This window comes from Phocaeicola plebeius, from assembly GCF_003437535.1.
Lineage (GTDB): Bacteria > Bacteroidota > Bacteroidia > Bacteroidales > Bacteroidaceae > Phocaeicola > Phocaeicola plebeius_A.
On the sequence record NZ_QSQT01000008.1, the window covers coordinates 1 to 57,671 of the forward strand.

Below are 57,671 nucleotides of genomic sequence, written 5' to 3' on the forward strand. Positions count from 1 at the left end.
ACTTTGTCAGGAATTAATCTTCAAACTGACAACTATTTTCAGTACACTTCACAATTTTTTACACCTCTTGAAAAACGCCTTTGCGTTCGGATTCAAACGCAAGTGCGTTTTACTTAAAACACAAGTACGTTTTGAATCAAACACAAGTACGTTTTGAATCAAACGCAAGTACGTTTTAGTTGAAACGCAAGGGCGTTTTCGGAGGCTTCCGGAGAGGGGTGAGGGAAGAAATCTTGACGGGTTGTCGGGGTTGGCAGGCATTTTTATAAAGTATATATACGCGGGGTGTGGAACAAGTCTTAAGAGTTATTCCACACCTGTATATAGAAAGTTTGAAAAACCGGTGCCAACCCCGACAACCCGTCAAGCGGCGGCCCGGAAGTGTCACGGTTTCGGAACCCGTTCCTGTGGGGGAGGATACAGCCATGTAGATTTGCGTTTTTCTGTCTGGCATCATTTCTATGGTGTCATTTCTTGTGTTTCCCGATGTGATTCATGAGAATTTTTGTAAATTTGCAATAAAACTATGTCTATGAAATATGATGTGAAGGAAAAATTGGAATGGACGGTTATTTTTCTATTTGAGTTTGGACATAAATATGGGCTGACGATGAAACAGGCCTTTAATTATTTGAGTAGATTTTAAGGTATTGATTTTATTGATAGGCATTATGATTATGTGCATACGCAGTCGTTTACATCGATGGTGGATGATATTGCGGAATATTGCCGTCGACAAGGAGGAGAGTTGGTATGAAATTATATCATGGTATGAATAAGGAGTTTGATAGAATTGATTTGTTGAAATCGAAACCCAATAAAGATTTTGGACGGGGTTTTTATCTTTCAGCTGATTATTATCAAGCGCTTAATATGGCAAATGTAAAGGTTGAGCAATTAGGCTGTGGCTCACCTGTGGTATTAACTTATGAAGTTGAGGAGGTTTGGGAAGGATTGAATGTGCTTAGGTTTGAAGAATATTCAGAAGAATGGGCGAAGTTTATTCTTCTGAATAGAAATAACCCTACAAGTCATCCTGTGCATGGATATGATATTGTGATAGGCCCAATAGCGGATGACCGTGTGGGGGTTCAGCTATGGCGGTATGAAAATCATTCTATTGATTTGCCGACTTTGGTCAGGAATTTGAAATATATGAAAGGTATTACTATACAATACTTTTTTGGTACGGAGCGTGCGATAAGATTATTACAGAGGGTATGAATGAGAAAACAGAAATGATGGCAGACATGATAAAGAAACTTGCGTGTCTTCTGATAGAACAAAATGATAAACTGACATTGGAACAGGCTCTTGCAACTGTTTTTAATTCTGAAATTTATGGCAAGGTAATGAATGAGCGGACTTCTTTTTATACTCAAAGTCCGAGGTATGTTTTTTCTTTTTTGGATGAGGAATTAAAAAAGGGGAAACTTGGCTAGTAAAACACATAAAGCTACATGGAAGATTTTTTATCGACGGCGGTCAATGTAACTGCCAACCGAGGCAATAGTTTGATTAACAGAAAGATGATTCTTCGCATCTTGGGTATCCTGCTCTTTATGGAGGCAATGATGTTTCTGGCATGTGCAGGTGTTTCCTTGTGCTATGGGGAGGAAGACTATATTTATTTTATTTACACGACATTGATTAATATGGCCGTGGGAAGCGGACTGATTCTGTTGGGAAGAGGAGCTGAAAACCGGGTGACACGACGCGACGGGTATTGCATCGTGGCGTTCACGTGGCTGCTTTTCACAGGTTTCGGTATGCTGCCTTTTTATATAAGCGGGAGTATTCCGTCAGTGACCGACGCGTTTTTTGAAACCATGTCGGGTTTTACCACTACGGGAGCCACCATTCTGGATGATATTGAAGCACTTTCGCACGGCATGCTGTTCTGGCGAAGCTTCTCGCAGTGGATTGGAGGATTGGGAATCGTGTTCTTTACGATTGCCGTACTGCCTATCTTCGGAGTGGGCAATCAGGTGCTTTTCTCGGCAGAGGCTACGGGGGTGACGCATGACAAGATTCATCCGAAAATCAGCGTCATGGCACAATGTCTGTGGACGGTATATCTCGTGCTGACTGTGGCAGAAATTGTACTGCTGCTGATTGGTGGCATGGATTTGTTTGATGCCGCATGTCATGCTTTTTCTACGACGGCTACCGGAGGGTATTCTACCAAGCAGGCCAGTGTGGCTTACTGGAATTCTCCTTTTATAGAATATGTGATTGCCATCTTTATGATTCTGTCGGGTATCAACTTCTCGCTGTATTTCATGTGCATGAAGGGGCGTTGCGGACAGTTGTTTAAGGATGGAGAGCTCCGGCTGTATCTCATTTCCATCGGGGCGGTGACACTGATAATTACCGGGGCCTTGTACTGGTATAATAATTATGGACTGGAGGAGGCTTTCCGGAAATCGCTTTTTCAGGTGGCGTCCATTCATACGTCGTGTGGCTTTGCTACAGACGATTATAATATGTGGCCTCCTTTCACGTGGCTGCTGCTTATTTATACGATGGTGGCAGGAGGCTGTGCCGGTTCTACGGCAGGTGGTGTCAAGAATGTGCGTCTGCTGCTTTTGTTGCGTAACGTGAAAAATGAGTTCCACCGGCTGATGCATCCCAGAGCGGTATTGCCGGTAAAGATGAACCGGATGGCGGTGTCACAGCGTACGCTTGCCACGGTGATGACGTTTGTGTTCTTTTATTTTGTCTGTATCTTTTTATGCTGGCTGGCGCTGATGTGCATGGGCATCGGACTGGAAGAATCTTTCGGACTATCTGTATCAAGTATCGGTAACGTGGGTCCGGGACTGGGTGTCTTCGGACCAGCATTTTCATGGAGTGCGCTTCCTGACCTGGCGAAGTGGCTGTTGTCGTTTATGATGCTGATAGGGCGTCTGGAACTCTTCGGTGTACTACTGCTGCTGACTCCGAGTTTTTGGGATAGACGATGAGAAAGAGATAGATTATGATAACATGTATATGTCTCTAAAAAAGTTTTCTATATCTTTTATAGAGAAGGTGTTTTTGTCTAATTCTGTTTTTCTAAGCATTAGGTATGCGCTATTGCGTTCGTCGGTGTGGTGTTCAAATGTTTTTGTACCAAAATAGGTATTGACAATTGTTCGATAGAAACGGAAACGCTTGGTGCATGCTTTGTCTTCTCCCATATTATTTGCTCCAATAAATGCAAAAGAAGAATGTACGTCAGTTTCATAATAATGTTTCATGATGTATATACAACTTAACACTATTCTTCTGGGCTCAAAGTCATTGGTTTGAAAGCTATATTTTTCTTGTAAATGTGCTTGCGACTTCAGGTAGAATTTTATTCCATAAATATGTTTTTCGTATGCTTCTACGTCTACAAGGTAGGTTTTTCCGCTTTTCATAGATTTGAATCTCCATAAATCTATGTGTCGCATTCCTTTACAAGTTGGCGCTTTCCGCATAATAAATACGGAACCATAATAAGGAGGTAGGATTTTCATTAGGGAACGAGGTAAGAATAGACCTGTATTCTGTATTTGGCGTGTTCTTTTTTAGTAACCTTTTTAAAGTTTACCTTTACAGAATCAGGCTTTGTAATTTGTTTCTTTGCTTTTGTATCTGTAGACTTTCCCATATTATTTATCTTTTTTTGCAAAGATAACGTTATTGCATATTCAATGCAAGGATAAAACATTTTTTATAATACAGAAAAAAGGACCACTACCCACAGGTAATGATCCTTTTCTTTATTAACTCAGCCTGTTAGTCAATAAACCGGCGGGTGAGCTGCTCAAATTCATCGATGCGGCGGTCGCGCAGGAAGGGCCACCAGCGGCGGACATTTTCACTGCGGTTCATGTCGATTTCTACCACCATGTTTTCTTCTTTCAGGTTGCTGGCCTGGGCGATGATTTCGCCTTGCGGACCGGCTACGAAGCTGTTGCCCCAGAACTGGATGCCGTTGGTCTGGCCGGAAGGGTCGGGTTCAAGACCTACACGGTTTACGGCGATAACGGGCAGGCCGTTGGCTACGGCGTGACCGCGCTGTACGGTTACCCATGCCCCTAGCTGGCGCATTTTTTCTTCCTGAGTGTCGGTGCTTTCCCAGCCGATGGCGGTGGGGTAAATCAACAGTTCAGCACCTTTCAGGGCCATGATGCGGGCTCCTTCCGGATACCACTGGTCCCAGCAAACCTGCACGCCGAGCTTACCGATGGAGGTCTGAATGGGTTCGAATCCTAAGTCGCCGGGAGTGAAATAGAACTTCTCGTAGTAAGCAGGGTCATCTGGAATGTGCATCTTACGGTACTTTCCGGCGATGCTTCCGTCAGTGTCGAATACCACGGCAGTGTTGTGATACAGCCCGGCGGCACGGCGTTCGAACAGCGAAGTGACCAGCACGATGTGGTAGGCGGCGGCTATCTCACTGTAGAAGCCGGTAGAAGGACCGGGAATGGGCTCAGCCAGGTCGAACAGATTGGTATCCTCTGTCTGGCAGAAATAAGGGGTGTTATGGAGTTCCTGAAGAACTACTAACTGCGCACCGGCCTGTGCCACGGAGGCGATGTTGCGGTGCAGCTTTTCAAGATTCAGTTTGAGGTCGTTCGTACAAGCCTGTTGTACGATGCCGACACGGATAGTTCGTTTCATTGTGCTATTTGGTTTTTTACAGATTCAGGATATTGCATGGTGACGCAGTGGAGAGAACCATGCTGCTTGATAAGCGCACGGCAATCTATGCCTACGATTTCACGTCCGGGGAAGACCTCAGCCAGTACCTGTGCGGCACGGGCATCGTTTTCCGGTTGGGCGTAGGTAGGATAGAGCACAGCCTCATTCATAATCAGGAAGTTGGCGTAGGTGGCCGGAAGGCGTTCGCCGTCTTCGTCATAGATGGCTTCGGGCATGGGCAGCGGAAGCAGGCGGTAGGGGTCGCCATCGAGGGTACGGAAGGTCTTGAGCTGGTCTTCCATGGAGCGGAGGGCACCGTAGTGCTCGTCATCCTTGTCCACGCACTGCACGTAGGTAATGGTGTGGTCGGGACAGAGACGGGCCAGGGTGTCTACGTGGCTATCTGTGTCGTCACCGGCCAGGTAGCCGTAGTCCAGCCAGAGCACCTGACGCAGGTTGAAGCGTTCCATCAGGTAGGCTTCGATGTCTTTGCGCGAGAGGGTGTCATTGCGATTAGGAGCCAATAGGCAGGGGGAGGTGGTGAGTAAAGTACCTTCTCCGTCGCTTTCAATGGAACCTCCTTCGAGCACGAAGTTGCGGCAGTTGATGTAGTCGCCGTTGAGTGCGCCGGTCTTGAACAGATGACTGTTGATGAGGTTGTCCTTATGGGCGGCAAACTTCATGCCCCAGCCGTTGAAGCAGAAGTCGAGCAACTGCGGGTCGGAGTGTTTTTCCAGCAGGGTGATGAAAGCATGGTCGCGGGCCCAGGTGTCGTTTGTAGGACATTTCACAAAAGTAATCTGGTCACGATAGGGGAAGTCGGCCAAGGCTGCCGGAAATTCGGGAGCCACGAGCAACAGGGGCTGGCGGCTGGCTATTTCGGTAGCAAGGCGGACAAAGCAGGTTTCTACTTCATCGAGCATATAGGCCCAGTCGGTATCGGCATGAGGCCAGGTAAGCTGTATGTAGCTTTGTTTGTACCATTCGGCGGGCAGATAATAGGTCTTTTCCATATTCTTGTATAATTATTTTTCGTTTGATTCTCTTTTTTCTCTTGCGGCAGGAAGGGCTTCCTGCGGAAGGTATTTCTGGTCTTCTTTTTCTTTCTGCTGGCTGCTGCGGTTTTTCCGGCGGCGGAGGAACCAGTCGACGAGTTCTTTCCAGTTCATGAAGTCTTTCTTGTACATGATACCAATGCCCTGAGTGGTAAGGGTGGACTTCGTGAAGTAGCGGTCGTTGGTCTGGTTGTATCCGCGCAGACGGAATTCTCCGTTCTTGGTGAGCAGCCAGATGGCTTCAAAGTCGCCCACAAAGTTCGTATTACGCATGGTATTTTCACGGTAACCGAAGTTCCCGTTGATTATCAGTCGGTTGTTCAGCAAGCGTCCGGACAGGATGGCTTCGGCTTCTACGTCACTCCAGCCTTTTTCTCCGGTGGTGAGGTTCGTACCTACGTTCCAGTTCTGGTTGTCGATGACTTGCGAAAGCATGTTGTTCAACTGGCCCGATAGGGTGCTGAAGGCCAATGAACTGGTGGCATCGGTCTGCCCGGTGTTGTTGGCATAGTCATAGGTATAGAACTTGCCGACTCCCAGCAGATAGATAATCTGCGTGTTCATCTGTTCTTCAGTGCTGGTGAGGCTGCGTACCAGTTCGCGGTCTTCCTCGCTCACGGTGGGCAGTTCAAGGCCGAATGTCAGGCTGGGAGACGTGAGGTTACCGCTCAGGTTCAACAGACAGTTCACCCGCACGTTTCCACGTGAAGAAGAAGCGTCGGCTATCAGGTCGTTCAGTGAAGCGGAGTTCACCGTATAGACGGCCTGCACGTTCAGGTTGGCGGCTTTGGGGTCCCCGTTGAAGGATACCACACCTCCGGGCTGCAGGGTGAAGTCTTTTCGGATGACGTTCTGCATACTCATCTTGTAGATTCCTTCAGTAATGTTGTAGTTACCGAACATCTGGAAGTTGCCCTGATTAAAGAAGTTGATGCGCAGGTTGCCGGTTCCGTAGGCAGAAATATAGTCTCCGGCCGAGGGGTCCATGATAATTTTCATGTTGGCGCGTTCGGCAGGTTCTATCTGCAGATTGATGTGGATGGCGGTAGGTGTATCATCGTCATCCTGCTTGTCGGGCTGGTTGAGCGGGTGGTACACTTCGGCTTTGACGGCAGCTTGTTTGCGGCGTGGAGTACGGTCTACGAAGGTGATGAAGCCGGAGTTGGTAGCCTCGGCTGCTGTTCCTAATACGTAGACAAACTCGGTCTGATTGTCGGCGCGAACTTCTCCGTCAACGTTCAGCTGTCCGTCGCCTCCCCGGAGAAATACGTTTCCGGTGGCATAGATATGACCGTAGAAGGGGAATTCCGGAGTTTCCTTTTCAGAGTGGAATACCAGCATGCGGCCGGTATTGAAGCGGAACTGGTAGCTCAGGTTCTTTAATTTGGTATGCCGTAGCTCTCCGTTGGCCAGTCCGGTATGCCCTTCAGTGTCCTGCAAGCGCACGTTCTGGAAACGGAACAAGCCGGAAGCGATGTGTACGGAATCGGCCGAAGCCAGGAAAGTAGCATTCAGAATGTTGACCTTCATCTGCATCTGTGCCTTGACTTTCCCTTCCAAATCAAGCTGGGAGAAGGGGCCGAACAGACGCACGTCGCCATGTACGCTTCCGTTGACATTGCTGAATATATTTTCTACAAAGGGTTGCAGGAAGGAGAGAGGGGTACCTCCGGCCTGGATATGGAGGTCGAGTCCCTTCATCTTGGGCGATACATAGCCGATGACCCGTGTGGTGCAGGCACTGTCGCGGCGGATGTCAGCATTGAGGCGAACGCCTCCCAACTCTTTGTCCCATGAGCCGAGGATGTCGGCGCGTCCTAGCAGGGCATGATTGAGGGAGAAATCTTTCACATCGAGACGGGCTTCCATCACCGGGTCCTCAAGCACGTGGCGCAGGTGGACTTTTCCGCTGATGCCTCCGTCGAAGCGTACGGCATGAAACTGAATCATGTCCATGATGTAGAGCAGGTTGATGTTCTTCAAGTCTACCAGACAGGAGTCAGCTTCTGTTTTTCCCAGTCGTCCGTTGATTTTCAAGTGCTGGTCGCGGTGCTCAAACAGGAAGTCGTGTATTTCGACGCTGTCTTTTGCAATGTCTACAGTAGCCGGATGGATGTTCCAGGTGGTGTCATTCAGAATGACCTGGCTGGGCTGGATGTCCACACGGGTGTGGAGTACCCTTTTCAGACTGTCCTGACGGAAAGAAGCGATGGCGTCAATCTTTCCGCTATAGGTGAGCTGTGTGTTGTTGCCCCAGTAAATGGTACTGTGCAGCTTGTCGTCTTTGGCCCTCGTGATGAGGGAGAAATTGAACATGGCTCCTTTTTTCATTAAGGTGCCGGCACGTAACTGGCACTGCAGTTCGTCGGAACGGCTTTCACACAACAGGGTGCCCGATTCGTAGTATTTCCCTTTATACGTGAATTGAGGAATCGAACCGTTGATGCGCATCTGTGAGAGGCTGTCGTTAAGTTGTCCTGAGAACGTGGCCGGCATCTGCAACTCGAACGGACTGTTCAAAACCTTTGAAAGAAATTCACTGTTTTCCATGCGAAACTGGAACCGGAACTGGTTGTTCAGCTCTGCGGGTTTCTTTCTTCCTTTTTTCGGCTTCTCCTCAGGGAACAGGGATGGAAGATGCTTCCGGATCACTTTCTCCATGCTCTTCAGCAGGGTGTGGTAGGCATATTGTCCTTGTATGGTTCCGGTCAGGAACGGGGAGTCAATGCGTATTTCCTTCTGCTTGGCCTCTGAGGCAAGCTGTGTCGCATCAATCTGCAGGCGGGGAAGGAAGTAGTTTCCTTCTTCGTCGGGCGTGCGAACTGAAAGACTGTCGAGGCTGATTTTTCCCTGGACATCGTCGATGGAATGTCCTGAAAAGTCTGCCGTCAGGTTCAATGATACGTCGGTATCTTCGTATTTTTTCGTCAACTGAAGTTTATGGGGACGAAAATCACGTACTTTTACCCGCAGGTTGAAGTCGGGTACGGCCTGTTGGGTCACGAAATTCCCGTCTACGCTGATTTTACCATTTTCATCGTCGAGTGACAGATGGCCGTTGAAACCGCCCGGCTTGAAATTTCCGTTCAGTGCGATGTGCTGGTATTGGTAGTCATTGTACTCTAAAGAAGAGATTTCTCCTTTGATATGCGATTCTGGCTGATGGTTTCGGTATTGCAGCCCGTTCAGTTCCAGGTCAAAAGAGGTTTTACCCAGTTCTTTTTTCGCCAGCAGTTTGCCAAGCTCAAAATTATGGGTGGAAACTTTTCCGGAATAACTTTTTTGCTGGGTCAGGGTGTCGGTGTGCATGGTCAGATTGGCATTAATCTGTCCCGGTTGGCTTTGCAGGGTACCGTGTGCAGTGATACGGGAAGGGTATCCCGATACATCACCCTGAAATTTAAGAAAGCCCAGACGCTGCAGGATGTCGGGTACAGGTGCAGCGGTACCTTTCAAATTATGTATGAGCCAGGAAATGGCGGTTTCGTCGGCATCAGCCTGTGTGATTTGACCAAAAAAATAAGGCGGTTGTGAAGGATTACTGTGGTCGAGCATTCCTTCTGCATGTATTTCCAGTGCTTTGTGCGGGCTGGAGAGATAGAAATTGGTACATCGAGCCTGTTTTCCTCTTCCATGAAAGGCCAGGTCGATATGCACGGAGTCCTGAAAATGCTGGAGTGCAGGGACAAAGCAGGCGATGTCGGCCGGAGTGACCGAGGCATTCAGGCGACCCATGTAGGTGGTTTGCGTATCTGAAATAAAGTCGGGTGCGGTAAGTTCTCCTGCTACAGTAAATGTGTCGATGTTTACTGTCGTGGCCGGAAGGCTCAGGTTCAGGTCATGCAAATGGATACCTTTGGGGGTAGCTGTGGCCTTCAGCGCAAATTTCTTCAGTTGAAATCCGCTTTGCTCATTGAAACTCATACGGCGGATTTGTGCGTTGAGCGAATCGGTCTGCAAGGCCTTCAAGGAGATGGTTGCCGAAAGTTCGCTGATGCCGATGTGATGAGGATTGAACCGGCGGGGTGTATTGGATTCCGACAGCACATCGTAGTGGATTTGTCCGCGACGGATAAGTACGGAATTGATACGCAGGTCGATGGATTTTTCGTTCTTTGTCGTATCTTTTGAAGCAAAAGTGTCAATCAGGAACTGGCAATTCAGGGGAGCCTTGGGGTGGGCACGGTTCAGGCGGGCATCCAGTCCGAATAGCTGTACACTGCTGATACGGATTTTTCCACGGAAGAGAGAGGGAATGTCAATCTTGACGGAAAAGCGCGAAATGCCGAGCATGTCTTTCTTCTGCCGGTCTTTTATCTGCACGTTCTGGATGACGACGCGGTTCAGAAGCCCTAAGTCTACATTGCCAATGCTGACTTCGGCCTGGGTGAGACGGGTAAGTTCACGGGCAGCATACGTACTGATGCGGTGTTGGACAGCCGGAAGGTTCAGCAGAGCAATCAGACCGAAATAGAATACCAGTGTCGAAATGACCGTGATACGTATGGCTTGTTTTATGCGCGTGGCTTTACTCATTCTTTATTTATGCAAATTATAGACAAATGTACAAATAACCCTCGAAGAAAAGGGTCTTTGAGGGTGTTATTAGTAGTTTTTAAGTTTTGGGTGATGCCCTTTTACGGTTGGTATAAATGAATTGGAAATCTATTTTTATTCATTTCCGTAGCATAAAATGTAAATATATATGGATTTTGTATGGAAAATTGGAAAAATATTCGGAAATTTGCAGCCGTTATTAATTTAGTAATGAAATTAGACTTAAACGGATAAAAATGACGCAAAAAATGAAGATTCCTTCTCCGCTGGTGTCTTTGCTGCCTGTAGCGGTATTGGTGGTATTACTTTTCTTTACGATTCGTCTGTTGGGGGCTGACGCGCTGGGCGGAGGTAGCCAGATTTGTTTGTTGCTGACTACGGCTTTGTGTGCGGCTTTGGGTATGAGCCGGTATGGGGTGAGCTGGAAGGATATTGAACATGCCATTATCAACAACATTGCGGGGGTGAGTTCGGCTTTGATTATCCTGTTGATTATCGGAGCACTTTCGGCAGCCTGGATGTTAGGGGGAGTGGTACCTACGCTGATTTACTATGGGGTACAGATTATTCATCCGAAATTTTTCCTCGTGTCGTGCTGTGTGATTTGTGCAGTGGTATCGGTCATGACAGGCAGTTCGTGGACCACCATTGCGACCATCGGTATTGCCTTGATGGGTATCGGCAAGGCACAGGGTTTTGAAGAAGGCTGGATTGCCGGAGCGATTATCTCGGGTGCATATTTCGGCGACAAGGTTTCTCCGCTTTCGGATACGACCATCCTGGCTTCCTCAGTGACAGATACGCCGCTGTTTACGCATATCCGTTACATGATGTACACCACGGTGCCTTCGGTGGTCATTTCACTGGTTATTTTTACAATAGCCGGATTTTCGCATGAGGCATCAGACAGTTCGCAGATTGCCGTGTTTACTACCGGACTGGCAGAACGTTTTCATATTACTTTCTGGGTGTTGCTGGTGCCGGTGGTGACAGGAATATTAATTGCCCGTAAGGTGTCTTCTATTATTACCTTATTCATATCCACTGCTTTGGCTGTGGTGTGCATGCTGGTTTTCCAGACAGATGTACTCCGTGAAGTGGCCGGTGACGGAGTGAGCGGAGGGGAAGCTTTATATAAAGGAGTTTTGTTAGCTTTATCAGGAAGTACGTCGTTGCAGGCTTCTACTCCTGCATTGACCGAACTGATTGCCACCCGTGGAATGGGAGGTATGATGGATACGGTATGGCTGATTCTCTGTGCCATGTGTCTGGGTGGAGCCATGACGGCCTGTGGCATGTTGGGGAGCATTACGCGTATGTTCGTACGCTTTACGCATAAGCTGGCAAGTACGGTAGCAGCAACTGTAGCTTCCGGTTTGTTCCTGAATCTGGCTACTGCCGACCAGTATATTTCGATTATTCTGACCGGAAACATGTTCAAGGATATTTATAAGAAGAACGGATACGAATCGCGCCTGTTAAGCCGAACAACGGAAGATGCCGTCACGGTGACCAGTCCGCTGATTCCCTGGAACACATGCGGAATGACGCAGGCCACGATACTGAATGTGCCTACACTGGTGTATTTACCGTATAGTTTCTTTAACTTGCTGAGTCCGTTGATGAGTATCTTCGTGGCGTGCATCGGCTTTAAGATTGTACGCTCGGTAAAAAAGGATTAAGAAACAATTTTCATTAAAACCATAATAGAATGAACCAGAAACACGTAACATTGGCTGCTTGTCTGTTGGCTTTCGGACTGACGGTACAGGCTCAGGATGGAGGCATCTCTCCGGATATGTTGAAAAAAATTCAGAGTAGTTATCAGAATACGGCTGCCGACAAGGCATTGCGGAATGCCATGGGAGGTACCAGCATCAAGGAACTGGCATTGAACCAGGAAAACCAGAAGGCGTTGAATACAGATTTTTCCATTAAGGTAGAATCAAAAGGTATCACCGACCAGCAGTCGTCTGGCCGTTGCTGGCTGTTTACGGGGCTGAATGTGATGCGTGCCAAGGCCATTGCACGCTATGACTTGCCGGGACTGGAGTTCTCGCAGGTATATTCTTTCTTCTGGGACCAGCTGGAAAAATCCAATCTGTTCTTGCAGGGAGTTATTGAAACGGCTGGCAAACCGATGAACGACCAGACTGTGGAATGGCTGTTCAAGCATCCGCTGAGCGACGGAGGTACATTTACGGGAGTAGCTGACATCGTGTCGAAATACGGTCTCGTGCCTAAAGAGGCTATGCCGGAAACATACAGCAGTGAACACACCTCGTACATGTCTTCTTTGATTGGCTTGAAGCTGAAGGAATTCGGACTGGAACTGAGAGAAATGGCTGCTAAAGGAGAGAAGGCTGCAACGATTGAAAGCCGTAAGGAAGAGATGCTGAGCACGGTGTATCGTATGCTGGTGCTGACTTTAGGAGTGCCACCGACTGAGTTCGACTATGTACGTAAGGACAGCAAAGGGAATGTGGTGGCTACAGAGCATCACACACCGATGTCGTTCCTGGAAAAATACGGTGATACGAACCTGCTGACTAACTATGTGATGGTGATGAACGATCCTTCACGTGAATATTACAAGTGTTACGAAATAGCATACGACCGTCACCGTTACGATGGAAAGAACTGGACGTATGTGAATCTGCCGGTAGAGGAAATCAAGGAAATGGCCATTGCGTCATTGAAGGACAGTACACGGATGTATTTCTCAAGCGACGTGACACAGCTGGACAGCAAGCGTGGGCTGCTGGATGTAAACAATTATGATTTCGGTTCGTTGATGGGTACGACTTTCGGAATGGATAAGAAAGAACGTATCCAGACGTTTGCCAGCATGTCGGCACATGCCATGACACTGATGGCAGTAGACCTGGACGCGAACGGAAAACCGAAGAAATGGATGGTGGAAAACAGTTGGGGAGCTGCATCGGGCTATCAGGGGCACCTGATTATGACGGATGAATGGTTCAATGAGTATATGTTCCGTCTGGTGCTGGAAACGAAATATGTACCGAAGAAGGTGCTGGACATCTTCAAGCAGAAGCCGATACAGCTTCCGGCATGGGATCCGATGTTTGCGGAAGAAAAATGATGACCGGGCAGAAATAACATGGCTCAGGGCTTGCTTTATCGGTAGAAATATCTTTTCTTTGTGAAAAGAAGGAACTGATTATACGGGGCGTGGAGGTTTGGGTATCTTCACGCCCTTTTGACCTTAAATAAGTATGCTATGGATAAAATGCAGCCAATATCTCAGGCTTTGTACAGCTTGTTGTTCTTAGGGTGTATGGGAGCCGGATTCCCGCTTTATGTACAAGGACAGAATGTAGACGAATTGCCTCCCGATTCAATTTATAACATCGGGTATGCCCGTGGTAGTCTGAAGAATATTTCTGGTTCGGTGGAACAGATTACGGAAAAGCAGATGAACCGTGAGTTGATAACCAATCCGCTGGAAGCCATTCAGGGACGTGTGCCGGGACTTACCATCTTGAAGAGTAACAATGGAATGGCGGCGCTGGAGTCGGTCCGCCTGCGTGGTACGACTTCGCTGACCAGTGGAAATGACCCGCTGATTATCGTGGACGGGGTATTGGGTGATTTGACGATGCTGACCTCGGTATATCCCACCGATATAGAGTCTTTTACGATTTTGAAGGATGCGTCGGAAACGGCGCAGTATGGTTCACGTGGAGCGTCGGGAGTCATTAATATTGTCACCAAGAAAGGCCGGGCAGGGAAGACACGCGTGAACTACAACGGTAGTTTTGGTGTGTCGCATGCTTATCGCCGGTTGGATATGCTTTCGGGAGCAGAGTATCGCAAGCTGGCGGCTGAACGAGGATGGAGTATCCTGGATAAGGGATATGACACGGATTTCCAGAAAGCCATTGAACAGACGGGTTTGCAGCAGAATCATAACATTGCGTTTTATGGGGGTGGTGAGGCTTCCAATTACAGGGTGTCGTTAGGCTTTCAGAACCGTGAGGGAGTGATTCAGAATGAGGGCATGAAACTGTTTACGGCCAATATGAATATGTCGCAGAAGATGCTTGACGGACTGATTGACTGTGAATTGGGGTTATTTGGTTCGATGAAGCGAGACCGTACGCTGTTTGATTTGCAGAAGACTTTTTATTCGGCAGCGGCTTTTAATCCTACTTTTCCTGATTTCCCGGATCCGGAAACCGGGAGCTGGGACCAGATTACGACGGCCAGTCAGATTACAAATCCATTGGCCTGGATGGATGTAGACAACCGCGAGGAGACTTCTTATTTCAGTTCGCACGCCCGCCTGACTTTTAATTTGCTGAAGGATTTGAAGATGGTGCTTTTTGGTTCTTATACCTATAGCACAACAGAAAATGCCCAGTTCCTGCCAACAACGGTATGGGCCAACGGACAGGCTTACCGGGGAAACCGGAAGTCGGAAGCCTTATTAGGAAACCTGATGCTGACGTATCAGAAGCAATTGGGGGCTCACTTTCTGGATGTGCTGGCTTTAGGGGAGGTGGAAAAGAATCGTTTTCACGGCTTTTACACGACCACGACTAATTTTTCTTCCAATGAGTTGGGGTATCACAGCTTGCAGGGCGGGGCATTGCGTCCTTGGGAAGGTACTGGTTCCTATTATGAAGAGCCGCATCTGGTGTCGTTCCTGGGACGTGTGAATTATACGTACGACGACCGTTACGTGCTGACGGTGAACTTGCGTACGGATGCATCTTCCAAATTTGGACGGAATCATAAATGGGGCGTATTCCCTTCTGTTTCTGCTGCGTGGAATATAACCCGTGAGAAGTTTATGAGACGTTTTCACCTGATTGATAACCTGAAGCTGCGATTGGGATACGGATTGGCAGGAAATCAGGGAGGGATTGATTCGTATACCACTATGGCACTGGTGCGTCCTAACGGGGTAACTCCCGTGGGAAATTCGCCTTTGGTGACGTATGAGAGCCTGAAAAACGTCAATCCGGATTTGAAATGGGAAGTCAAGTCGACTTTCAATGCGGGGGTGGACATGGGATTTTACGGGAACCGCTTGTTGCTGTCGGTGAACTATTATCTCTCCAAAACAAGGGATATGCTGTATATGTATGATGTCAGTGTACCTCCGTTTGCTTATAACAAACTTTTGGCTAATCTGGGATCCATGCGGAATAGTGGAACGGAACTCTCCATCGGTATCACACCCTTGCGAACCAAGGACATGGAGCTGAATATCAACGCAAACGTAACTTTCCAGCGGAACAAATTGCTGTCGCTGAGCGGTATGTATGAAGGAGAATATATCAGTGCGGCGCAATATACGGCTTTGGCCGGACTGAATGGTGCGGGACTGCACGGCGGATACAATAATATCGTGTATCAGATTGTAGGACAGCCGTTGGGCGTTTTCTATCTGCCGCATTGTGAAGGACTGGTTTCGGACGGGAACGGAGGATATACCTATAAGATTGCTGACTTGAATGGAGGAGGCGTGAACTTGGAGGAAGGAGAAGACCGTTATGTAGCCGGACAGGCTACTCCCAAGACCTTGTTAGGTTCCAACATCAGCTTCCGTTACAAGCGTTTTGATGTGTCGTTGCAGATAAACGGAGCATTCGGGCATAAAATTTATAATGGCACGGCACTGAGTTACATGAACATGAACAGCTTGCCGGATTACAATGTGTTGGCTGAGGCTCCGGCACGGAATATACATGACCTGACGGCAACGGATTACTGGTTGGAAAGTGGCAATTATGTGAACTTTGATTACCTGACTGTGGGCTGGAACGTGCCTATCAAAAAACAGCGTTTCTTGCATGGGGCACGCCTGGCACTGACCATTAATAACCTGGGCACAATCTCCGGTTACTCAGGGCTGACTCCGCTGATTAATTCTACCTTGGTGGACAATACTTTCGGGGTGGACGACAAACGTACTTATCCTCTTTCAAGAACTTATATGATTAGTTTAGGGCTTAACTTTTAATCTGCTTATTATGAAAATAATATACTCAATACTATTTGCGTCGTTTTCTCTGCTGTCATGGACTTCTTGCAGCAGTTATCTGGAAGAAAATCCGAAGGACCGTCTGGATGAAGAAACGGCTTATTCTACCTTGTCGGACGTGCAGAAAAATGGGGTGCTTTCGTTGTATAATTACGTGGGTGGATATGTCGACAGTCAGGGCCTTCAGGGGACAGGCCGAGGTATCTATGATTTGAATACGTTTACTACTGATGAGGCTATCATGCCCACACGTGGAGGAGACTGGTATGACGGTGGATTCTGGCAGGGATTGTACTTGCATCGCTGGGGAGTGAACAATGAGGCGATTTATGCCACCTGGGAATACCTGTATCGTACGGTGATTTTGTGTAATGGATCTTTGGAGAGAATACAGGATTTTGCTGAAAAACATCCCAAGGAAAATGTAGCAGATTGTGTGGCTGAAGTACGGGCATTGAGAGCCATGTTTTATTATTATATTATGGACCTTTTCGGGAGCGTTCCGCTGATTGAAAAGAGCAATCCGGAAGTTGAAGATATTGTTCAAGAAAAGCGTTATAAAGTATTTAATTTCATTGTGAAAGAACTTGCGGAATCTTCTCCTTCTTTGAGCAAAGAGCGGAGCAATCAGCCGGGAGTGTATTACGGGCGAATGACACAGCCAGTGGTGTGGTTTTTGCTCGCTAAGTTAGCCTTGAATGCGGAAGTTTATACCGATGATGACTGGACAGACGGAAGTAGGCCGGACGGAAAAGCCATCTTTTTCGAAGTGGAGGGACAGCGTCTGAATGCCTGGCAAACGGTGAACTATTATTGTGAGAAGATTACAGCAGCAGGATATACCCTGGAAAAGGATTATACAGCCAACTTTGCCGTGTTCAATGAGTCCTCGGAGGAAAATATTTTTGTCATTCCCATGAGCAAGACTTTATACACCAACCAGTTTATCTATTTGTTCCGTTCGCGGCATTACAACCATGCCAAGGCGTATGGGTTGAGTGGAGAAAATGGCTCGTCGGCTACGAAAGAGGTGCTTGAGACCTTCGGCTATGATACGCCGCAGGTGGATGCCCGTTTTGATTACTGCTATTTTGCCGGGCCGGTAAAGGATTTGGAGGGAAATCAGATTCTGCTGGATGACGGGGTTACTCCATTGGTGTATGAGCCTTGGAACGTGGCACTGGATGTGTCGGGAAAGCCGTACGAGAAAACAGCCGGAGCCCGAATGAAAAAATACGAAGTCGATAAGACGGGGCTTAAGGACGGAAAACTGCTGGACAATGACATCGTGTTGTTCCGCTACGCTGACGTGCTGCTCATGCAAAGTGAGGCCAAGGTGCGGAATGGGGAAGATGGCGATGCCGAGCTGAATTTAGTGAGAAGTCGGGTAGGTATGGCTCCGAGAACTGCTACATTGAAAAATTTGCTGGATGAGCGAATGATGGAGCTGGCCTGGGAGGGCTGGAGACGGCAGGATATGATTCGTTTCGGCGTTTTTACCCGTTCGTACAGCTGTCGTCCGCAGCTTCCGGGAGAGGAAAACGGCTATACTACTGTCTTCCCGATTCCGGAAAAAGTGATTGACATGAACCCTCAGCTGCACCAGCACAAGGGATATTAAGTGTATTTTTGCTCTCTCTATATGGCAGAATAGCCATTTTGTCATAGTGATTTACTATTTGCCTTTCGATATAAAGAAATATTTCTCTAATTCGATGGGCAAATATTCTTTTTTCACCTCTTTTTTATTTAATTTTGCACGCAAAATACAAAACCATTTTTTATAACCTAACATGGCAAATTTAATTAAGTTGCGTAAAGGCTTGGACATAAACCTGAAAGGTAAGGCGGCTGCGGAAGTGGTGGCTGTGAAAGAGCCGGGATTCTATACTCTGTGTCCCGATGATTTTACAGGCGTGACTCCGAAAGTGGTCGTGAAGGAACAGGAATATGTGATGGCCGGAGGACCCTTGTTTGTAGACAAGAATCATCCAGAAGTGAAATTTGTTTCGCCGGTAAGCGGCGTAGTGACAAGCGTGGAACGTGGGGCAAGACGCAAGGTGATGAGCATCACCGTGCAGGCTGCTACGGAACAGGACTTTGAAGAATTCGGCAAGAAGAGCGTGGCTGCGCTTGACGGGGCTGCTGTAAAGGAAATGCTGCTGAATGCCGGTTTGTTCGCGTTTATCCGTCAGCGTCCGTATGACGTAGTAGCTGATCCGACTGTGGCACCTCGTGCTATCTTCGTTTCTGCATTCGACACAAACCCGCTGGCTCCAGAATTCGAACTGGCGCTTTCAGGCGAAGAAGCAAACTTCCAGACTGGATTGGATGCATTGGCTAAGATGGCCAAGACATACCTGAGTATCAGTGTAAATCAGAAATCACCGGCTTTGACGCAGGCGAAGAACGTGGAAGTAACTGTATTTGACGGACCGCATCCTGCAGGTAACGTTGGTGTACAGATTAACCACATCGCTCCTGTAAACAAGGGTGAAACAGTATGGACTATCGATCCGCAGGCTGTTATCTTCATCGGCCGTCTGTTCAATACGGGTCATGTAGACTTTACCCGCACGGTAGCAGTGACTGGTTCGGAAGTGCTCAAGCCTGCCTACGTGAAACTGAAAGTAGGTGCACTGCTGACAGGTGTGTTTGAAAACAACGTGACAAAAGACAAGGCTTTGCGTTACATCAGCGGTAACGTGCTCACTGGTAAGCAGATTTCTGCGAACGGTTATCTGGGAGCTTTTCACAGCCAGGTGACTGTGATTCCGGAAGGAAATGACGTGCACGAAATGCTGGGTTGGATTATGCCGCGTTTCAATGACTTCAGTACCAGCCGTTCTTATTTCAGCTGGATGATGTGTAAAAAGAAAGAGTATGTGTTGGATGCCCGTGTGAAGGGTGGGGAACGCCACATGATCATGTCAAATGAATACGACCATGTACTTCCGATGGACATTCTGCCGGAATACCTGATTAAAGCCATCATTGCAGGAGATATTGACCGGATGGAGGCATTGGGTATTTATGAGGTAGCTCCGGAAGACTTTGCCTTGTGTGAATTTGTCTGCTCTTCAAAGATGGAACTGCAGCGTATTGTTCGCGACGGACTCGACATGCTCCGCCGTGAAATGTGTTAATGCTAACTAAAACGATTATTAATAAATGAACGCGTTAAGAAATTATCTCGATAAGATAAAGCCTAACTTTGAAGAGGGAGGCAAATTTCATGCTTTTCGTTCTGTGTTCGACGGGTTTGAAACATTCCTGTTTGTTCCGAACACTACTTCGAAGACAGGTACGCACATCCACGATGCGATAGACAGCAAACGTATCATGTCGTTCGTGGTGATTGCGCTGATACCGGCCTTGTTGTTCGGTATGTATAATGTAGGTTACCAGCATTTCCATGCTACCAATGTAGAAGGAAGCTTCTGGGAAATGTTCGGCTATGGTTTCCTGGCTGTACTGCCGAAAATCATTGTATCCTACGTGGTAGGTCTGGGTATCGAATTTGTGGTAGCCCAGTGGAAGAAGGAAGAAATTCAGGAAGGTTTCCTGGTTTCCGGTATGTTGATTCCGATGATTGTGCCGGTTGAGTGTCCGTTGTGGATGCTGGCCGTGGCTACTGCTTTCTCTGTGGTGTTTGCAAAGGAAGTGTTCGGTGGTACAGGTATGAATATCTTTAACCCTGCATTGATTACTCGTGCATTCTTGTTCTTTGCTTATCCGACCAAAATGTCTGGTGATACTGTATGGGTATCCAGCGACAGCATCTTTGGCTTGGGAAGCAATGTAGACGGTCTGACTGCTGCTACAGCACTTGGACAGGCTTCTACTGCAACTGATGCGATGGCATATCCTGCTTTCTCTTGGGATATGGTAACTGGTCTGATTCCGGGTTCTATCGGTGAAACCAGCGTAATCGCTATTGCTATCGGTGCGGTTATCCTGTTGTGGTCAGGTGTGGCAAGCTGGAAGACAATGTTGTCAGTATTTGTAGGTGGTGCGGTAATGGGATGGATTTTCAATACCATCGGTCCGGACACTGCAATGGCTAAGATGCCTTGGTATGAACACTTGTGCTTGGGTGGTTTCTGCTTCGGTGCTGTGTTTATGGCTACAGACCCTGTAACTTCTTCACGTACTGAAAACGGTAAGTTTGTATATGGCTTCCTGATTGGTGCCATGGCAATTATTATCCGTGTATTGAATCCGGGTTATCCTGAAGGTATGATGTTGGCTATCCTGCTGATGAACATCTTCGCTCCGCTGATTGACTACGTAGTAGTTCAGAATAACATTTCTCGCCGTGCAAAACGTGCTATGTCTAACAAATAAAAACCGAAAATACAATGAATACTAATAGTAACTCTTATACTATCATTTATGCTTCGGTAATGGTTGTTATCGTAGCATTCTTGCTGGCTTTCGTGAACTCTTCTTTGCGCGACTTGCAGGGAAAGAACGTAGAGCTGGATACAAAGAAGCAGATTCTTTCTTCACTGGGCATCAAAGGTGTGCAGGATGCAGAAGCTGAATTTGCTAAAGTGGTGAAATCGGATATGGTGGTAGCTGAAGACGGTACACTGACTCCGTATGAAGGCGCTTTCGTGACTTCTTACGAAAAAGATTTCAAGGAAAACGGTCGTGCTCACATCTTCGTATGTGAAATCGAAGGACAGACTAAATATGTAATTCCGGTATACGGTGCCGGTCTTTGGGGTGCTATCTGGGGATATGTTGCCTTGAACGAAGACAAGAATACAGTATACGGAACTTACTTCTCTCATGCGTCTGAAACTCCGGGTCTGGGAGCAGAAATTGCAGGAGATCATTTCCAGAGTGAATTTAAGGACAAGCATGTAATGGACGGTGAAGCCGTTGCACTGGGAGTTGTAAAGAACGGAAAAGTTGAAAATCCGGAATTCCAGGTAGACGGTATCTCTGGTGGTACAATCACTTCAGTTGGTGTAGATGCCATGTTGAAAGGATGTATGACACATTACGCTAAATTTTTAACATCTAAAGAATAAGGAGGAGAACGAAAATGGGAAGTTTATTTTCAGCTAAAAACAGAGAAGTATTTTCTACTCCTATAGGCATGAACAACCCGGTAACCGTACAGGTGTTGGGTATCTGTTCTGCACTGGCTGTAACCTCCAAACTGGAGCCGGCCATCGTGATGGGTCTTTCTGTAACCATTATTACTGCTTTTTCTAACGTAGTGATTTCTTTGTTGCGTAAGACAGTGCCTAACCGTATTCGTATCATCGTACAGCTGGTAGTTGTAGCTGCTTTGGTAACTATCGTAAGTGAGTTGCTGAAAGCTTTTGCCTACGACGTGAGCGTACAGTTGTCTGTATACGTAGGTTTGATCATTACCAACTGTATCCTGATGGGACGTCTGGAAGCATTTGCTATGTCAAACGGTCCGTGGGAATCATGCCTTGATGGTATTGGTAACGGTCTGGGTTATGCCAAGATTCTGGTAATCGTTGCATTCTTCCGTGAATTGCTGGGTTCAGGAACACTGTTGGGCTTCAACATCCTGAACTATGAGGCTGTAAAGAATGCCGGTTATGTAAACAACGGTTTGATGTTGATGCCGCCGATGGCTTTGATCATCGTAGCTTGCCTGATCTGGTATCAGCGTGCAAAACACAAAGAGTTGCAAGAAAAAGAATAATTATTAACCAACAACGGAAATTAAAAATCCAGAATTATGGAACATTTTTTTAGTTTATTGGTCCGCTCAATCTTTGTGGACAATATGATATTTGCGTTCTTCCTGGGTATGTGTTCATACCTGGCGGTATCGAAGAACGTGAAGACTGCCCTCGGTCTGGGTATCGCCGTAACTTTCGTGCTGGTGGTTACCTTGCCGGTGAACTACCTTCTGCAGACGAAGGTACTGGCTGCCGACGGCATTCTGGGAATTGACTTGAGCTTCCTTAGCTTCATTCTTTTCATTGCCGTAATTGCGGCTATCGTTCAGCTGGTAGAAATGATTGTAGAACGCTTCAGTCCTTCACTGTATGCGTCACTGGGTATCTTCCTGCCGTTGATTGCTGTAAACTGTGCCATCATGGGTGCTTCTCTGTTCATGCAGCAGCGTATCACTCTGAGCCCGTCTGATGCTAAATACATCGGCGATATCTGGGATTCTATCTCTTACGCACTGGGTTCAGGTATCGGCTGGTTGCTGGCTATCGTAGGTCTGGCTGCTATCCGTGAAAAAATGGCTTACTCTGACGTACCTGCTCCGCTGAAAGGCTTGGGCATCACATTCATCACTGTAGGTCTGATGGCAATGGCATTTATGTGTTTCTCTGGTTTGAACATCTAATAGGAAAGGAATAAGACAATGGATATGAATTTTATTTTAGCAAGCATTGGAGTATTCCTCGTGACTATTCTGGTGCTGGTAGTCATCCTGCTGGTTGCAAAGAATTTCCTCGTTGCTTCCGGTAATGTGAAACTGACTATCAACGGCGATAAGGATATGGAAGTAGAGTCTGGCTCTACATTGCTGAACACATTGGCCGTAAACGGAGTGTTCTTGCCTTCAGCTTGTGGTGGTAAGGGGTCTTGCGGACAGTGTAAATGTCAGGTAGTAGAAGGTGGAGGCGAAATCCTGCCTTCTGAGGTGAGCCACTTCAGCCGTAAACAGCAGAAAGACCACTGGCGTCTGGGCTGTCAGGTGAAAGTGAAGGGAGATATGGCTATCAAGGTTCCTGAATCTGTAATGGGTGTAAAGGAATACGAATGTACAGTTATCTCCAACAAGAACGTGGCTACCTTTATCAAAGAGTTCAAAGTGCAGTTGCCTAAGGGTGCGCACATGGACTTTATCCCGGGTTCATACGCACAGATTAAGATTCCTAAATTCGAAATGGATTACAACAAGGATATCGACAAAGATCTTATCGGTGCTGAATACTTGCCTGCATGGGAAAAATTCGGTTTGTTCGGTCTGAAATGTAAGAACGAAGAAGAAACTATCCGTGCTTACTCTATGGCTAACTACCCTGCAGAAGGTGACGTGTTCATGTTGACAGTTCGTATCGCAACTCCTCCGTTCAAGCCAGACCGCAGCGGATTCATGGATGTAAATCCGGGTATCGCTTCTTCTTATATCTTTACCCTGAAACCGGGTGACAAGGTATTGATGAGTGGTCCTTACGGAGACTTCCATCCGATTTTCGATTCTAAGAAGGAAATGATCTGGGTAGGTGGTGGTGCCGGTATGGCTCCGCTTCGTGCACAGATTATGCACATGACTCGTACATTGCATACTACTGACCGTGAATTGCATTACTTCTATGGTGCGCGTGCGTTGAACGAAGTGTTCTATCTGGACGACTTCTTGAAACTGGAAAAAGACTTCCCGAACTTCCACTTCCATCTGGCTCTGGACCGTCCGGACCCTGCAGCCGATGCAGCTGGCGTGAAGTATACAGCAGGATTCGTTCATCAGGTAATGTTGAACACTTACTTGAAAGACCACGAAGCTCCGGAAGACATCGAATACTACATGTGTGGTCCTGGTCCGATGTCGAAGGCAGTTGTCGCTATGCTGGATAGCCTCGGCGTAGAAGAATCTTCTATCATGTATGATAACTTCGGTGGATAATCCGCAGAATTTATGACATAATGAAGCAAAAGGCTTTCAGGAAATATCCTGAAAGCCTTTTTTATGCGGATACGGTTCAAAGGGTAATCAATAGAAAGTGAAATGAAGCTTTATATTACAAAAATGTGAATAAATTGTTCATTTTGCTATACCTTTCTTGATATACGTCAATAAATGATAGGGGTAGAGCAACTTTCTTTGTAGTTTATTTTTATGTTGTCCAACATATCCTTATCTTTGTAGCGGTAAAAGGAAAAAAGCTCGAGCTAAGCTAGATTTTGAATTATTTAGGTAACAAAGTTTTTAGGTAAAAGATTTTAAAGGTATGAAAAGATTAGGATTAACATTAGCAGCCGCATTGGTATTTTCAGTTTCTATGTTTGCAGAAGGTGTACAGGATAACAATGCACAGAAATGGAATGGTTCAATCAACAAGTCAAAGCTGACTAAATATTTGAATCTTTCATCTAACCAGCATGAAAAAGTTGCTGACATCTGCGACTACTTTGAACAGGAAATGACTCGTGCAAACGCATCAAAGACAGATAACAAAGAAAAAGTTCGTAAAGCTGTTTACGGTAACTTGAAATTGATGAAGCAGACGCTGGACGACAAGCAGTATTCTAACTATGTTCGTCTGATGGCCATGACACTGCGCAACAAAGGCATCGACTTGAACGAAGCAAAATAAAGAGAGATTAATACATAGGAAGGGCCCCGGAGATTTGCATAAGGTTTTCCGGGGCTCTTTTTATACAGAAATTTATTCTTCGTGATAGTCGTTCAAGCGATTGTTCCATAGATATTTACGCGTTTCGCTGACAACCACTCCCGACAGCAGAACCAATGAGATGAGATTAGGAATAGCCATGAGGGCATTTACCACGTCAGCAAAGTTCCACACAAGAGTGAGGTTGATGACGGAACCCACGTAAATCATCAGAATCCACATCAGACGATAGGCAAACATGATTTTCTTTCCACCCAGGTATTCTACAGCTTTCTGTGAGTAATAGGTCCATCCTAAAATGGTGCTGAAGGCAAAAGTGACGATACCAAACGAAAGGATGGGAGTACCGATGTAGGGGATTTTGGCAAAAGCCATCTTGGTGAGTGCCGCGTCGCTGGTATAATCAATGTCCGGATAGGCCAGGATACTGCTTACCAGTACAAGTCCTGTCAGTGCACATATCACGACCGTATCCCAGAAAGTCCCGGTAGAGGAGACCAGTGCCTGACGTACGGGGTTGCGTGTCTGTGCTGCGGCGGCTACAATCGGTGCGGAACCCAGTCCTGATTCGTTGGAGAATAGTCCGCGGGCAATACCGTATCGGGCAGCCATCATGACCGTGGTTCCTACGAATCCGCTGCCGGCCGCCCGTGCTGAAAAGGCAGACTCAAAAATCAGCCGGAAAGATTCTCCTAAATAGGCATGGTTAACAATCAGAATATAAATACATCCTCCTACATAGAGTAAGGCCATAATGGGTACGAGGCCCATACAGACTCTGGCGATGCTCTTTACTCCGCCGATGACTACCAAAGCCGTGAGAATACTCATCAGAATGCCTGTCAGGTGAGGAGATACTCCGTACGATTCATTCAGCAGCAGGGAAATAGAGTTGGCCTGTACCGTGTTGCCGATACCGAAAGCAGCCAGTGCGGTAAAGATACAGAACAGAACTCCGAGCCATTTCAATCCTAAGCCGCGTTCCAGTGCATACATCGGTCCGCCAATCATCTCGCCCGACGAATTCTTTATGCGGTATTTTACGGCCAGAAGCCCTTCAGCGTATTTGGTCGACATGCCCAGTACACCTGTCAGCCAGCACCAGAATACGGCACCCGGTCCGCCTAATGCGACGGCGGTCGCTACTCCAATGATGTTTCCGGTCCCGATGGTAGCTGCCAGTGAAGTGGCCAGTGCTCCGAACTGGCTGACATCGCCTCCTGCATCTTTATCCTTGCTTACAGAGAGTCGTAAGGCCTTGAGGATATGTAACTGCGGAAAACGCAACCGGATGGTGAGATAAAGATGGGTGCCCAGGAGCATGATAATCATGGACCATCCCCACATAAACGAACTGATTTCTTGCACAATTTTTGTAAGCTGTTCCATTTTCTGTTTGTTTTGATTTTGTCGCAAAAGTATAAATAATAAATCAAAAAGGATATATTATTTTGGAAAATGATGTCATAATATAATTTTTACATTAAATTATCTCTCATTTTGAAATCGTTTTTATGCATGGGATTTCAGTTGGTTTACTATGCGTATTTCCTTTCCTACAAAACTCTGCGGATTTTCCTTGCGGCATTATCGGGTTTTATGTACTTTCGAATGAATAATTTACATAAAGAAGATATGAATTTCAAGAAAATAGTAGCCGTAGACGAGACGTTGCTGAATGAAGCGGCGCTCAAACAATTGAAAACAATAGGGGAAGAAGTGGTTGTATATCATGATTTTCCTACTGAAGAAGAGGAAGTAATCCGCCGTATTGGCAATGCCGATTGCCTGCTGGTATCTTTCCGTACGCCTATCCGTCGGTCTGTGCTGGATGCTTGTCCGAATATCCGTTATATAGGCATGTGCTGTACGCTCTATAACCCGGAAAGTTCGAATGTTGATGTGATAGAGGCCCGCAAAAGGGGAATTATGGTGTTAGGAGTGAAAGATTATGGTGATGAAGGTGTGGTGGAATATGTGGTCAGTGAACTGGTGCGTCTGCTCCATGGTTTTGGTAATGTACGCTGGCTGGAAGAAAGTACGGAACTGACAGGACGTAAGGTGGGAATCATTGGTCTGGGAAAGACCGGAGGAATGATTGCTGAAGCCATGCGGTTTTTCGGTGCCGAGGTGCTGTACTACAGCCGTACCCGTAAAGCGGAAGCCGAAGCAAAAGGCATTGCCTATCGCCCGTTGGCCGATTTGCTGAAGGAAGCGGAAATCGTATGCACCTGCCTGCCACGCAATAATTACTTGCTGGGTGATCCGGAATTTGCCTTGATGGGAGACCGTAAGATACTGGTAAATACGTCTGTAGGACCTACTTTTGAGATAGATGCCCTGAAGAAATGGCTGGGAACATGCAAGCACAGCTATTACTTGTGTGATGCGACCGGCATGGGCGTGGCTCGTGATGCTCTGAAGGATATTCCGAATGTGCTGTACACGCCTTATATATCCGGAAAATCCGTTCAAAGCGTAGAGCGTTTGTCGCAGAAAGCCCTGGCCAATATCAGGACTTTTCTTTCAGAAGTTCCTCAAGTTTAAGCAACTCGTCGCGGTATTGTGCTGCTTCGATAAAGTCCAGTTTCTTGGCTGCTTCCTGCATCAGCTTGCGGGTCTGTTCGATGCTCTTCTGCAACTGGCCCTTTGTCATATACTGTACCACAGGGTCGGCGGCTGCATGAAGCTGGGCTTCAGTTTCGGTATAAGCCCGTGGTTCTTTGGGTTTGCTGCTGTTTTCCTGAGACGACTGTTTTTCGATGTCGAGCAGGGCATTGGCGCGTGAACGGGTAATTTGTTTCGGCGTGATGCCGTGTGCTTCGTTGTAAGCCAACTGCTTTTCCCGTCGGCGGTTGGTCTCATCGATGGTCTGTCGCATGCTGTCCGTAATACGGTCGGCATACATGATGACCTTTCCGTTCACGTTGCGGGCAGCACGTCCGGCCGTCTGGGTGAGCGAGCGGTGCGAACGCAGGAAACCTTCCTTGTCGGCATCCAGGATAGCTACGAGCGACACCTCCGGCAAGTCGAGTCCCTCACGCAGCAGGTTGACACCCACCAGCACATCGTAGATACCTTCCCGCAGTTCGTCCATGATTTTGATACGCTCCAGTGTTTCCACGTCGCTGTGGATATAAGCGCAGCGGATACCGTTGTTGAGCAGGTATTCCGTCAGTTCTTCTGCCATGCGCTTGGTCAGGGTAGTGACAAGCACACGCTCCTCCCTTTCGATGCGCTGCTGAATCTCTTCCATCAGGTCGTCTATCTGGTTCAGGCTGGGACGTACGTCAATCACCGGGTCCAACAGTCCCGTAGGACGAATCACCTGTTCCACTACGATACCTTCACTCTGTTGCAGTTCGTATTCTGCCGGAGTGGCACTCACGTAAATCACCTGCTTGGCCATCTGCTGGAACTCTTCGAATGTAAGCGGACGGTTGTCCATGGCGGCCGGCAGACGGAATCCGTATTCCACCAGATTTGTCTTGCGGGCACGGTCACCGCCGTACATGGCCCTGATTTGCGGTACGCTGACGTGACTTTCATCGATGACAATCAGAAAATCTTCAGGGAAGAAATCAAGCAGACAGTAGGGACGGGTGCCCGGTTCGCGTCCGTCGAAGTAACGTGAATAGTTTTCAATCCCCGAACAATGTCCCAGCTCGCGCAGCATTTCCATGTCGTAGGTCACACGCTCGTACAGACGTTTGGCTTCGTAAGGTTTACCGATTTCTTCAAAATAAGCCACCTGCTTGGTCAGATCGTCTTCAATCTGATGAATGGCGCGGAGCGTACTTTCCTTGGTTGTCATGAACAGGTTGGCCGGATAAATCTTATATTCTTCGAACGTACCGATACGGTGTCCTGAAACCGGGTCTATCTCTTCAATACCGTCAATCTCATCGTCCCAGAACATTACCCGCAGCACACTGTCGGTATAAGCCAGGAAGATGTCCACCGTATCACCTTTTACACGGAAGTTGCCTCGGTTCAGCTCGATGTCATTCCGAACGTACAGACTGTCCACCAGCCGGCGGAGGAATACGTTGCGGTCCAGCAGCTTTCCTTTTTTGATTTCAATCACGTTGTTGTAGAAATCTGCCGGGTTTCCCATACCGTAGATACACGATACGGACGATACCACGATGACATCCTTCCGGCCGGAAAGGAGGGAAGAAGTTGCAGCCAGACGAAGCTTGTCGATTTCTTCGTTGATGGCCAGGTCTTTTTCAATATAAGTATCGGTCGACGGAATGTATGCTTCCGGCTGATAATAGTCGTAGTAAGACACATAATACTCCACCGCATTGTGAGGGAAGAAATTTTTGAACTCCCCGTAAAGCTGGGCGGCCAGTGTCTTGTTGTGACTCAGAATCAGTGTCGGCTTGTTGATGTTCTTGATGACATTGGCAATGGTAAAAGTCTTTCCAGAGCCGGTTACTCCCAGCAGCGTCTGTGCAGGCACATGCTGCCGGATACCTTCAGTCAGTTGGGCGATGGCCTCCGGCTGGTCGCCGGTAGGCTGATAGTCGGATATCAGTTCAAAATCCATTGCATCTGAATATTGGTGAATGAAAACGGTTGTAAAATTACATATATATTTTATACCATACTTTGCAATCCTGAAAAATTACATTAAAAAATGGCCTGGAGTTGCATTATTCGCTGGAAAAGAGTAATTTTGCGCAACTATATCAATTATATATGAAAAAATATATCGCAATGGTCCTCCTTTCTGCTGGAGTTTTATCTTCATGCGGAGAGTACAATAAAGTGCTGAAAAGCACTGACTATGAATACAAATACGAAGCGGCGAAAAGCTATTTTGCCAAGGGACAGAATTCACGTGCGGCAACCATTCTGGAAGAATTGATTCCTATTCTGAAGGGTACGGCCAACGGGGAAGAGTCTTTGTATATGCTGGCAATGACTTATTACAACCAGGGTGATTTTGTGACTGCTTCACATTATTTTAATACGTATTATACGACTTATCCGCGCGGTACTTATACGGAACTGGCGCGTTTTCATAGCGGAAAGGCTTTGTTCCTTGATACTCCGGAACCACGTCTGGACCAGAGCAGCACGTACAAGGCTATTCAGGAACTGCAGATGTTTTTGGAGTATTTTCCCGCAAGTCAGCGAAAGGATATTGCCCAGAACATGATTTTTGAGTTGCAGGACAAGTTGGTGGAGAAGGAATACCTTTCTTCCAAACTCTATTACGACTTGGGCTCTTATTCAGGAAATTCGGTGTATAGCAGCACGGGTAACAATTATCTGGCAGCCATTGTCACAGCACAGAATGTGTTGAAAGAATATCCTTACACCAAATTGCGTGAGGAACTTTCTATTCTGATTCTCCGTGCCAAGTATCACATGGCAAAGGAGAGTGTGCTGGAAAAGAGAGAAGACCGTATGCGCGAAACCGTGGATGAATATTATGCTTTCAAGAATGAGTTCCCGGAAAGCAAATACATGAAAGAAGTGGAAGACATCTTCAAAGAAGTCAGCAAGTACATTTCTACAGATGAAGAATAATATAAACGTTTATAATTATAAATTAAGTTATGGATTACAAAAAAACAAACGCTCCTACAAATACGGTTACACGTAATTTGATGGAACTCTGTGAGGACACAGGCAATATTTATGAAACAGTATCTATCATCGGCAAGCGTGCCAACCAGATTGCTGCCGAAATGAAGAATGACCTTTCCAAGAAACTGCAGGAGTTTGCTTCTTATAACGATAACCTTGAAGAGGTGTTTGAAAACAGAGAACAGATTGAAATCTCTCGTTATTATGAAAAACTCCCGAAACCGACGTTGATTGCGACTCAGGAGTACATAGAAGGAAAGGTTTATTACAGAAACCCGGCAAAGGAAAAGGAAAAATTGCAGTAATCCTCCTATAGGTAAAGATTTTAGTGAATGCGCATGCGCATTTGGGCTTGTCATTCTGAGTGTAGACGGCAAGAACCGTCGCCCTCAGAATGACATTTGTTTTGGAAACCTTAATACGATTGATTATGATACAGAGAATACAGACCGTTTATTTGCTCGTAGTAGCTATCTTGATGGTAGTAATGATGTCTGTTCCCGTGGGCAGCTTCTATACCGATAAAAATATTTGTGAGATGACAAACCTTTCATACCTGCTTCCGGACGGAGCGGTGAACTATACGCCGTGGGCTTTGTTTGCGATACTGGTAGTAGTGGCTGTGATGGCTTTGGTGACTATTTTCCTTTACCGGAAACGTATGTTGCAGATTCGTCTGACCATCTTCAATACGATTGTGCTGGTTGGTTACTATTTGGTACTGGCTTATTTTGTCGTAAATCCGGACAAGGCATTCGATGACTACAGTTTCATGCCTTCATGGACAGTTTGTCTTCCATTGGTAAGCATTATCCTGAACTGGCTGGCTATCCGTGCTATCGGCAAGGATGAGATGCTGGTAAAGGCGTACGAAAGATTGCGCTGATTCGCAGTTTGTAATAAGAAAGCCATCGGGGCGTTTCTTTACTTTAGAGGAAACGCCCCGATGGCTTTTATTCTTTTCTTCTGTTATTCCAGGATATACATTTCAGAAGGAGTGGTTCGCTTCAGTGGAGTTACTTCCACGTCTTTTCCTACGATGATGTTTTCCTGCCGGAATGCCAGTTCCACTGTCTTGAAAGCCAGCTCCGGATGGTTGTTGTCCTTGCTCAGGTGGCAGAGCCATAAATGTTTCAAACGCTGGGGAAAATGATGACTCAGGTAGTCGGCCATTTCGTGGTTGCTCATGTGTCCGTTCGGGCCGGCAATGCGCTCCTTCAGATGCTGTGGGTAAGGTCCCATCTGGAGCATGCTGTCGTCGTAGTTGGCTTCCAGTATCAGGTAATCAGCCTGCTGTATGAAGCGTGAGGCAGTCGGGGTGATATGTCCGATGTCGGTCAGGAAAGAGAATGTCTTATCGCCTGCCGTGATGCAGTAACCCACGTTGTCGGTTCCGTCGTGAGGCACTTCGAAGCAGGTGATGGTGAAATCTCCTACGCTGAATGTTTCTTCTTTCCGGATAAAGCGGGTACGTTCGGGACTTAATCGTTCGGTCATGCAGTAGCTGTGCTTCATGCCTTCGTGTATTTCCGGAGTGGTATATACCGGAATCCCGTGCTTCTCTCCCAAATGCCCTACTGCCTTGATGTGGTCGGCGTGGTCATGAGTAACCAGTACAGCCTGTATCCCTTCAAGGTTTAGCATACGTTCCTTAAATACCTTCTTGATGGTGCGGATACCGATACCGGCATCAACCAATATGGCGGTGTTGTCAGTAGCCAGGTAGTAACAGTTTCCGCTGCTGCCGCTGGCCAGACTCATAAATTTTACTGTCATTGTCTCTCTTTTTTGCTAAAGGAACGCAAAGATAGTGAAAGGTGAGAGGAGAGACAAACGAAAAACAAAGTTTTTCAGGTTTGGCTATCCCGAACCGCTTCCTGTCTTATGAAAAGATAGTGAAAGGTGAGAGGAAAGGCAAACGAAAAAAGATATAAATAAAACAAGGCCATTCCGAAAAGGAACAGCCTTGCAAACGAGTTGTATCTGTTTTTAGATATACCGTAATTTCTTAGAACTGGAAAAAATTCTTGGCGTTGTTGTAGCAGATGTCTTCCACCATCTGTTGTACGCGCGGCATTTCGCATTCAGGAATTTCACCGTTTTCTACATCTCTTCCCAGCAGGTTACAGAGTGTACGGCGGAAGTATTCATGACGCGGGTAAGAAAGGAAGGAACGTGAGTCGGTAAGCATACCTACGAAGCGGCTCAGCAATCCCAGCAGGGAAAGTGCGTTCATCTGTTTTTCCATACCGTCTTTCTGATCGAGGAACCACCAGCCTGAACCGAACTGGATTTTTCCCGGGATAGAACCATCCTGGAAGTTGCCCAACATGGTAGCGATTACTTCGTTGGCGCAAGGATTCAGGTTGTAGAGAATGGTCTTAGTAAGCTTTCCTTCTGAGTTCAGGCGATCCAGGTATTTTGCCATAGATTTGGCTGTGGTAAATTCACCGATAGAGTCGAAACCAGTGTCAGGTCCTAACAGCTTGAACATCTTGGTATTGTTGTTGCGGATAGCACCGTAGTGGAACTGCTGTGTCCAGCCAGTTTCCCAGTCCATTTCGCCGAATACCACCAGCATGGCCGACTTGAACTTCAGAATTTCTTCGTGTGTCAGTTCCGTACCACCGTATACCTTGTTGAAGATGGCGCGGATTTCCGCATCCGTATAATCTTCTGCATAGAACTCTTCAATACCGTGGTCGGACAACTTACAGCCTTGTTCGGCAAAGAAAGCGTGACGTTTGCGCAGCGCTTCAATCATGTCGTCAAAGTTAGAGATGCTGACACCGCTTACTTCTGCCAGTTTTTCTACGTAGGCACGGAATTCAGCCGGCACTTCTACTGCCATTGCCTTATCCGGACGCCAGGTAGGCAGCATCTTGATTTCAAATCCGCTTTCACGGGTAGCGATGTGATATTCCAGTGAATCTACCGGGTCGTCCGTTGTGCAGACTGTTTCTACATGATAGCGACGCATCAGGTTGCGAGCTGAATATTCCGGAGTAGCCAGTTTGGCATTACATTCGTCAAAAATTTCGCGGGCGGTAGACGGATTCAGAATCTTGTCGATGCCGAAAGCAGTCTTCAGTTCCAGGTGTGTCCAGTGATACAGCGGGTTGCGGAATGTATAAGGAACAGTTTCAGCCCATTTTTCGAACTTTTCCCAGTCGGTAGTGTCTGTTCCGGTGCAGTAACGTTCTGCCACTCCGTTGCTTCGCATGGCACGCCATTTATAGTGGTCACCTCCCAGCCAGATTTCAGTAATGGATTTGAACTGGTAATCGTCGGCTACCATTTTTGGAATCAGGTGGCAGTGATAGTCAATAATCGGCATTTTAGCCGCATGATTGTGATATAACTCCTGTGCGGTTTCAGTTTGCAGCAGGAAGTTTTCGTCCATAAATTTCTTCATGATAAATTGTATTTTTAAGTTTCGTAGTTGTTTTCAAATAATATAGTATTGAATAGATAACTTACAATTTATTTATGTTGGGCAACATAAAATATCGAATACCTATCCGTTATCGAACACGAAAGTAGAAATTTTATTTGTAATAACAAAATATTTATTACCTTTGCAACACTCATTTATGAAAATTAAATCCATAGATGGATAGACAAGTATGTGAAAAACAACGGGTTACATTCAACTCTTCTAATTTTTGAAGGGTAAAATGCAACCAAAAGGCCGAAAGGACAACAATTTTGTTATTAAAGATATAATATGAAAGCATTAAACAAAGAGACCGCAAAGAAAACGGTCCGTCCGGAAAGAATTATTCAGTTTGGCGAAGGTAATTTCCTTCGTGCGTTTGTTGACTGGATTATCTACAACATGAACGAAAAGGCTGATTTCAACAGCAGTGTAGTGGTGGTTCAGCCCATCGAAAAAGGAATGATTGACATGCTGAACGCGCAGGATTGTCTTTATCATGTCAATTTGCAGGGCTTGGACAAAGGGGAAACGGTGAACAGCCTGACCATGATTGACGTAATCAGCCGTGCACTGAATCCTTACAGTCAGTTTGAAGAGTTCATGAAGCTGGCCGAACAGCCGGAAATGCGTTTCGTAATCTCCAATACAACCGAAGCAGGTATTGCGTTCGACCCTTCCTGCAAACTGGAAAATGCACCGGCTTCTTCTTATCCGGGCAAGCTGACACAACTTTTGTATCATCGCTATAAAACCTTCCAGGGAGATATGTCAAAGGGATTGATTATCTTCCCCTGTGAACTGATTTTCCTGAACGGACACAAGTTGAAAGAAACCATCTATCAGTATATTGAGCTTTGGAACTTGGGAGATGACTTCAAGCAATGGTTTGAAAAGGCTTGTGGTGTGTATGCTACATTGGTTGACCGTATCGTACCGGGATTCCCGCGCAAGGATATTGCGGCTATCAAAGAAAAACTGCAATACGATGACAACATGGTGGTGCAGGCCGAAATTTTCCATCTGTGGGTAATTGAAGCACCTCAGGAAGTAGCTGCCGAATTCCCGGCCGACAAAGCCGGACTGAATGTGCTCTTTGTGCCGTCGGAAGCACCGTACCACGAACGGAAAGTGACTTTGCTGAACGGACCACACACCGTGCTTTCTCCGGTAGCTTACTTGTCGGGTATCAATATCGTGCGTGATGCCTGCCAGCATCCGGTAGTAGGCAAGTTTATCCATAAAGTAATGTTCGAGGAACTGATGGAAACCCTGAACCTGCCGAAAGCAGAATTGGAAAAATTTGCACATGACGTGCTGGAACGCTTCAACAATCCGTTTGTAGACCATCAGGTGACTTCTATCATGCTGAATTCCTTCCCAAAATACCAGACACGCGATTTGCCGGGTTTGAAGACTTACTTGGAACGCAAGGGCAAGTTGCCTGAAGGGCTGGTATTGGGACTGGCCGCCATCATTACCTACTACAAAGGTGGTGTACGTGCCGATGGCGCAGAAATCGTGCCCAATGACGCACAGGAAATCATGGACCTGCTGAAACAGTTGTGGGCCACGGGTGATACAGCCAAGGTAACCGAAGGCGTGCTGGGTGCCACCTTTATCTGGGGCGAAGACCTGAACCTGATTCCGGGACTGGCAGAAGCCGTGAAGAAGAACCTGGACAGCATTCAGGAAAAAGGTATGCTGGAAACCGTGAAAGCCATTCTGTAACGATTAATTGTTAGAATTCCATATCATTATGCGGGAGGAGAAGCCTGTTTGGGGACTTTTCCTCCCGTTTTGTATGTATAAACTTGCATTTTTAATTCTTTTTGTTTATCTTGCCTTTCAAAGCAGGAGGCAGGTATGGAAATCACCGCACAAGTACTAAAGGAACTGGAACTGTTTAATCGTGGACGTACGAGCGACAAGGGTGTCTATCTTATCAGCATGGCCACAGAATATCGTCCGTATTATGCCTTGTGGCGTGAGTTTCCTTCTCCTCATTCTTATCTGTTTGTCCGTACGTTAGGAGTGACGCTGGATGCGGCTTCGGCCCGTGCTTTTTCCATGCTGCAGAACTGCAATGTGCGGTTGGAGACCGCTGACAATGCACAGTTTGAGTCCTATTACGGGGCACTGGACGATTTGATGCCCTTCGGAAAATACAAGGGAAAGCATCTGGCTGAAATCTATTACGTGGATCCTTCTTACATGCTCTGGCTGGCTAATAAGTTTGAACCTACCAACCCTCGGTACGAACGGGTGGTGGAGCTGGCCAAGCGCTTTGCCGTGGTGCATTTTGAACTGACCGTGCGCAAGCCGCGCATTGCTTCGGTAAGCCATTTTGTAGGAACGGTGGGAGAGACGTTGAAGGACTTGCAGGTCACGGTGCTGAACGTGCGGCTTCAGGTAGATACGTACAAACCCGATTTCTTTGTCGACCAGAATGTACTGGCGGCCGACCGCGACGGTAATCGCTTTACCTTTCTGGTCAAGGCCCGCGCCCGTAGTCTGACACCGAACGCCTTGAGTTGCCGCAGCCGTCAGATACAGCCGCAGGAGTTCCTGCATCTGCTTTCGGCCAAAGTCATGTCACAATATGAGTCGCATGGAGTGCGCTATACCCGTCTGGGTTACGTGAAACTGGCGTGACGAAAGGCCAGACGCACATATTCTTTCTGCCAGTCCTCCGGTTTGAGTACCTGCTGGTCGTAGGAAAGCAAGTCAATGTCAAGCGGGATGCGTCCTTCCTTCTTGCTGTCCGGAGTCCGTCCGTTTGTCTGCTCAATTTGCTTCAGGATGCTTCGCACCTCCGTCATGGGCAGTGAGGTGCGGAAACGTGCGGCACGGTTCAGAAACGGTTGCGGATTCTCCATTTTCTCCGGCACGGTTTCTACGATTCCTCCCCATTCAATATCCGGGAAGAGACGTTGCAAGGCGTCTTCCGCATTCTTCAGGTGCAGAAGGGCATCCAGGTTGGAGCCCATGCAGAGCAGGCAGGTATGCGAGGTCGCTGTATCACACATGGGCAGAATGGTTTTTACGGAATACGAAATACAATCCTACCACGATGAAAGGAATGCTCAGAATCTGTCCCATGTCTATCGGGAGCGCATTCTCAAAGTCCACCTGTCTTTCTTTCAGGAACTCCACGAAGAAGCGGAAGGTGAAAATCAGGGTGATGCACAAACCGAAATAGAAGCCTTTCCGTACGTTTTCTTTCTTCTTCCGGAAGATGACCACCATTATCAGGAAGAACAGGAAGTAGGCCAGTGCTTCGTAGAGCTGCGCCGGATGACGGGGCTGCATATCCACCCGTTCGAAGATAAACGCCCAAGGCACGTCCGACGGCATGCCGATGATTTCCGAGTTCATCAAGTTGGCCAGTCGGATAAATCCGGCAGCCACGGGAGCAGCCACTCCCATCATATCCAGAATATCGAGAAAATGAATCTTCGTTTTCCTGCAGAAAAGCACTAGTGCCAGAATCAGTCCCAGCGTACCTCCGTGGCTGGCCAGTCCGGCATATCCGGTAAACACCCATCCACCCTGTGGCAGGAAATGTACCGGCAATATGATTTCCAGCGGATGACTCAGGAAATACTGCGGGTCATAGAACAGACAGTGCCCCAAGCGTGCCCCGGCAAAGATACCGATAAAACTATAGGTAAACAGCGTCTGGAAAGTATCCAGCGGAAGTCCCTTTTGCTTGTACAAATAGTAGACTACCTGACTGCCGGTCAGAATGGCAATCATCCACAGCACGCTGTACCATCGGAGGGTAAAACCGCCGAGATGAAACAATGCCGGGTCCGGATTCCAGTGTATGTAAAGAAATTCCATCATCTTTCCTTCGTTTTAAGTCTGCGGCAAAGGTAGTGAAAGGTGAGAGGAGAGCCAAGCGAAAAACGCAGTTTTTCAGGTGTAAGTATATCTGTGCCAAAACACCTTTATGTTTAAAACAAAACGCAAATGCGTTTTACTTCAAACGCAAAGGCGTTTTTTATGTCCGTTTTTTTACTGGTACAAGAAGCGCTTGATGCTCTTCTTGGCTGTCTTTTCAAATTCTTCCGGATAAAGCTTCACCTGCGTAATCTGCGAGTAAGCCGGAAGTACCTTGTTCAGTTCGATGCGGTTCAACTCCAACGCTTCCTCCAGCTGTTTCTTGTTCATTCCTTGCGAGAAGGCGTCTTCATTGTCCGGATAAACCAGCGCTACCAGCTTGTTCTCTTTGAGAATCACCAGCGACTCGTTCACGTAAGGCATGTTGTTCAGGCGAGCTTCAATTTCTTCCGGATAGATGTTCTGTCCGGAAGCAGTAAGCAGCATGTTCTTGCAACGGCCCTTGATGAAGATGTTTCCATTCGCATCCTTGATGGCCATGTCGCCAGTATGCAGCCAGCCGTCCTTGTCGATAGTCTGTGCGGTAGCACTTTCGTTCTTGTAGTATCCTAACATGACGTTCATACCCCGGCACACCAGTTCACCCGGAATCCGTTCAGGGTCTTCCGAAATTACCTTAGTTTCCATGTTGGCCACGGTCTTTCCGCACGAAGTGTACAGAATCTCATCCCAGCGGCTGTGGCAGATAAGCGGCGCACATTCAGTCATACCGTATGCGATGGTGTAGGGGAAGTTGATTTTACGCAGAAAGGCTTCCACTTCGGGGTTGAACGGTGCCCCTCCGATTACGATTTCGATAAAGTTTCCACCGAACACTTCCATGGCCTGCTGACGAATCTGTTCCTTGATTTTATCGCTGATGATAGGTAAGTTCAGCAACAGCTTTCCGAGCTTGTTGTCCACTTTCGGGAGAATGTTCTTCTTGAAAATCTTTTCCACAATCAGCGGAACGCAGGCAATGACGCGCGGACGGATTACAGCAAACGATTCTGCAATGATTTTCGGGCTCGGCATACGGGTGAGGAACCACAGATGCGCTCCCTTGGTGATACCGTAAAGGAAGTCGAACACCAGTCCGAAGATATGTCCCAGCGGAAGCATGGACACGATGCTGTCGCCCGCTTTCAGTCCCACTTTCTGGTCAATGTGTACGATGTTTGAAATGATGCTACGGTAGGGCAGCATCACTCCTTTAGAGTAGCCGGTAGTACCCGAGGTGTAGTTGATGACAGCTAATTCTTCCGGCTCTTCCCGGCGGTAGGATACCTGTTCTGCACGGAAGCGGCAGGGATATTTCTTCCCGAATTCCTCGTTCAGGTGCTCGCGTGCATAGGTGAGCTTCTCCGAGCGTGATACTACCAGGTCAAAATTCTTCAGTTCGATGATTCCTTCCAGGTTGGGCATGGCCGCTTCGTTGTATTCTTCCCACACCTGGTCGCCTACGAAGAGCATGCGTGCCTCCGAGTGGTTGACAATGTGGTGTACGTTGTCGGCCTTGAATTCGTGAAGGATGGGCACAGCTACTGCCCCGTAAGTGACGATGCCAAGGAAGGTGGCCGTCCAGTTGGCACTGTTGCGCCCGCACAGCGCGATTTTATCTCCCTTCCGGATTCCTGCATGTTCGAACAGGATATGCATTTTCTCTATCTTTCTGGCCACGTCCTTATATTGCAGCGTAGCTCCTTTGTAGTCTGTCAGTGCATCACGGTCCCAGTTGGCGCGGATGCTTTCTTCAACAAGTTGTATAAAACTGTCTTGTATTTCCATTTTCAAATTGCACAATGTTTGACACAATGTGTGCAAAAGTAATAAAAGTTAATAGAATTATCTCTATGAAAGTCCTTTTTTTGCTGGAATCTGATGTTTGTGCTATTTTTTCTTCCTTATTTGTTATTCCTTGAAAAAAGAGATTGGTTACCCGATCAGTGCATAGATGGCTGCTGCCAATGCCGCACTTACCGGGATGGTAAGCACCCAGGCTGTCATCAGGCTTCGGGTAACTCCCCAGCGCACTGCGGACAGGCGACGGGTGGCGCCCACTCCGATGATGGCTCCTGATATGGTGTGGGTGGTGCTGACCGGAATTTTCAGATATTCCGTAAAATAAAGCGTAAATGCACCGGCTGTTTCGGCTATGACACCTTCCAGCGGAGTAACTCTGGTAATCCGGTTTCCCATGGTGCGGACTATTTTCCATCCTCCCGACATGGTTCCCAGTGAGATTGCGGTAAAGCAGGAAAAAGCGACCCAGTCGGGTAAATCGCCTACGTTGTTTACCCCCATGCCAATGCCTTGCGAATGGGCTGCTATCAGGGCAGCTGCAATGATACCCATTACCTTTTGCGAGTCGTTAAGTCCATGTCCGATGCTGAACAGGGCGGACGAGAGCAACTGTAGTCTTTTAAACCATTTCTCTGCGGTGTGAGGATGGGCCTTACGGCACAGATTCAGCACTATCAGAGTGAAGAGGAAGGCTACAAGCATACCTATGACTGGAGCCAGAAAAATGAAAAGCACGATTTTCAGGATAACCGAACTTTGAATGGCACCAAATCCATAAGCAGCAATGGCGGCTCCCGCAAACCCGCCGATAAGTGTATGGGATGAAGAAGAAGGAATTCCTCTCCACCAGGTCCACAGGTTCCAGATGATGGCTGCAATCACTCCAGACAAGATGACTGGCAAAGTAATGTATTGCTCATAGACTGTTTTTGACATAGTGTTGGCAATGCCGAAATCACCGATAAGGTATTTAGCGATGAAAAACGCCAGAAAATTGAAAAAGGCAGCCCAGATTACAGCCTGAAGCGGAGTCAGCACCTTGGTAGAAACAATGGTAGCTATTGCGTTGGCTGCATCATGAAAACCGTTGATATAGTCAAAAATCAGGGCCAGTACAATGATGGTGATGAGTAATTCCATGTGCAATTCTTTTTTCAGGCATATTTTACGATAATGTTTCTCAGGAGCTTTCCTACATGGTCGGCGGCATCTGTCGTCTTTTCCAGTTCCTGCATGATTTCTTTTGTCTTGATCAGTTCAATGCAGTCGGTTTCTTCATTAAACAGTTGCATGATGAAAAGGTCATAGGCTTCATCCGCATGGTTTTCTATCTCATGGAGCTTCTGACAGTAATCTTTCAGTCTGGACGGATTTTTGCTGAAGGTTTCCAGCTCATCCATGGCCTTGCAGATGATGGAGGCTCCTTGTTGTATGAGGACAGCCAGCTCTTTTCCGCTGTCTGAAATGGCGTGCGGCTTGTAGATGGCAATCCGCTTCGAGGCACTGTGAATGCGGTCGGTCACGTCATCAATGGAAAAGGCCAGGTCATGTATGTCTTCCCGGTCAAAGGGGGTGATAAAGGTCTGGCCTAGCTCCATGAAAATCTGCTGGGTTATCTGGTCGCCTTTTCTTTCAGCTTCCTTCACTTTGTGATAATACTCCTGCCATGTCTCTGGTGTGTCATGGTTCATGCTGTCAATCAGAAGTTCAGAAGCATTGAGTACGGTTTGTGACAATTGGTTTAATAAAGGAAAGAATTTGCTTTCTTTGGGTACAAATCGGTTTAACAGGGAATTTTTCATACTGTTGTTCGTTTATTTTTTATTCGTATATATTCAATGAGGGCAGGGCAGAGTGAAACCAGTACGATGCCCATCAAAAGTATTTTGAGGTTTTGCTGCACAAAAGGGATGTTTCCAAAGAAATAGCCTGTCATGCAAAAAAGTAAGACCCAGACAGCTGCCCCGACAAGGTTGTAAATCATAAACAAGTAATAATTCATGTGTCCCATTCCGGCGACAAACGGTGCAAAAGTGCGGACAATGGGGACAAAACGGGCAATGATTATGGTTTTTCCGCCATATTTCTGGAAGAAATGATGGGTTTTCTCCAAATGACTTTGCTTGAAGATCTTTGAGTCTGGTTTGGAGAACAGTTTTTTCCCGAAATAATGTCCAATCAGGTAGTTGCAGGAATCACCAAGCACGGCTGCGATGAAAATAACCATCATCAGCAGGCTTATTTCCAGTGGCATCCCCGGAAGGGATGCCACTGCACCGGAGACAAACAGAAGGGAGTCTCCGGGTAAAAATGGCAGGACTACAAGTCCGGTTTCACAAAATATGATTACAAACAATATGGCATACGTCCATCCGTGATACTCTTGTACGAGTGAAATCAGATGCTGGTCTATATGCAAAAAAGTATCAATGATGAAATCCATGAGAAGTGTGTAGAGAATTGATGAATGCAGCCGCTTTTTCTCCTTTCAGACAGCACAATTCTGTGACAGGTTCATACAAGAAAGATGTGTAGGTGAGCAGTTGAAATGCAGCGTATCGGTTATCTTTCGAATGGATTACCTGCAGATATAGCTGTGCCCCTTCTGCCGGAAAAACCGGAAGGCTGCAATAATCTGCCAGATATTTGTTCAAATGGGGGAACTGATCCTTTGTGAAAGTCAGGCTTTTCTTGCATATCCTGCTGCCTGTTTCTGCATAAGCCTGGTAGCGAGCTCGAAAAACCAGAAGATAGACTGCGATGCAGACCATCAGACTTCCGGCTACCATTCTTAAAATGTCAATATTGGACTGCGAGTTGATTTCCGGCAGGAAAAGCAGAATGAGACCGGCCGCCAGTAAACAGGCTGAAAGACTTATGGTAAGGAAACTTGTGTGTTTCCGGATATCCTGAGTGGGATATGACTGAGACAAATTAAACGTTTTCATAAAGTTTGTTTCTGAGGTTAAGAAGAAAAATCAGTTGCCTTGTAATCCTTGCAGTGCCTGTTTGGCAGTCTCATTTTCAGGATCTAACGTGAGAATCTTGTTCCAGTACACTTTGGACTGTTCGTAATCCTTTTGTAGGAAGTGATAGTAACCCAGGTAGCTTTCACATTCAATTATGAGCGCTTTAGAAGCGTCTGCTTTCTTTTCCAGCAGGTTCAAGGCCGCTTCATAATAAGGTTTGGCCAGTCCTTCCGTACTTTCAGGGTCGGCCATGGCATTGGTTCGTGCCCTCCAGAAATATCCTAGATAATTGTCTGGTACCCGCTGGGCTACTTCTGCGAATATTTCGTCTGCTTTTTTCAGGTAAGGTTCTTTCTCCGGTTCGCTGACTGTGCTGCTTCCGGCTGCCATGTAATACAATCTTCCCAATAAGAACGTATCGCTTATTTCTGCCTTCTCTTTCAGGCCGTCCAGATAAAGCTGGTACAAGCGGATGGCCTCGGGGTAGTTCTGCAGTTTCTCATGAGCGGCAGACACTTCCTTGGCTATTTCCGGGTGTGTGTTTCCGGTATCTGCCTTGAGGGCTTTTTCAAACCATTGCAAGGCCTCTTCGTTTCTCTGGTCTGCCAGTGACAGACGGCCTCTGTATAAAAAGTCCAGATACACATAGTTGCTCTCTTCCGGGCGGTTGAAAAAAGCATCTGCAGCTTCCAGCCCTTCTTTATAAGCCTCCATTTCATACAAGTCGTACATGCGCAGACGTTTCAGGAGATGGTTGTCTTTGTCCGCATCCAGTCCTTTTTCTACGGCATTCAGTGATTGCGCATAGTCTTTATTTAGATATAGCAGCATGGCATAGTGTTCGTAATCTTGAGTGTCAGGAGTACCTTGTTGCATAAATTCATCGTAGGCAGACTTGGCTTTTCCGTAATTCCCCGATTGATAGTACGCATTGCCAAGTTCCCGGTTCACTTCCGGCAGTTCCGGATGACTTGCTTTCAGCTTTGTGAGCATATCGATAGAGAGTTGGGGACTTACGCCGATATAGGCGTGTGCATATTTGTAATATGCATCGTAGCAATTGGCATCGAACAGGATGGCCTGCTCATAATATCCGCATGCCATGCCGACGTTCTTCTGTGTCAGAGCAATGTCACCGGCCAGCACATATACCGGTGCCGATTTGGAGTCTATTTTCATGGCACGGTCTGCATAAACTTGTGCTTCATCCGGACACTTATGGTTCAGATAGGCATTACCGATAGCGACCAGCAAAGGGACGTTTTTCTTGTTTTTACCTTTCAGCAGTTCATTGAATTCCTTGGCTGCTGTTTCCGGTGTGTCATTAATGCTGGCAGCTATCTGTGTGATTTGTCGGGTGACTTCATCCGAGAGATTTTTTTGGGCATAACTGTATGAAGCGGAATATATTATTCCACTGCATACAAGACATAAAATTTTATTGTTCATCATGAGTTTCTCATTAAAGTTAGAAATCATCTTTTACATTTACGATTCGGACCGGTTGTGTGGCGGGTACCAGTCCGGACTTAAGGATAATCCGTTGTCCGCGTTCTCTTGTCAGGAAAGTCATCAGTCCGGTAGGAAGTGCTCCCTTTGGGTCATTGATAAGGATATACACTTCATGGGTCAGCGGATATTTTTTAAGAGCCAGATACGCCTGATACGGCCTGTAACTGTTTTCAGGAGTGGCTTTCCGGTTTCCGGATACTGACATGACCCTGACTCTCTGGTTGAAAGACAGTCGTGTGGTATCCGTCTTGTTGCCTATCCAGTTGGCTCCGATCACTCCAAGGGCATCGGGAGTGGTTGCCACATAGTCAATGACCTCTTCGTTGCTTTTCAGGGCTTTTAAAGAGGGAGATAGTGGTTTCCCCTGACAGATAGAGTCGATGACATAATGTACGGTTCCTGAATTGGGATTGTCGAATACGACTTGTATGCAACCTAGTTTTGAGTCTGGATTTAATCCTTTCCATTCCGTGGTTTCGCCGGTTGCAATACGCCGGAACTCTTCTACTGTAATCAGGGAGTCCGGATTGCTGTGATGTGTAATCAGTGCCACTCCGCTAAGAGCCATCAGAATGGACTCTGGAAAGAATTTACGTGTATGAAAAGAAATCAATTCTTCTTCTGTCAGCCGCCGGTTGGTGACTGCCAGACGTACACTGTCTTTCAACAGCAAGTTAACTGCTTCTACCTCACTACAGTAAATAGGAGTAATTAAAGCCTCCGGAGTCAGAGCATGATATACTTGAAGTTCTTCTTCCATGATGGGCTTGAACGATTCATCTACGGCAATCCGGATTTCTCCCGAATACAAGGTTTCCTCTTTGCCTCCCTTTCCGGAAGAAGTGCAGGCAGAGAACGTGCACATACACCACAGATATAGAATTAATTTACTTTTCATACACTTTGACACAATTACTGTAACTTAAAAACGATGGGACATGTATAGTAAACAGGTACGTTACGTCCGTTCTGTTTCCCTGGAATCCATTGTGGCAGGGATTTTACTACACGTACGGCCTCTTTATCACAATAGGGATCCAATGAACGGAGCACTTTGATATCTTCCACGTATCCTTTTGCATTGACGACAAAACGTAGGATAACTTTTCCTTGTATGCCGTTTTCTTGTGCTATGATAGGATATTTCAGATTCTTGGCGATGTATTTAAGAAGCTCGGCGGGACCTCCCGGGAACTGCGGCATCTGTTCTACCATGTCATAGGGCTCTTCTTTTTGGACCTCCGGTGTCTGGGTAATGACTTCCTGCAGGTCGGCAATATCTTTTCCGTTCAGTTCATCGTTTCCTTTCACATCGGCAATGGATATCTGTACCTTAGTTTGCGTCAGTTCGTCCTGACTCTTTAGCTCATCGTCTTCATTCACTTCTTCATCTTTTCTGATGACTGGTGCCGTGAACTTAATGGTACTTTTAAGAGCCGGAGGAGGAGGGGCGATAGGTTCTACCTTTTTCATCGTTTCTTCTTTTATTTCCGGCTCTTCCAGTGTGGAAAGCCGTGTCACTTCTACCATTTCTTCTTTTTGAGCCGGCATAGCCATTCTGATAAGACGCGGTAAGGTAAATCCGACCAAAGCCACAACAGTGACGATAATCAAGGCTGCAGCCTGTCGTTTCCCCAAATCCCGGCGCATTTTATAAGCACCGTAACTTTTATTCCGATCTTTGAAGATGAGTTCACACCATTCCAAAGAAGTTAAATCAACTTTTGACATTTTTCTTTCTCTTTATAAAGTTATACATTGTTGCCTGCCGCATTTTGACTTAACTCGCCTTGAGAAAGATAGTTGTCTATCAGGAATTGGTCACCGTCTGTAATATCCACGATTACATATTTCCCTATGCTGCAGATTTGCATTTCGTCTAATGCGTCTATCAGATTTTTATAGGTAGATTTGTCCGTAGCTTTGATTATGACGGTAGGAGTGTCTTTTCCTGATTTTACACTGGCTATTTCCTGCCTGCATTCCTCTTCGGTAATTTCAAGTCTTGCCTTTTTTTCCTTCAGTTCACGAACTTTCTTGACTGCTTCATAGTTTTTGCTGAGCAACAGTTTGCGTAATCCGCTGGCATCATAGGTTGTTTCTTTTAGTGATGCATAGTTCTTGTAATCCGGTTCACCTTCATAATAATAGAGTTTTCCTTCCTCGGCCAGCAACAAAGTCAGTGCTTGAGAAGCCTTGACTTTATTCTGCTGTTCTTCGGTGATGTTTTTATCATTGGAAGGCATGCTGATTTCCATTGTTTGCGGTTTGCTCAGTGAAGTACACAGCATGAAGAAAGTTATCAGTAGCATATTCATGTCGACCATCGGGGTGAAATCCACCCGGATATTCATCTTTTTCTGCTTGCTACCTTTTTTCTCTTTATTATTGTTTTCTTGAATTTCAGCCATACTTTTTGTTTTTATTCTTCAGGACTTGATTTCAGAGAGGTAATCAGGTTGTACCTGTTCTCTTTAAGGTCTTGAAGGGAATTCATCACTTTTTTAATGACCGCGTATGGTGTTTGCTGGTCGGCTTTGATAGCAATGCGCAAGTCATGATTGATAGCACGTGCATTGCGTACCCAGGCCTTAAACTGATTGTCAATACTGTCACAAGGAATTCCTTGATCCTTTAAGATGCGGTCTTGCTGTTCCGTGCTAAGGGCAAGGAACGATTTCATATTTTTCATCGGCACTCCAAAAGTCGGGAATAAGGAAAATTTCTTGATTTCCTGTGGGGTAAATGTCAAGCCGTACTCTTTTCCCATAGCTTCTAGCGTAGCTGCCATGTCATTCTGCTTATCAAGACTCATAAAGATTCTGCCCCCGGGATCTACCAGAATGGACATGATGTTCGTTTCGGGTATCTTTATCTCGGAAATTGATGCAGGAGTGACAACCTGTACAGGCTCTTTTTTCACGAAACTGGCTGTCAGCATGAAAAAAGTAAGCAGCAGCACCGTGACATCGCTCATGGCTGTCATGTCGATGAACATATTTTTCTTTTTTATTTTAGCTCTACTCATAGTGAAATCTTTTTAATGGAACTTCTGTTTCTGTCTGCGTGAGGAAATCCTCAGCGGGACAGAAATTAATGAGTGGCTGCAAAAGTCTGTACAATGGAAAAACCAACTTCGTCAAGACTGTATGTCAGTTTGTCTATCTTGTTCGTATAATAGTTATAAGAAATAACTGCCAACGCACCGGTCAAGATACCAAATGCGGTGTTGATCAAAGCTTCGGAAATACCAGTGGACAAAGCTACGGAGTCAGTACCCCCTCCGGCAGAAAGTGCGGCAAATGAACGGATCATACCGATTACGGTTCCAAGCAATCCCATTAAAGTTCCTAAAGTGGTGATTGTGGCGATAATGGGTAGGTTCTGTTGCATCATAGGAAGTTCGAGTGCTGTGGCTTCCTCCAGTTCCTTTTGTATAGCAAGAGTTTTCTGGTCTTTGCTCAATTCGTTGTTCTGCTCCATCTCACGGTATTTGCGGAGAGTGGAACTTACGACATTGGCCACTGAACCACGCTGTTTGTCACATAGTTCTTGTGCTTTTTCCAAATTTCCTTTATTTAAGGCTTCTTTAAGCTGTTCTACAAATTTGGAGAGCTTGCTTCTGCCGAAAGATGCACGAAGGGTAAAAAAACGTTCTACACTGAGAGCCAGTACCGTAAGTAAGAGTGTCTGAATGACGGGTACAATGATTCCTCCTTTGTAGATGGTACCTAACATATTGCCTGGAAGCGGATGATTGTTTGGGTCATTGTTCATGAAGTTTGCCGGATTTCCAAAAACAAAATGATAGATACCTATAGCCACGAGAAAACATACGATGATAACTAAACCTGCGTCTTCTATTCCTTTAAATGATTTTTTTGAACTATTTGTTTTCATGATTTATGCGTTTTATAGATTTTTTTAAAAATGAGACATAAGATATTTCGCTTATTTCAAAAAAAATGAGACAAGCAAAGCTATACTGCCCCGGCACAACCGTATCGGAGCAGTGAAAAACAACTAATCTATAAAACGGCTAAATGATGATTTTTCTCATAGCAAATACATAGTATCTGCATGAAGGAATCACACAATGAATATTGGTCGAAGGGTAAAGGCACTCCTTATCCTTCAACAAGCCTACTTCACGTAGGGAATGATAAAAAAGTAGTAAGCGTAAGAAGAAGTTTATATTTTGTTCGTCATTGCGTACTACACGCTTATCCGTCAACAACCTGTTGAAGGAATTGTCGCGATTTAGTGTACTGAACAAATTATGTGCCTTGTCAAGGGTGGCATGGATAAAATTGAGCGTTTCTTTTGTCTCTCTCTGACAAGATACCGTAGATAAATTGGGAAAATCATTTGACACCTGATTGCATGACACAGCTTCTGTCACCTCTATTTTCATAAAGATGACCGTAAGCAGCAGCATTATTTTAAGCATGGTCAGTTTCATGTGTTCTGTTTTTCCCTTTTAGGCTTGGCAAAGATAGATAATATTCTTAAATATTCGGAGAAGATGGGTGAAATATTTTTTGCTTCTTCCTAATTATGGGGCTGATAACCTCATTTTTTGCTGAAATGTTCATTGAAATGGGATGTTTGTCAGCTGAAAAATATATACCTTTGTCAAAAAAATAAAAGAAGAAGAGAATGAATTTTCAGAAACTGACTCCCATTGTGAACAAACCCAATGCGTGGGCCCTGAGTCCGCTGGTGGTATTTTTATGCCTGTATCTGGTGGCTTCCCTGCTCATCAATGATTTTTATAAAATTCCGATTACCGTAGCTTTCATGGTGTCTTCCATTTATGCCGTAGCTACGACGAAAGGACTGAGCTTAAACGACCGCTTGTTGCAATACTCCGCAGGAGCGGCCAACAAGAACATCATGCTGATGATATGGATTTTCATCTTGGCGGGGGCCTTTGCACAGTCGGCTCAGGCCATGGGGGCTATCGATGCGACGGTAAACCTGACCTTGCGGCTGCTTCCGGGCAATCTGCTGCTGGCGGGAATCTTTTTGGCATCGTGCTTCATTTCTCTTTCCATCGGTACGTCGGTCGGTACCATTGTCGCACTGGTTCCTGTAGCTGCCGGTATCGCGGCCAAGACGGATGTCAGCGTGGTTTTCATGACGGCGGTAGTAGTGGGTGGTGCCTTTTTCGGCGACAACCTGTCCTTCATTTCCGATACGACCATCGCGGCTACCCGTACGCAAGGGTGCGTGATGCGCGACAAGTTCCGGGTGAATTCATTGATTGCCCTTCCGGCTGCCTTGCTGGTATTTGTGTATTATGTTATATATGGAAGCCATATTGAGGTGGTGCAGGATATTCCCCATGTAGAATGGATGAAAGTCATACCTTATATAATTGTGCTTGGAACGGCAGTGGCTGGTGTCAACGTATTGCTGGTACTGTTGCTGGGTCTGGTTTCTACGGGTATTGTGGGCATGGCATACGGTACATTCGATGTGTTCGGATGGTTTGGGGCTTTGGGTAAAGGGATGACGGGCATGGGAGAACTGATCATCGTAACCCTGATGGCAGGAGGTATGCTGGAACTGATACGTTTTAACGGAGGTGTGGATTATGTGCTGCACCGTCTGACTCAGCATGTAAGAGGAAAACGAGGAGCCGAACTAAGTATCGCCGCACTGGTGAGCCTGGCCAATATCTGTACGGCCAATAATACGATTGCCATTATCACTGTGGGCCCATTGGCAAATGACATTGCCGAACAGTTCCGGGTAGACAAACGGAAGAGTGCCAGTATTCTCGATACCTTTTCGTGTGTGATTCAGGGTATTATCCCTTATGGTGCGCAACTCTTGATTGCGGCCGAGCTTTCGGGTTTATCTCCTATCCACATCATAGGATACCTTTATTATCCCATGGCACTGGGAGTGGCGGCTGTGCTGAGCATTCTGTTGCGTTATCCTCGCCGGTATTCCTGATCAGGTTGTTTTCATCGTATTGTATAATTTTGTAATCGGATTAAAATAAGAAGATATATGCTGATTTATAATACTACTTTTCATGTAGAGATGGGTGATGCCCGTAATTTTGTGATATGGTTGAATGAATTCTACATTCCGGAAGTGGAAAAATCGGGTGAACTGAAAAATCCCCGTATCCTGCGTATCTTGAGCCATAAGGAGCAGGACAGTGAATGCTTTTCACTCCAGTGGGAAGTGGAAGACAGCGCGACGTTGCATCGCTGGCATGTAAAGCAGGAGGCTGCCTTGAATACGGAGATGATGAAAGTGTTCAAGGATAAGGTCATCGGTTTCCCCACATTAATGGAGGTAATAAGGTGATACAGCCGGTTAAGGAAAAAATCATTCTCGGTATCGACCCGGGTACGAACATCATGGGATACGGGATACTGAAGGTGACGGGTGTCAAACCGGAAGTGATGACACTCGGCGTCATCGACCTGCGTAAATGCGGCGACTCGTATCTGAAGCTGAAACACATTTATGAGCGCGTGCAGGGTATCATTTCTTCGTACCTTCCTGATGAACTGGCTATTGAAGCTCCGTTTTTTGGAAAGAACGTACAGTCCATGCTGAAGTTAGGACGTGCGCAGGGGGTGGCTATTGTAGCAGCATTGACACGTGACATCCCCGTGACAGAATATGCCCCGTTGAAAATCAAGATGGCCATTACCGGCAACGGGCAGGCCAGCAAGGAGCAGGTGGCCGATATGTTGAAGCGTATGCTGCACATACCCGACTCGGAAATGGGCCCCTTTATGGATGCGACGGATGCCTTGGGAGCAGCTTATTGCCATTATTTGCAGATGGGACGTCCGGAAATGCCGAAAGCTTATTCCAGCTGGAAGGACTTTATCGCCAAGAATCCGGGACGCATAAAGAAATAGGAGATTAGAACCATGAATTTAAAACAGCTTGTAGTGATGTCGGCCGTGGCTGTGGCTACCGGATGTACTTCTTCACAGCAGCATACCAGTACGCCGTTTGATGAATATCCGGTGTACGAGGGGGAATGGGTGGAAATGGCTTATACGCCTGCTTCAACCCGCTTCTCGCTTTGGGCTCCTTCGGCTCAGGAAGTGCGGGTGCTGCTGTACGAAAAAGGGCAGGGAGGTTCTGCCTATCGTATGGTGAAGATGGAACCGGCATCTGACGGTATGTGGCAGGCTCGCGTGGACGAAGACCTGAAAGGAAAGTTCTATACGTTCAATGTCAAGATAGACGATGTATGGCAGGGAGATACGCCCGGACTCATGGCCAAGGCTGTGGGAGTGAACGGCGACCGGGCAGCCGTCATCGACTGGAAAGAGACGAATCCGGAGGGGTGGAACGAAGACAAGCGTCCGCCGCTGAAACGCTTCTCCGACATGGTGATTTATGAGCTGCACCATCGCGATTTCTCTATCGATACCATCTCCGGCATCCGGAACAGAGGAAAGTTCCTGGCTTTGACGGAGGAAGGAACGCATACGTATCTGGGCGAGAAAACGGGCATTGACCATTTGAAGGAATTGGGCGTGACACACGTACAGCTGTTGCCTTCGTTCGACTTTTCTTCGGTGGACGAAACCAGGCTTGATAAACCGCAGTACAACTGGGGATATGACCCGAAGAACTACAACGTGCCGGAAGGCTCGTATGCCACCGACCCTTATCGACCGGAAGTGCGTATCCGCGAGTTCAAGCAGATGGTCATGGCACTTCATCGGGCAGGTATCCGGGTGGTGATGGACGTGGTGTATAATCACACGGCTATCACGAAAGGAGGCAATTTTGAACGGACCGTACCGGGTTATTTCTATCGCACGGACGAGGAAGGGAAATGGGCTAACGCATCGGGTTGTGGCAATGAAACGGCCAGCGAACGACCGATGATGCGGCGTTTCATGATAGAGTCAGTCTGCTATTGGGCCAGAGAATATCACATAGACGGGTTCCGTTTTGACCTGATGGGGATTCATGACATCGAAACCATGAATGCCATCCGTAAGACACTCGACAAGATTGACCCTACAATATGCATGTATGGAGAAGGCTGGGCAGCCGGAAAACCACAACTGCCGGATAGTCTGCTGGCCATGAAGAAGCATGCAGCCCAGTTACCACACATCGGCATGTTCTGCGATGAAATGCGCGACAGCCTGCGTGGTCCGTGGGGAAACGATGCCAAGGGAGCTTTTGTCATCGGACGCATGGGATACGCCGCCGGTGTGAAGTTCGGACTGGCGGGAGGAATCGCACATCCGCAACTGGTCAGCGACAAGGAATCCACCGTTCCGGCTTTCTGGGCTGCGCAACCCGAACAGATGATCAGTTATGTGAGCTGTCACGATGACCTTTGTCTGGCCGACCGTCTGAAAGCGACATTGCCGGGACTTTCTGCATTAGAGATGAACGCCTTGGCCAAACTGGCTGCTACGGCAGTATTCACTTCGCAGGGCATTCCGTTCTGGTATGCAGGTGACGAGATTCTGCGCGACAAGCAGGGAGTGGCCAATTCATACAAGAGTCCGGATGCAATCAATGCCATCAACTGGGGGCGGAAGACTTCGCAGCGTGATTTCTTTGATTATGTGAGGGGCCTGATTGCCATGCGAAAGGCGCATCCTTCTTTCCGTATGGGCGATGCGGACTTGATTGCCAAACACCTGGAGTTTTTGCCGGTACCGGCAAGCAACGTGGTGGCTTTCCGTATCAAGGGAAGTCCGGCGGGTGATTCATGGCTGAATACGATTGTGGTGCTCAATGCCCGTACGGAACCCGTGCAGATTGACGTACCTGAGGGACGTTACTGGATAGCCTGTCGTGACGGACGCATAGACAATGTGCTGGGACTGGGTACGCTGACCGGCAACAAACTGGTGGTAGTGCCTCGTACGGCCATGATTGTGCATCAATAAACCAAGAGAACAACTACTTAAAGGAACAAAATAAAAACAGAGAAAGACAATGCAGCATGTAATTACAATTGAGAACGGAGTGACTCGTCATCCGTTGTACCGGATGAAAGAGCCTGTGAACTTGCAGATTGCGGCAGGAGAACATGTGGCCATCGTGGGACCGAACGGTGGCGGAAAAAGTCTGCTGGTAGACACTATTACCGGACGCTATCCGTTGCTGATGAATGAAGTGAAATACGACTTCTCGCCTTCGGAATCGAAGATGGCTTGTGACAACATCAAATACATCACCTTCCGTGACTCGTACGGGGATGCCGACGGGAACTATTATTACCAGCAGCGCTGGAATTCGCAGGACCTGGACGATACGCCTATCGTAGCCGATTTGCTTCCTCCCTGCAAGGACGAACAACTGCGGAAAGCGCTGTACGATTTGTTTGGTATTGAGGAAATGCTAAGCAAACATATAATTCTGCTGTCGAGCGGGGAGCTCCGCAAGTTTCAGCTGACCAAGACCTTGTTGAGTGGTCCGAGAGTACTGATTATGGACAATCCTTTCATCGGACTGGATGCGCGGACTCGGGGACTGCTGCACACATTGCTGGGAAAACTGACTGAAATGACCAACCTGCAGATAATTTTGGTCTTGTCGAAGACAGACGATATCCCGACATTTATAACACATGTGATACCGGTGGAAGACCGTCATTGCGGGCCGAAAATCACTTTGCAGGAATATCTGGCACACCGTGAACCAGACCCTGCTCATGTGTTGTCTGACGAGAAACGGCAGCGGATACTGGACTTGCCGTATGCCGATAACCTGTTCCATACGGAGCATATCGTAGACTTGAACAAAGTAAGTATCCGTTACGGAGAACGGGTGATTCTGAAAGAATTCGACTGGACGGTGAAATGTGGCGAAAAGTGGGCGCTCAGTGGCGAAAACGGAGCTGGGAAGTCTACCTTGCTGAGCCTGATCTGCGCCGACAATCCGCAAAGCTATGCCTGCGATATTTCTTTGTTTGGTCGTAAACGGGGAAGTGGCGAGAGTATCTGGGAAATCAAGAAGCACATCGGTTATGTGAGTCCCGAAATGCACCGCGCTTATCTGAAGAACTTGCCGGCCATTGACATTGTAGCCAGCGGATTACATGATTCTATCGGCCTGTACCGCAAGACACAGGAGAAAGATGTGGATACGTGCGTGTGGTGGATGGATATTTTCGGCATTGCCGACTTGAAAGACCGTAGTTTCCTGCAACTCTCCAGCGGGGAACAGCGTATGGTGCTGCTGGCCCGTGCGTTTGTCAAAGACCCGGAACTACTGATTCTGGACGAGCCGTTGCACGGACTGGATATGCGTAACCGCCGGCTGGTGAAGGATGTCATCGAGGCATTCTGTGCGCGGAAGGATAAAACCCTGATTATGGTAACCCACTATCAGGAGGAACTGCCCGCTACCATTACGAATTCTTTGTTTTTGAAACGTAATAAATAAAGAAGCTGATTCTGGTGGACACAGATTCTTTTCTGCGAGAAAGCACATCTGTGTTTTATTTCGGGTAGAAACCATGTTCAAGCGTTTCTCCGGGAATATGAAAAATGAAATCAGATACAGAAACCCATATAAAAATGGCAAATGAAGATGATTTTACGCTGTCATCTTCATTTGCCATTTTATTTTAAAGGATATTTATTGAACTTGAAAAAAGTCTGTAGGTAAGAGCTTACGGTCTTAGTATGCAAAAGAGTTACCAGCTCTGTTTGTCCTGCATCTGGCGAAGTGCTGTCCGGTAGTCTTCTACCAGCTCTTTCATCACCTCATCCACCGTCTGTAACTTGCGAAGCTGGGATGCGGCTTGTCCTATTTCCAGTTCTCCTTCGTAGAGGTCGCCTTCGAAGATTCCCTTTTTGGCCCGGCCTTTTCCCAACAAAGCCTTCAGTTCGTCTGCTGAGGCTCCTTTTTGTTCCGCTTCCTCTATCTGCTTGTAGAAATCGTTCTTCACCAGACGGGTAGGGGAAAGCTGCTTGAGTGTCAGAAGGGTATCTCCTTCATTCAATCGCAGGCAACGGTCCTTGAAATTGAAATGCGCTGAACTTTCTTCTGTCAAGGCAAATCGGGTACCCATCTGTACCCCTTCTGCGCCTAACGCTTCGGCGGCTAAGATGCCTTCGCCCGATACAATTCCTCCTGCGGCAATAAGAGGTACACTGCACACCTTTTTGACGGCCGGAATCAGACAGAAAGTCGTAGTTTCCTCTCGTCCGTTGTGTCCGCCTGCTTCAAAGCCCTCTGCCACAATGGCATCTACTCCAGCTTCTTCACATTTCATGGCAAAACGGCTGGAAGATACCACGTGAGCCACCTTGATGCCCGCCTGCTGGAGCTTGGAAGTCCATGTCTTGGGATTTCCCGCAGATGTAAACACGATTTTTACGCCTTCTTCCTGAATGATTTCCATGAGGGTTTCAATCTCCGGATACATCAGCGGCACATTGACTCCGAAAGGTTGGTCGGTAGCCGCCTTACACTTACGGATGTGTTCACGCAGGGTTCCCGGGTGCATGGAACCAGCCCCCAACAACCCCAATCCACCTGCGTTGCTCACGGCTGAGGCCAGTCTCCATCCGCTACACCATACCATTCCACCTTGAATGATGGGGTAGCGGATGCCGAAAAGGTGACAGACTCTGTTCTGCATATCAGTCAGTTATTTTTTATATTTCTCAATCAGGTTCTTGGCTACGGTATCACCCAGTTCTACTGCTTTTTCCAGGTTGGCCATACCTTCCTTCTTCTTTCCCTGCTGTATCTGGCAGTAACCCAGCATACGATAGGCAGCTGCGTTCTTCGCGTCCAGTTCAATGGCTTTATTCAAGGCTTTCATGGCATCATCCGGCTGGTTTACCCGCAAATGTACGCTTCCTTTTTCTACCCAGTATTCCACGTTCTTCGGTTCCATTTCAATGGCCTTGTTGATGTCATTGATGGCCTGCTGGTACATACGGCATTGCATTTCAGCCTGCTCACGGATAAAATAGAAATCAGACGATACCTGGCCCATCATGGCGTCGTGGAACAGATTGTAGTCTACCACTGCTTCGCGGAACTGCTTGTCTTCCGCTTTCATGCGGGCACGTTCGTACAGATAAGGAGCTGCTTCTTTTCCGTAGGGGGGATTGTATTTCGCTACGGCACTGTCCATCAGGGCAATGGCTTCCTTCTTTGAAGCACCTTCAATCAGCTCTTTGGTCTTGGCTGCGGCATAGAAAGAAGCGGCAGAGGCTAACGGTGAACGGTTTACCTCTTCGTAGCTGGCAAATGCTTCCGGATATTTCTGCATGGCAAAATAAATGTCTCCCTGCAGCTGATAGTACAGTCCCTGCTTGTCGTTCTCCAAAGCCGTATTGATTTCTTTCAGTGCCCGCTCCATGGTCCAGTCGCCATACGGTTTGGCTCCCTGCAAGCTCAGTACATAGTTATACAACAGTTTGGAGAGGCTGTAGTACGCGTCTCCCTTGTTTTCGTTCACTTCCACCATGGTTTGCAGGTCTTTTTCTGCCAGTGCATAGTGTGCATCGTCACCGTATCCCATGTAACAAAGAGCACGGCGGGAATAACCTTCACTGTTTTTCGGATACTGCTGGATAAACTCATTCAGCAGGTTCAGGTATTCTTCTGTAGGCAGGTTGGAAGAAGACATGTACAGGTACACCAGTGCCTGAGACTCGTCTTCCGGCAATCCTTTCTTGATACCGATGGTATTCAGTGTAAAATCGTTGGCAGAAAGAGCGGTGATAGACAGGCTCTTAGCATAGCCTATTCCGATGGCATAGCTTGATGTGCTTTCCTTGTCACTGTTCTTCTGTACCAGTGCCACAACTTCTCCTTCCGCATTCATTACCGGACAGCTTACGGTCTTTTCTCCCGTTTTCATGTCCAGGGTATAATAGAAAGAGTTGTTGCTGATGGTATCGATTTTTGAAATGGTGCCGTGTGTGCCCGAAGCCGCTTTCTGTGTAGAGTAGGGAAGTACGTACACCGTTTCGCTTACTGCTCCCGGACGGGATGCCGGCTGCAAGGCTACGGTCTTCTTATCGGCTGCAGTCTTGAACTTCACTACGTCGTACATATCGTTGGCTCCCAGAATGTATTCCACCGGAAGTTCCTTTCCATCGGCAGTTACGACTACGGCACGTTCGGCCCCTTTAAACAGCGTATAATCGGATACGGCCGTACCGTTTTCATCAATGTAGAATCCGTTTCCGGTATTGAGAATCTGATTCTCCTTATTGTACGTGATGACAGAGAACACAGCTTTTCTGGCTTTGTTGGCCCATTTGGGAAGTTCCTGAGCCATACCGATCTGAAAAGCCATCCCACAGCATGTCAGCACGAGGGTAATTTTTCCTATTTTCATGGTAGTATGTATGTTTTATTGTTTTATTCTTCTCCGAATCCTCTTTGTTTCACGGCTTCATAAATGAGGATACCTGCTGCCACGGACACGTTCAGTGACTCGATGTTGCCGAACAACGGAATCTTGATCCATTCATCGCAAAGTGCCAGGTGGTCGTAGGGCACACCGGTATCTTCCGCACCCATGATGATACATGTCGGGCCCTGATAATCGGCCTTGGTGTAGTCGTAGTCACCTTTTTCTGTCGCTGCTACAATCTTGAATCCGCTGTCCTTTAAGAACTTGATGGTATTCGTCAGGTTGTTTTCGCGGCACACCGGGATGGTATGCAAGGCTCCGGCAGAAGTCTTGATGGCATCCGCATTGACACTGACACTGTTTTTTGACGGAATGATGATGGCATCCACACCGGCACATTCACACGTACGGGCAATGGCTCCGAAGTTGCGCACATCGGT

51 protein-coding genes (1 of these 51 running past the window's edge) are annotated in these 57,671 nt (G+C 47.0%); 26 read left to right on the forward strand and 25 right to left on the reverse strand.

What is annotated here, in order from left to right; translation table 11 throughout:
• The first annotated feature begins 658 nt into the window (after nt 1–658).
• From DXD04_RS16860 to DXD04_RS05255, 4 genes are read left to right on the forward strand one after another with little or no spacing between them, the layout of a single operon-like run.
• Nucleotides 659–757 (forward strand): DUF3791 domain-containing protein, encoded by a 99-nt coding sequence (locus DXD04_RS16860; protein WP_259299523.1) that lies wholly within the window; start codon nt 659–661, stop codon nt 755–757.
• Entirely contained in the window at nt 754–1,224 is a 471-nt protein-coding gene (locus tag DXD04_RS05245; RefSeq protein ID WP_117671497.1) for a DUF3990 domain-containing protein, read from the forward strand. Before DXD04_RS16860 ends, DXD04_RS05245 begins: the two co-directional genes overlap by 4 nt.
• A complete protein-coding gene (locus DXD04_RS05250; RefSeq protein ID WP_117671499.1) occupies nt 1,221–1,442 on the forward strand; it encodes a hypothetical protein in 222 nt (73 codons plus the stop codon). The genes DXD04_RS05245 and DXD04_RS05250 overlap by 4 nt, the downstream gene beginning before the upstream one ends.
• 18 nt (nt 1,443–1,460) lie before the next feature.
• Complete coding sequence (locus DXD04_RS05255) at nt 1,461–2,966, forward strand: TrkH family potassium uptake protein (protein ID WP_117671501.1); 1,506 nt, start codon at nt 1,461–1,463, stop codon at nt 2,964–2,966.
• A 12-nt stretch (nt 2,967–2,978) separates the two neighbouring features.
• Here the strand turns inward: DXD04_RS05255 and DXD04_RS05260 are convergent, their stop codons facing one another.
• The 4 genes from DXD04_RS05260 to DXD04_RS05275 all read right to left on the reverse strand — a co-directional run bounded on the left by DXD04_RS05260 (nt 2,979) and on the right by DXD04_RS05275 (nt 10,265).
• Nucleotides 2,979–3,404, reverse strand: a complete 426-nt coding sequence (locus tag DXD04_RS05260) for a hypothetical protein (RefSeq protein WP_118431779.1) — start codon at nt 3,402–3,404, stop codon at nt 2,979–2,981.
• Between the two features lie 361 nt (nt 3,405–3,765).
• Nucleotides 3,766–4,653, reverse strand: coding sequence for a carbon-nitrogen hydrolase (locus DXD04_RS05265; RefSeq protein WP_007558137.1), 888 nt, complete (start codon nt 4,651–4,653; stop codon nt 3,766–3,768).
• Nucleotides 4,650–5,687, reverse strand: coding sequence for an agmatine deiminase family protein (locus DXD04_RS05270; protein WP_117671505.1), 1,038 nt, complete (start codon nt 5,685–5,687; stop codon nt 4,650–4,652). The genes DXD04_RS05265 and DXD04_RS05270 overlap by 4 nt, the downstream gene beginning before the upstream one ends.
• Nucleotides 5,688–5,699: 12 nt before the next feature.
• On the reverse strand, nt 5,700–10,265 hold the full coding sequence (locus tag DXD04_RS05275) for a translocation/assembly module TamB domain-containing protein (RefSeq protein ID WP_117671507.1): 4,566 nt from the start codon (nt 10,263–10,265) through the stop codon (nt 5,700–5,702).
• 257 nt (nt 10,266–10,522) lie between these two features.
• Between DXD04_RS05275 and DXD04_RS05280 the strand changes: the two genes are divergently transcribed.
• The 11 genes from DXD04_RS05280 (at nt 10,523) to DXD04_RS05330 (ending at nt 24,635) form a co-directional block, all read left to right on the forward strand.
• Nucleotides 10,523–11,968, forward strand: a complete 1,446-nt coding sequence (locus tag DXD04_RS05280; protein WP_117671509.1) for a Na+/H+ antiporter NhaC family protein — start codon at nt 10,523–10,525, stop codon at nt 11,966–11,968.
• A gap of 29 nt (nt 11,969–11,997) precedes the next feature.
• The gene (locus DXD04_RS05285; RefSeq protein ID WP_022052553.1) at nt 11,998–13,392 is read left to right on the forward strand and encodes a C1 family peptidase; all 1,395 of its coding nucleotides are present in this window, start codon (nt 11,998–12,000) and stop codon (nt 13,390–13,392) included.
• A gap of 195 nt (nt 13,393–13,587) precedes the next feature.
• On the forward strand, nt 13,588–16,281 hold the full coding sequence (locus tag DXD04_RS05290) for a SusC/RagA family TonB-linked outer membrane protein (RefSeq protein ID WP_229035343.1): 2,694 nt from the start codon (nt 13,588–13,590) through the stop codon (nt 16,279–16,281).
• 10 nt (nt 16,282–16,291) lie between these two features.
• Nucleotides 16,292–17,923, forward strand: coding sequence for a RagB/SusD family nutrient uptake outer membrane protein (locus DXD04_RS05295; protein ID WP_117671513.1), 1,632 nt, complete (start codon nt 16,292–16,294; stop codon nt 17,921–17,923).
• Between the two features lie 172 nt (nt 17,924–18,095).
• On the forward strand, nt 18,096–19,448 hold the full coding sequence (locus DXD04_RS05300; RefSeq protein WP_117671515.1) for a Na(+)-translocating NADH-quinone reductase subunit A: 1,353 nt from the start codon (nt 18,096–18,098) through the stop codon (nt 19,446–19,448).
• Nucleotides 19,449–19,473: 25 nt separating this feature from the next.
• Complete coding sequence (locus DXD04_RS05305; RefSeq protein ID WP_117671517.1) at nt 19,474–20,649, forward strand: NADH:ubiquinone reductase (Na(+)-transporting) subunit B; 1,176 nt, start codon at nt 19,474–19,476, stop codon at nt 20,647–20,649.
• A 14-nt stretch (nt 20,650–20,663) separates the two neighbouring features.
• Nucleotides 20,664–21,344, forward strand: a complete 681-nt coding sequence (locus tag DXD04_RS05310) for a Na(+)-translocating NADH-quinone reductase subunit C (RefSeq protein ID WP_117671519.1) — start codon at nt 20,664–20,666, stop codon at nt 21,342–21,344.
• A 14-nt stretch (nt 21,345–21,358) separates the two neighbouring features.
• A complete protein-coding gene (locus DXD04_RS05315; RefSeq protein ID WP_007558155.1) occupies nt 21,359–21,997 on the forward strand; it encodes an NADH:ubiquinone reductase (Na(+)-transporting) subunit D in 639 nt (212 codons plus the stop codon).
• A 36-nt stretch (nt 21,998–22,033) separates the two neighbouring features.
• Nucleotides 22,034–22,657 (forward strand): NADH:ubiquinone reductase (Na(+)-transporting) subunit E, encoded by a 624-nt coding sequence (gene nqrE / locus DXD04_RS05320; RefSeq protein WP_007558157.1) that lies wholly within the window; start codon nt 22,034–22,036, stop codon nt 22,655–22,657.
• An 18-nt stretch (nt 22,658–22,675) separates the two neighbouring features.
• Complete coding sequence (gene nqrF / locus DXD04_RS05325; RefSeq protein ID WP_007558158.1) at nt 22,676–23,944, forward strand: NADH:ubiquinone reductase (Na(+)-transporting) subunit F; 1,269 nt, start codon at nt 22,676–22,678, stop codon at nt 23,942–23,944.
• Nucleotides 23,945–24,269: 325 nt separating this feature from the next.
• Nucleotides 24,270–24,635 carry a hypothetical protein gene (locus DXD04_RS05330; RefSeq protein ID WP_022052588.1) on the forward strand — a complete coding sequence of 122 codons (366 nt, stop codon included), beginning with the start codon at nt 24,270–24,272 and terminating at the stop codon, nt 24,633–24,635.
• 72 nt (nt 24,636–24,707) lie between these two features.
• Here DXD04_RS05330 and DXD04_RS05335 read toward each other — a convergent pair whose 3' ends face one another.
• Entirely contained in the window at nt 24,708–26,063 is a 1,356-nt protein-coding gene (locus DXD04_RS05335; RefSeq protein WP_117671521.1) for an alanine/glycine:cation symporter family protein, read from the reverse strand.
• A 246-nt stretch (nt 26,064–26,309) separates the two neighbouring features.
• On the opposite strand from DXD04_RS05335, the gene DXD04_RS05340 reads away from it, so the two are divergent.
• On the forward strand, nt 26,310–27,221 hold the full coding sequence (locus DXD04_RS05340; protein WP_259299521.1) for a D-isomer specific 2-hydroxyacid dehydrogenase family protein: 912 nt from the start codon (nt 26,310–26,312) through the stop codon (nt 27,219–27,221).
• Here the strand turns inward: DXD04_RS05340 and uvrB are convergent.
• Nucleotides 27,187–29,229 (reverse strand): excinuclease ABC subunit UvrB, encoded by a 2,043-nt coding sequence (gene uvrB, locus DXD04_RS05345; protein ID WP_117671523.1) that lies wholly within the window; start codon nt 29,227–29,229, stop codon nt 27,187–27,189. The genes DXD04_RS05340 and uvrB overlap by 35 nt on opposite strands.
• A gap of 152 nt (nt 29,230–29,381) precedes the next feature.
• Between uvrB and DXD04_RS05350 the strand changes: the two genes are divergently transcribed.
• From DXD04_RS05350 to DXD04_RS05360, 3 genes are all read left to right on the forward strand, one after another.
• Nucleotides 29,382–30,218: an outer membrane protein assembly factor BamD gene (locus DXD04_RS05350; RefSeq protein WP_117671525.1), complete on the forward strand. Its 837-nt coding sequence runs from the start codon at nt 29,382–29,384 to the stop codon at nt 30,216–30,218.
• 29 nt (nt 30,219–30,247) lie between these two features.
• Nucleotides 30,248–30,583: a DNA-directed RNA polymerase subunit omega gene (locus DXD04_RS05355; RefSeq protein ID WP_007558163.1), complete on the forward strand. Its 336-nt coding sequence runs from the start codon at nt 30,248–30,250 to the stop codon at nt 30,581–30,583.
• A gap of 125 nt (nt 30,584–30,708) precedes the next feature.
• Nucleotides 30,709–31,164 carry a DUF4293 domain-containing protein gene (locus DXD04_RS05360; protein ID WP_022052592.1) on the forward strand — a complete coding sequence of 152 codons (456 nt, stop codon included), beginning with the start codon at nt 30,709–30,711 and terminating at the stop codon, nt 31,162–31,164.
• A gap of 83 nt (nt 31,165–31,247) precedes the next feature.
• On the opposite strand, the gene DXD04_RS05365 is transcribed toward DXD04_RS05360, so the two are convergent.
• Nucleotides 31,248–32,054 carry an MBL fold metallo-hydrolase gene (locus DXD04_RS05365; RefSeq protein ID WP_117671527.1) on the reverse strand — a complete coding sequence of 269 codons (807 nt, stop codon included), beginning with the start codon at nt 32,052–32,054 and terminating at the stop codon, nt 31,248–31,250.
• Between the two features lie 232 nt (nt 32,055–32,286).
• On the reverse strand, nt 32,287–33,693 hold the full coding sequence (gene uxaC, locus DXD04_RS05370; protein ID WP_117671529.1) for a glucuronate isomerase: 1,407 nt from the start codon (nt 33,691–33,693) through the stop codon (nt 32,287–32,289).
• Nucleotides 33,694–34,005: 312 nt separating this feature from the next.
• On the opposite strand from uxaC, the gene DXD04_RS05375 reads away from it, so the two are divergent.
• Nucleotides 34,006–35,445, forward strand: a complete 1,440-nt coding sequence (locus DXD04_RS05375; RefSeq protein WP_117671531.1) for a tagaturonate reductase — start codon at nt 34,006–34,008, stop codon at nt 35,443–35,445.
• 135 nt (nt 35,446–35,580) lie between these two features.
• Nucleotides 35,581–36,369, forward strand: coding sequence for an exodeoxyribonuclease X C-terminal domain-containing protein (locus DXD04_RS05380; protein WP_117671533.1), 789 nt, complete (start codon nt 35,581–35,583; stop codon nt 36,367–36,369).
• On the opposite strand, the gene DXD04_RS05385 is transcribed toward DXD04_RS05380, so the two are convergent.
• The 14 genes from DXD04_RS05385 to DXD04_RS05450 form a co-directional block, all read right to left on the reverse strand.
• A complete protein-coding gene (locus DXD04_RS05385) occupies nt 36,351–36,743 on the reverse strand; it encodes a 2-amino-4-hydroxy-6-hydroxymethyldihydropteridine diphosphokinase (protein ID WP_117671535.1) in 393 nt (130 codons plus the stop codon). The genes DXD04_RS05380 and DXD04_RS05385 overlap by 19 nt on opposite strands.
• Nucleotides 36,736–37,563: a prolipoprotein diacylglyceryl transferase gene (gene lgt, locus DXD04_RS05390; protein ID WP_117671537.1), complete on the reverse strand. Its 828-nt coding sequence runs from the start codon at nt 37,561–37,563 to the stop codon at nt 36,736–36,738. The genes DXD04_RS05385 and lgt overlap by 8 nt, the downstream gene beginning before the upstream one ends.
• Before the next feature lie 171 nt (nt 37,564–37,734).
• A complete protein-coding gene (locus tag DXD04_RS05395) occupies nt 37,735–39,387 on the reverse strand; it encodes an AMP-binding protein (RefSeq protein ID WP_117671539.1) in 1,653 nt (550 codons plus the stop codon).
• Nucleotides 39,388–39,534: 147 nt separating this feature from the next.
• The gene (locus DXD04_RS05400) at nt 39,535–40,542 is read right to left on the reverse strand and encodes an inorganic phosphate transporter (protein WP_117671541.1); all 1,008 of its coding nucleotides are present in this window, start codon (nt 40,540–40,542) and stop codon (nt 39,535–39,537) included.
• A gap of 14 nt (nt 40,543–40,556) precedes the next feature.
• Entirely contained in the window at nt 40,557–41,204 is a 648-nt protein-coding gene (locus DXD04_RS05405) for a DUF47 domain-containing protein (protein WP_117671543.1), read from the reverse strand.
• Nucleotides 41,201–41,845: a DedA family protein gene (locus DXD04_RS05410; protein ID WP_117671545.1), complete on the reverse strand. Its 645-nt coding sequence runs from the start codon at nt 41,843–41,845 to the stop codon at nt 41,201–41,203. Before DXD04_RS05410 ends, DXD04_RS05405 begins: the two co-directional genes overlap by 4 nt.
• Nucleotides 41,829–42,350, reverse strand: a complete 522-nt coding sequence (locus tag DXD04_RS05415) for a hypothetical protein (protein ID WP_117671547.1) — start codon at nt 42,348–42,350, stop codon at nt 41,829–41,831. The genes DXD04_RS05410 and DXD04_RS05415 overlap by 17 nt, the downstream gene beginning before the upstream one ends.
• A 30-nt stretch (nt 42,351–42,380) precedes the next feature.
• Nucleotides 42,381–43,823 (reverse strand): tetratricopeptide repeat protein, encoded by a 1,443-nt coding sequence (locus DXD04_RS05420; RefSeq protein WP_229035341.1) that lies wholly within the window; start codon nt 43,821–43,823, stop codon nt 42,381–42,383.
• A 16-nt stretch (nt 43,824–43,839) separates the two neighbouring features.
• The gene (locus DXD04_RS05425; protein ID WP_117671549.1) at nt 43,840–44,781 is read right to left on the reverse strand and encodes a PstS family phosphate ABC transporter substrate-binding protein; all 942 of its coding nucleotides are present in this window, start codon (nt 44,779–44,781) and stop codon (nt 43,840–43,842) included.
• Nucleotides 44,782–44,795: 14 nt separating this feature from the next.
• On the reverse strand, nt 44,796–45,614 hold the full coding sequence (locus tag DXD04_RS05430; protein WP_117671551.1) for an energy transducer TonB: 819 nt from the start codon (nt 45,612–45,614) through the stop codon (nt 44,796–44,798).
• 20 nt (nt 45,615–45,634) lie between these two features.
• Nucleotides 45,635–46,294, reverse strand: coding sequence for an ExbD/TolR family protein (locus tag DXD04_RS05435; protein ID WP_117671553.1), 660 nt, complete (start codon nt 46,292–46,294; stop codon nt 45,635–45,637).
• Between the two features lie 11 nt (nt 46,295–46,305).
• Nucleotides 46,306–46,911: an ExbD/TolR family protein gene (locus tag DXD04_RS05440; protein WP_117671555.1), complete on the reverse strand. Its 606-nt coding sequence runs from the start codon at nt 46,909–46,911 to the stop codon at nt 46,306–46,308.
• A gap of 65 nt (nt 46,912–46,976) precedes the next feature.
• On the reverse strand, nt 46,977–47,783 hold the full coding sequence (locus DXD04_RS05445; RefSeq protein ID WP_117671557.1) for a MotA/TolQ/ExbB proton channel family protein: 807 nt from the start codon (nt 47,781–47,783) through the stop codon (nt 46,977–46,979).
• Nucleotides 47,784–47,922: 139 nt separating this feature from the next.
• Nucleotides 47,923–48,345, reverse strand: a complete 423-nt coding sequence (locus DXD04_RS05450; protein WP_117671559.1) for a hypothetical protein — start codon at nt 48,343–48,345, stop codon at nt 47,923–47,925.
• A gap of 197 nt (nt 48,346–48,542) precedes the next feature.
• Here DXD04_RS05450 and DXD04_RS05455 point away from each other — a divergent pair, with 197 nt between their 5' ends.
• The 5 genes from DXD04_RS05455 to DXD04_RS05475 are packed head-to-tail and all read left to right on the forward strand — an operon-like array spanning nt 48,543 to nt 54,290.
• Nucleotides 48,543–49,847, forward strand: a complete 1,305-nt coding sequence (locus tag DXD04_RS05455) for a Na+/H+ antiporter NhaC family protein (RefSeq protein WP_117671561.1) — start codon at nt 48,543–48,545, stop codon at nt 49,845–49,847.
• Nucleotides 49,848–49,904: 57 nt separating this feature from the next.
• A complete protein-coding gene (locus DXD04_RS05460) occupies nt 49,905–50,210 on the forward strand; it encodes a DUF4286 family protein (RefSeq protein WP_117671563.1) in 306 nt (101 codons plus the stop codon).
• The gene (ruvC, locus tag DXD04_RS05465) at nt 50,207–50,776 is read left to right on the forward strand and encodes a crossover junction endodeoxyribonuclease RuvC (RefSeq protein WP_117671565.1); all 570 of its coding nucleotides are present in this window, start codon (nt 50,207–50,209) and stop codon (nt 50,774–50,776) included. Before DXD04_RS05460 ends, ruvC begins: the two co-directional genes overlap by 4 nt.
• Before the next feature lie 12 nt (nt 50,777–50,788).
• Entirely contained in the window at nt 50,789–52,789 is a 2,001-nt protein-coding gene (pulA, locus tag DXD04_RS05470; protein ID WP_117671567.1) for a type I pullulanase, read from the forward strand.
• Between the two features lie 49 nt (nt 52,790–52,838).
• Nucleotides 52,839–54,290 carry an ATP-binding cassette domain-containing protein gene (locus tag DXD04_RS05475; RefSeq protein ID WP_117671569.1) on the forward strand — a complete coding sequence of 484 codons (1,452 nt, stop codon included), beginning with the start codon at nt 52,839–52,841 and terminating at the stop codon, nt 54,288–54,290.
• A 253-nt stretch (nt 54,291–54,543) separates the two neighbouring features.
• Here the strand turns inward: DXD04_RS05475 and DXD04_RS05480 are convergent, their stop codons facing one another.
• The 3 genes in view from DXD04_RS05480 to rlmB are tightly spaced (at most 23 nt apart) and all read right to left on the reverse strand, a layout consistent with a single transcriptional unit that may run on beyond the window.
• On the reverse strand, nt 54,544–55,494 hold the full coding sequence (locus DXD04_RS05480; RefSeq protein ID WP_117671571.1) for an NAD(P)H-dependent flavin oxidoreductase: 951 nt from the start codon (nt 55,492–55,494) through the stop codon (nt 54,544–54,546).
• 9 nt (nt 55,495–55,503) lie between these two features.
• The gene (locus DXD04_RS05485) at nt 55,504–57,213 is read right to left on the reverse strand and encodes a trypsin-like peptidase domain-containing protein (protein WP_409034798.1); all 1,710 of its coding nucleotides are present in this window, start codon (nt 57,211–57,213) and stop codon (nt 55,504–55,506) included.
• Nucleotides 57,214–57,236: 23 nt separating this feature from the next.
• On the reverse strand, nt 57,237–57,671 hold the 3' portion of the coding sequence (rlmB, locus tag DXD04_RS05490; RefSeq protein ID WP_007558366.1) for a 23S rRNA (guanosine(2251)-2'-O)-methyltransferase RlmB. 315 nt of this gene lie beyond the right edge of the window; the window shows 435 of its 750 coding nt (coding positions 316–750); the start codon falls outside the window, past its right edge; it ends in the stop codon at nt 57,237–57,239.

Bases quoted from the DNA above. Each gene is read 5' to 3' on its own strand.
- DXD04_RS05435 (WP_117671553.1), bottom strand. From the start codon at position 46,294: ATGGCTGAAATTCAAGAAAACAATAATAAAGAGAAAAAAGGTAGCAAG.
- DXD04_RS05275 (WP_117671507.1), bottom strand. From the start codon at position 10,265: ATGAGTAAAGCCACGCGCATAAAACAAGCCATACGTATCACGGTCATT.
- DXD04_RS05350 (WP_117671525.1), top strand. From the start codon at position 29,382: ATGAAAAAATATATCGCAATGGTCCTCCTTTCTGCTGGAGTTTTATCT.
- DXD04_RS05475 (WP_117671569.1), top strand. From the start codon at position 52,839: ATGCAGCATGTAATTACAATTGAGAACGGAGTGACTCGTCATCCGTTG.
- DXD04_RS05340 (WP_259299521.1), top strand. From the start codon at position 26,310: ATGAATTTCAAGAAAATAGTAGCCGTAGACGAGACGTTGCTGAATGAA.
- pulA (WP_117671567.1), top strand. From the start codon at position 50,789: ATGAATTTAAAACAGCTTGTAGTGATGTCGGCCGTGGCTGTGGCTACC.
- DXD04_RS05395 (WP_117671539.1), bottom strand. From the start codon at position 39,387: ATGGAAATACAAGACAGTTTTATACAACTTGTTGAAGAAAGCATCCGC.
- uvrB (WP_117671523.1), bottom strand. From the start codon at position 29,229: ATGGATTTTGAACTGATATCCGACTATCAGCCTACCGGCGACCAGCCG.
- DXD04_RS05335 (WP_117671521.1), bottom strand. From the start codon at position 26,063: ATGGAACAGCTTACAAAAATTGTGCAAGAAATCAGTTCGTTTATGTGG.
- DXD04_RS05290 (WP_229035343.1), top strand. From the start codon at position 13,588: ATGGGAGCCGGATTCCCGCTTTATGTACAAGGACAGAATGTAGACGAA.
- DXD04_RS05440 (WP_117671555.1), bottom strand. From the start codon at position 46,911: ATGAGTAGAGCTAAAATAAAAAAGAAAAATATGTTCATCGACATGACA.
- DXD04_RS05270 (WP_117671505.1), bottom strand. From the start codon at position 5,687: ATGGAAAAGACCTATTATCTGCCCGCCGAATGGTACAAACAAAGCTAC.
- DXD04_RS05355 (WP_007558163.1), top strand. From the start codon at position 30,248: ATGGATTACAAAAAAACAAACGCTCCTACAAATACGGTTACACGTAAT.
- DXD04_RS05315 (WP_007558155.1), top strand. From the start codon at position 21,359: ATGGGAAGTTTATTTTCAGCTAAAAACAGAGAAGTATTTTCTACTCCT.
- DXD04_RS05360 (WP_022052592.1), top strand. From the start codon at position 30,709: ATGATACAGAGAATACAGACCGTTTATTTGCTCGTAGTAGCTATCTTG.
- DXD04_RS05250 (WP_117671499.1), top strand. From the start codon at position 1,221: ATGAATGAGAAAACAGAAATGATGGCAGACATGATAAAGAAACTTGCG.
- DXD04_RS05375 (WP_117671531.1), top strand. From the start codon at position 34,006: ATGAAAGCATTAAACAAAGAGACCGCAAAGAAAACGGTCCGTCCGGAA.
- DXD04_RS05365 (WP_117671527.1), bottom strand. From the start codon at position 32,054: ATGACAGTAAAATTTATGAGTCTGGCCAGCGGCAGCAGCGGAAACTGT.
- nqrF (WP_007558158.1), top strand. From the start codon at position 22,676: ATGGATATGAATTTTATTTTAGCAAGCATTGGAGTATTCCTCGTGACT.
- DXD04_RS05450 (WP_117671559.1), bottom strand. From the start codon at position 48,345: ATGAAACTGACCATGCTTAAAATAATGCTGCTGCTTACGGTCATCTTT.
- uxaC (WP_117671529.1), bottom strand. From the start codon at position 33,693: ATGAAGAAATTTATGGACGAAAACTTCCTGCTGCAAACTGAAACCGCA.
- DXD04_RS05280 (WP_117671509.1), top strand. From the start codon at position 10,523: ATGACGCAAAAAATGAAGATTCCTTCTCCGCTGGTGTCTTTGCTGCCT.
- DXD04_RS05455 (WP_117671561.1), top strand. From the start codon at position 48,543: ATGAATTTTCAGAAACTGACTCCCATTGTGAACAAACCCAATGCGTGG.
- DXD04_RS05410 (WP_117671545.1), bottom strand. From the start codon at position 41,845: ATGGATTTCATCATTGATACTTTTTTGCATATAGACCAGCATCTGATT.
- lgt (WP_117671537.1), bottom strand. From the start codon at position 37,563: ATGATGGAATTTCTTTACATACACTGGAATCCGGACCCGGCATTGTTT.
- DXD04_RS05295 (WP_117671513.1), top strand. From the start codon at position 16,292: ATGAAAATAATATACTCAATACTATTTGCGTCGTTTTCTCTGCTGTCA.
- DXD04_RS05400 (WP_117671541.1), bottom strand. From the start codon at position 40,542: ATGGAATTACTCATCACCATCATTGTACTGGCCCTGATTTTTGACTAT.
- DXD04_RS05305 (WP_117671517.1), top strand. From the start codon at position 19,474: ATGAACGCGTTAAGAAATTATCTCGATAAGATAAAGCCTAACTTTGAA.
- DXD04_RS05255 (WP_117671501.1), top strand. From the start codon at position 1,461: ATGGAAGATTTTTTATCGACGGCGGTCAATGTAACTGCCAACCGAGGC.
- DXD04_RS05425 (WP_117671549.1), bottom strand. From the start codon at position 44,781: ATGAAAAGTAAATTAATTCTATATCTGTGGTGTATGTGCACGTTCTCT.
- nqrE (WP_007558157.1), top strand. From the start codon at position 22,034: ATGGAACATTTTTTTAGTTTATTGGTCCGCTCAATCTTTGTGGACAAT.
- DXD04_RS05415 (WP_117671547.1), bottom strand. From the start codon at position 42,350: ATGAAAACGTTTAATTTGTCTCAGTCATATCCCACTCAGGATATCCGG.
- DXD04_RS05265 (WP_007558137.1), bottom strand. From the start codon at position 4,653: ATGAAACGAACTATCCGTGTCGGCATCGTACAACAGGCTTGTACGAAC.
- DXD04_RS05420 (WP_229035341.1), bottom strand. From the start codon at position 43,823: ATGATGAACAATAAAATTTTATGTCTTGTATGCAGTGGAATAATATAT.
- DXD04_RS05485 (WP_409034798.1), bottom strand. From the start codon at position 57,213: ATGAAAATAGGAAAAATTACCCTCGTGCTGACATGCTGTGGGATGGCT.
- DXD04_RS05480 (WP_117671571.1), bottom strand. From the start codon at position 55,494: ATGCAGAACAGAGTCTGTCACCTTTTCGGCATCCGCTACCCCATCATT.
- DXD04_RS05445 (WP_117671557.1), bottom strand. From the start codon at position 47,783: ATGAAAACAAATAGTTCAAAAAAATCATTTAAAGGAATAGAAGACGCA.
- DXD04_RS05380 (WP_117671533.1), top strand. From the start codon at position 35,581: ATGGAAATCACCGCACAAGTACTAAAGGAACTGGAACTGTTTAATCGT.
- DXD04_RS05310 (WP_117671519.1), top strand. From the start codon at position 20,664: ATGAATACTAATAGTAACTCTTATACTATCATTTATGCTTCGGTAATG.
- DXD04_RS05245 (WP_117671497.1), top strand. From the start codon at position 754: ATGAAATTATATCATGGTATGAATAAGGAGTTTGATAGAATTGATTTG.
- DXD04_RS05405 (WP_117671543.1), bottom strand. From the start codon at position 41,204: ATGAAAAATTCCCTGTTAAACCGATTTGTACCCAAAGAAAGCAAATTC.
- DXD04_RS05430 (WP_117671551.1), bottom strand. From the start codon at position 45,614: ATGTCAAAAGTTGATTTAACTTCTTTGGAATGGTGTGAACTCATCTTC.
- DXD04_RS05260 (WP_118431779.1), bottom strand. From the start codon at position 3,404: ATGAAAAGCGGAAAAACCTACCTTGTAGACGTAGAAGCATACGAAAAA.
- DXD04_RS05460 (WP_117671563.1), top strand. From the start codon at position 49,905: ATGCTGATTTATAATACTACTTTTCATGTAGAGATGGGTGATGCCCGT.
- DXD04_RS05285 (WP_022052553.1), top strand. From the start codon at position 11,998: ATGAACCAGAAACACGTAACATTGGCTGCTTGTCTGTTGGCTTTCGGA.
- DXD04_RS05385 (WP_117671535.1), bottom strand. From the start codon at position 36,743: ATGTGTGATACAGCGACCTCGCATACCTGCCTGCTCTGCATGGGCTCC.
- DXD04_RS05330 (WP_022052588.1), top strand. From the start codon at position 24,270: ATGAAAAGATTAGGATTAACATTAGCAGCCGCATTGGTATTTTCAGTT.
- DXD04_RS05300 (WP_117671515.1), top strand. From the start codon at position 18,096: ATGGCAAATTTAATTAAGTTGCGTAAAGGCTTGGACATAAACCTGAAA.